Here is a 57,671-nt window from a genome sequence, read left to right as displayed (position 1 = left end):
CTTTTTCGCGCCAGCGTGCGCGGAATATGATAGTACCCGTTGCTGTCGCACTCACCGCCAACCGACTCCCAAAAAGCGTTGTAGTCAGAATGGATCACCTTGTTTTTATCGTGGTAGCGTTGACTGCGAAAGATATGCTGTTCATTGCTTACAGCCATAACTTTTTCAATATTCAACTGTTCGGCTAAACGGCAAATGGTTTCCATCACAATACGTTTTGGGAAAATTCCATGGCAGGACTTCGTCGCTTTTTGGATTGCTTCGTGCGGTAGTTGCGCATTGCCCTGCACACCGCCAATAAATAATGTCCTTTTCCCATTATATTCGCAGAACGTAAACGTCATTTTAGTTAGCACGTCTCCGTCACCATTGCGCACCTGAATGGTGGCTTCACCCTCTTTATCCAGTACCGGAAACATCATCATGGTGATGGTAAATATATCGCCGTCTTTACCTTCGGTTTGCGCCAGATGTAAGCCGTCATTGCTTAATAAGGCGTTAAATTCAGCGGGTAAGAATGCGTGGCGGATAAAATGGTAATGAAAACGCACCGCATCTAAACGCATTTTGCGGGAGAAGTTTGCCGCAAGATAAGGACGGTGCAAACGAACCGGCAGTCGGGGTTGACGGGCGAGCAGGGGGCCAAGATCCGGCCATTGGGCCAGTTCAGTCATCCATTCCTGAGTGAGACGGGGTATCAATAATGAACGCCAGATAAATTTACGACGAAAGCTCCGTTTATCCCAGCAATGTGCGGGCCGTAAATGACCGCTGCTCAGGCTGAAAAAAAGGCCAAAACGCGTGACTGGTTTGGTGGAAAGAAAAGTGCTTTCAGTTAGTTGACTCATAATATAAATCCGATTGATACCCTTGTACTAATTTCAGCACAGCGGATCTTAACCATTCATCAATAACTCTGTTATTCTTGCGCTTTTCAACGGCGATTTATTTAACGTTGATGATTAGCACTCCACTCTGGTGGACGTATTGGGGGTATTGGGACATTTATGAAGCTCAAGGGAAAAATCAAAAAACGCTATTTTCTGTTCGCCGTCATCCTTATTGTGGCGGTAATTGCACTTTGGCGAACGCTTAATGCGCCTTTACCTCAGTATCAAACATTAATTGTTCGACCTGGCGATCTGCAACAAAGCGTGCTGGCGACCGGTAAGCTGGATGCGCTGCGTAAAGTTGACGTCGGGGCACAGGTCAGCGGGCAGTTAAAAACGCTGTCGGTTGCGATTGGCGATAAAGTGAAAAAAGATCAGTTGCTCGGTGTTATCGATCCTGAACAGGCGCAAAACCAAATCAAAGAGGTTGAAGCGACGCTGATGGAATTGCGCGCCCAGCGTTTACAAGCCGAAGCTGAGTGGAAGCTGGCGCGGGTCACTCTCTCCCGCCAACAACAGCTGGCGAAAACTCAGGCCGTTTCACAGCAGGATCTCGACACGGCGGCCACCGAAATGGCGGTCAAACAGGCGCAAATTGGCACAATTGACGCGCAAATTAAGCGTAATCAGGCCTCTCTCGATACGGCAAAAACCAACCTTGACTACACCCGCATCGTTGCGCCAATGGCTGGCGAAGTAACGCAAATTACTACCCTGCAAGGGCAAACCGTTATTGCCGCCCAGCAGGCCCCTAATATTCTGACGCTGGCGGATATGAGCACCATGCTGGTAAAAGCGCAGGTTTCTGAGGCTGATGTAATTCACCTGCATCCTGGGCAAAAGGCCTGGTTTACCGTGCTGGGCGATCCGCAAACACGCTATGAAGGTAAGCTCAAAGATGTTCTTCCGACGCCAGAGAAAGTGAATGATGCGATTTTCTACTATGCCCGCTTCGAAGTTCCAAACCCGAAAGGGATCCTGCGCCTGGATATGACCGCGCAGGTCCATATCCAGCTCACTGATGTCAAAAATGTCCTGACCATCCCGCTGTCGGCGCTGGGCGATCCTATTGGCAACAACCGCTATAACGTCAGACTACTGCGTAACGGCGAAACCCGCGAACGTGAAGTGGTTATCGGCGCGCGTAATGACACCGATGTGGAGATCGTGAAAGGGCTGGAAGAGGGGGATGAAGTCATTACCGGTGAGGGCAACGCTGGAGCTGCAAAATGACAGCATTGCTTGAGCTGAGCCATATCCGCCGCAGCTATCCGTCAGGCGAAGGCCAGGTTGAGGTGTTGAAGGACGTATCCTTGAGCATTCAGGCCGGGGAAATGGTGGCGATTGTCGGGGCGTCGGGTTCGGGTAAATCGACGCTGATGAACATTCTCGGCTGTCTGGATAAGCCAACCAGCGGTACGTATCGCGTTGCCGGACGTGATGTCTCTACGCTGGATAGCGATGCGCTAGCGCAACTGCGTCGTGAGCATTTTGGTTTTATCTTCCAGCGCTATCACCTGCTGTCGCATTTAACCGCCGCACAAAACGTTGAGGTACCGGCGGTCTACGCGGGCACTGAACGTAAGCAGCGCCTGGCGCGTGCGCAGGAATTACTCCAGCGGCTGGGGTTGGGTGACCGGGTTGACTATCAACCTTCCCAGCTTTCCGGTGGTCAGCAGCAGCGGGTCAGTATCGCGCGTGCGCTGATGAACGGGGGGCAGGTTATTCTTGCCGACGAACCCACCGGTGCACTGGATAGCCATTCCGGCGAAGAGGTGATGGCGATTTTGCATCAGCTGCGCGATCGCGGGCATACGGTAATTATCGTTACTCACGACAGCCAGGTCGCCGCGCAGGCCGAACGGGTCATTGAAATTCGTGACGGCGAGATTGTGCGCAATCCACCGCCACAGAAACCCTCTGGCGGACGCGATATCGCGGAGCCAACGGTGAAAACGGCATCCGGCTGGAGCCAGTTTGTCAGCGGTTTTCGTGAAGCGCTTACCATGGCCTGGCTGGCAATGGCCGCGAATAAGATGCGTACGCTACTGACCATGCTTGGGATCATTATCGGTATTGCTTCGGTGGTATCGATCGTGGTGGTAGGCGATGCGGCTAAACAACTGGTACTGGCAGATATTCGCGCTATTGGTACTAACACCATTGATATCTATCCAGGCAAAGACTTCGGCGACGACGATCCGCAATATCAACAGGCGTTGAAGTATGACGATTTGACGGCGCTACAGAAGCAGCCCTGGGTCAGTTCAGTAACGCCTGCGGTGTCGAAGAACCTGCGGTTACGCTATGGCAATATCGACGTTGCTGCCAGTGCTAATGGCGTTAGCGGCGACTATTTCAACGTCTATGGCATGACATTTAGCGAAGGGACCACCTTTAACGCCGAGCAACTGGCGGGCCGTGCTCAGGTGGTGGTGCTCGACAGCAATACCCGTCGTCAGTTGTTCCCCAATAAAGCGAAAGTTGTTGGCGAAGTCGTGCTGGTGGGGAATATGCCTGCCACGGTGATTGGTGTTGCAGAAGAGAAACAGTCGATGTTTGGCAGTAGCAAGATCCTGCGTGTCTGGCTGCCTTACAGCACTATGTCCGGGCGCATTATGGGACAGTCGTGGCTGAACTCGATCACCGTGCGGGTGAAGGATGGTTTTGACAGTGCCCAGGCCGAACAGCAACTGACCCGACTGTTGACGTTGCGCCACGGTAAGAAGGATTTCTTCACCTGGAATATGGACGGCATCTTGAAAACCGCCGAAAAGACCACACGTACATTACAACTCTTCCTGACGCTGGTGGCGGTGATTTCGCTGGTGGTCGGTGGGATTGGCGTGATGAATATTATGCTGGTTTCAGTAACCGAACGAACGCGTGAGATTGGTATTCGTATGGCGGTTGGCGCTCGCGCCAGTGACGTGCTGCAACAGTTCTTAATTGAAGCAGTGTTAGTGTGTCTGGTTGGCGGCGCGTTGGGCATTAGCCTGTCGATGCTGATCGCTTTTACGCTACAGCTATTTCTGCCGGGCTGGGAAATTGGATTCTCACCCGTCGCGCTGTTGACGGCGTTCCTGTGTTCGACTGCAACCGGTGTGTTGTTTGGCTGGCTACCGGCGCGGAATGCGGCACGTCTGGATCCGGTAGATGCTCTGGCGCGGGAATAATGCCACAGAGATAAAAATGCCAGCCGCAAGGGCTGGCATTTTGACTGCGGGATGTACACAATGAGACAGAAGAGCTATGCGACAGCTTCTGCTTCAATGACAGGCACGATGACACTGGCATGATTGCCTTTTGGCCCCTGGTGGACATCAAACTGGACAGACTGTCCGGCTTTTAGCGTTCTGTAACCATCCATCTGAATGGTGGAGTAATGGGCGAAAATATCTTCGCCGCCGCCTTCGGGGCAAATGAAACCAAACCCTTTGGCGTTGTTGAACCACTTAACAGTACCCGTTTCCATACTTCGACATCCTTCGTAAATCTTATATAAGTAAGATGGAATGAACCGGTGGCGGAGTGGGGGCTGTTCAAAACCTCGCCAACTCTCGAGACTACAATTTAGAGAAATCAGGCGGGGCGTCAAGCGCCATGCAGACGGAATAGGGTAAAAATGCATCAAAATTTGAAGCAGTTAACGCTATTGTCGGTTATGTGACAGATGTCGCGGATGGCACTAATAGATGATAGTTATCTAATACTTGAGGTAGATTGATTGTGCGCATAGGCTGCTTGTCAGCGGCAAGATTTTCTGCCGGAAACCGTAACTGAAGATGACGACTGACAATGGGTAAGACGAACGACTGGCTGGATTTCGATCTGCTGGCGGAAGACAAATTGCGCGACGCGCTAAAACCGCCATCTATGTATAAAGTGATATTAGTCAATGATGATTACACTCCGATGGAGTTTGTTATTGACGTGTTACAAAAATTCTTTTCTTATGATGTAGAACGTGCAACGCAACTGATGCTTGCAGTTCACTATCAAGGCAAAGCTATCTGTGGCGTGTTTACTGCCGAAGTGGCTGAAACCAAAGTAGCGATGGTGAACAAATATGCGAGGGAGAACGAGCATCCGTTGCTGTGTACGCTGGAAAAAGCCTGAATGCAGGCATAAACATTGGGGGAGGTGCCTATGCTCAATCAAGAACTGGAACTCAGTTTAAACATGGCTTTCGCCAGAGCGCGCGAGCACCGACATGAGTTTATGACCGTCGAGCACTTGTTACTGGCGTTGCTCAGTAACCCATCGGCCCGCGAAGCGCTGGAAGCGTGTTCTGTGGATCTGGTGGCGCTCCGTCAGGAACTCGAAGCCTTCATTGAACAGACCACACCTGTATTGCCTGCCAGTGAGGAAGAACGCGACACGCAGCCAACGTTGAGTTTTCAGCGTGTACTGCAACGTGCGGTCTTTCATGTTCAGTCCTCCGGGCGCAATGAAGTTACCGGCGCAAATGTGCTGGTCGCTATCTTCAGCGAGCAGGAATCTCAGGCGGCTTATCTGCTGCGTAAGCATGAAGTAAGTCGTCTTGATGTGGTGAATTTTATTTCTCATGGCACGCGCAAAGACGAACCCAGTCAGTCTTCTGACTCTGGGAATCAGCCAAATAACGAAGAGCAAGCTGGCGGGGAGGACCGTATGGAGAACTTCACGACTAACCTTAACCAGCTTGCCCGAGTGGGCGGAATTGATCCGCTCATTGGCCGGGACAAAGAGCTGGAGCGCGCCATTCAGGTACTGTGCCGTCGCAGAAAAAACAACCCGCTGCTGGTGGGAGAGTCTGGTGTCGGTAAAACCGCCATTGCTGAAGGCCTCGCCTGGCGTATCGTCCAGGGTGATGTGCCTGAAATCATGGCTGATTGCACCCTTTACTCCCTGGATATCGGCTCGCTGTTGGCTGGCACCAAATATCGCGGTGATTTTGAGAAACGCTTTAAGGCGCTGCTGAAACAGCTGGAACAGGATACTAACAGCATTCTGTTTATCGATGAGATCCACACCATTATCGGTGCGGGTGCGGCATCGGGCGGCCAGGTGGATGCGGCTAACCTGATCAAGCCGCTGCTCTCCAGCGGTAAGATCCGTGTGATAGGGTCCACAACCTATCAGGAATTCAGCAATATCTTTGAAAAGGACCGTGCGTTAGCGCGCCGTTTCCAGAAAATTGATGTCACTGAGCCATCGGTAGAAGAGACCGTACAGATAATCAACGGTCTGAAGCCAAAATACGAAGCGCACCATGATGTCCGCTATACCGCCAAAGCGGTGCGTGCAGCGGTCGAACTGGCGGTGAAATATATTAACGATCGTCATCTGCCGGATAAAGCGATTGACGTGATTGATGAGGCGGGCGCGCGTGCACGTCTGATGCCGGTCAGCAAGCGCAAGAAAACCGTCAACGTGGCGGATATCGAGTCCGTTGTGGCCCGCATTGCGCGGATCCCGGAGAAGAGCGTTTCGCAGAGCGATCGCGACACGCTGAAAAACCTGGGCAACCGTCTGAAAATGCTGGTATTCGGACAGGATAAAGCCATTGAGGCGCTGACTGAAGCGATCAAAATGAGCCGTGCCGGTCTGGGACACGAGCATAAACCGGTCGGTTCGTTCCTGTTTGCCGGACCAACTGGCGTCGGTAAGACCGAAGTCACGGTGCAGTTGTCCAAAGCACTCGGCATTGAACTGCTGCGTTTTGATATGTCCGAATATATGGAACGCCACACCGTCAGCCGCCTGATTGGTGCGCCTCCTGGGTATGTCGGTTTCGACCAGGGCGGTTTGCTGACCGATGCTGTTATTAAGCATCCGCATGCGGTACTGCTGCTGGATGAAATCGAAAAAGCGCACCCGGATGTCTTTAACCTGCTGCTGCAAGTGATGGATAACGGTACGCTGACCGACAATAACGGGCGTAAAGCGGATTTCCGCAACGTGGTGCTGGTCATGACCACCAACGCCGGTGTGCGTGAAACTGAGCGTAAATCGATTGGGTTGATTCATCAGGACAACAGTACTGATGCAATGGGCGAAATCAAAAAAGTGTTTACGCCGGAATTCCGTAACCGTCTCGACAACATTATCTGGTTTGATCATCTCTCTACCGAGGTGATTCATCAGGTTGTTGATAAGTTTATCGTCGAGCTTCAGGTTCAGTTGGATCAGAAAGGTGTCTCTCTGGAAGTGAGCCAGGAAGCACGTGACTGGCTGGCAGAGAAAGGCTATGACCGCGCAATGGGCGCACGTCCAATGACGCGTGTGGTCCAGGATAACCTGAAAAAACCATTGGCTAACGAACTGCTGTTCGGTTCGCTGGTGGATGGTGGCCAGGTGACCGTTGCGCTGGATAAAGAGAAAAATGAGCTGACCTATGGTTTCCAGAGTGCACAAAAGCACAAGCCAGAAGCAGCACATTAATCTTTAATCACCTAATCAGCCGGGCGTAATGCCCGGTTTTTTTTCGCCTGATAATCGTGATTTGAAATGGGATATTCGGGGGAGTTTAAACGGCAGGCAAAAAATAAGCCTGCGTAAGGGAGATTACGCAGGCTAAGGAGGTGGTTCCTGGTACAGCTAGCATTTATGGGTTATGTTTTTCAGCGGAGGGGATAATACCCTTAATGAACGAAACGGTATGTGATCGATTTCTAAGAATCTTCCGAACGCTGAAAAATAACCGTAATTAACTACTTAGTATGCGGGTTGCGCGTGGACTCACCGGTAAAATTACGCATCAACAATGCATAATTCAGATCGATATCCTCTGGTACTGGCATCCACACGGTGTAACCGTCGCCCGGCGCAACCGGCATGGCTTCACCTTTCGCGTTTTCCATCTGTTCGAGGGTAAAGTTAATGTTGCCCTGTGGGGTCATCAGCTCCAGGCTGTCGCCGACGGTGAATTTGTTTTTCACCAGTACGGCGGCCAGTTCACCTTTACGTTCGCCGGTGAATTCGCCGACAAACTGCTGACGCTCGGAAACAGAGAAGCCGTATTCGTAGTTCTGATAGTCGTCATGGGTATGGCGGCGCAGGAACCCTTCGGTGTAACCACGATGCGCCAGGCCTTCCAGCGTTTCCAGCAGTTGCGGGTCGAACGGTTTACCGGCTGCGGCATCATCAATGGCTTTACGATAGACCTGCGCGGTACGTGCACAGTAATAGTATGACTTGGTGCGGCCTTCGATCTTCAGGGAATGCACGCCCATCTGCGTCAGGCGTTCAACGTGGGCAATGGCACGCAAATCCTTTGAGTTCATGATGTAAGTGCCATGTTCGTCTTCGAACGCGGTCATATACTCACCCGGACGCTGGGCTTCTTCAATCATAAAGACTTTGTCTGTCGGTGCGCCAATACCCAGCGTAGGCTCAACGTTTTGTACCGGAATAGGCTCGTACTTATGCACGATATTGCCCACCACGTCTTCTTTGCCTTCCTGCACGTTGTATTCCCAGCGGCAGGCATTGGTGCAGGTACCCTGGTTAGGGTCACGTTTGTTGATATAGCCAGAAAGCAGGCAACGGCCGGAGTAGGCCATACACAGCGCGCCGTGAACGAAGATCTCAAGCTCCATATCCGGCACCTGGGTGCGGATCTCTTCGATTTCTTCCAGCGACAGCTCGCGGGAGAGGATCACGCGGGTCAGCCCCATCTGCTTCCAGAATTTCACCGTCGCCCAGTTTACGGCGTTAGCCTGTACTGAAAGGTGAATGTCCATGTCAGGGAAGTTTTCGCGCACCAGCATAATCAGACCAGGGTCTGACATGATCAGTGCATCCGGCCCCATTTCCACCACCGGTTTCAGATCACGAATGAAGGTCTTCAGCTTGGCATTGTGTGGGGCAATGTTAACCACCACATAGAATTTTTTACCCAGTTCATGGGCTTCATTAATGCCGAGCTGCAGGTTTTCGTGGTTGAATTCGTTGTTGCGTACGCGCAGTGAGTAACGCGGTTGGCCCGCATACACAGCGTCAGCGCCATAGGCGAAAGCGTAACGCATGTTTTTCAGCGTTCCCGCCGGGGAAAGGAGTTCCGGTTTAAACATAATTTTCTCGTTCTGATGACAGGTCAGACTCGCCTCACTCAATGAGGCGGTTAGGGGAGTGCCCCCATATTAAGGGCGGGCATTGTAGCGCTGCGAGGAAGTCAGGTAAAGAAAAACGCCGGGCGACAGCGTTGCGTTACCCGGCTGAGCAAATAATTATCAGGTCTTATCTTTTATCGTCTGACTGACACCATTGGTCTTAACTGAAGCAATACCGGTCTCGCGTGACTGTTCATTCGCATACAGTTGACTGCTACCAATAATCTGGTGGTTTGCAGCTTTCAGGTTGAAATGTAATTTGCCATTAGACGCTGTTTTTTTCTCATAACGCTCATCCAGAGGGCTGTTAGCCTGGACAGATGCGATCCCTTTTTCTGCAGCGCCTTTTGTAGTGTAAAGCTCACTGGTAAGGATTATTTCCCCGTTCCCAGCTTTAAGAACAAAGCGGTACTGATCATCGCTACTCTTACTTAATTCAAACCAACCAGCCATATGAACTCCTTGATTAAAAGTTTTATATCAAACAGTTATTGACGACAGTATTGTCAGAAAGAGTATGAGCGATATTTGGAGAGTTGCTAGTTACCAGGGCTCACGGAACAACTGAGCCCTGAAGGGCATGAGAGTTTAAGCAATTCGGCAGGCATCGGCTTCCCAGCGATACCCCACGCCATAGACCGCGCGAATAAACGACTGCTCGGCATCCAGCGACTCCAGCTTACGTCGCAGGTTCTTAATGTGGCTGTCGATGGTGCGGTCTGTAACGACGCGGTAATCGTCATAGAGATGATTGAGCAACTGTTCACGGGAGAACACTTTACCCGGCTCATGTGACAACGTTTTAAGTAAGCGGAATTCGGCGGGCGTTAAATCGAGCATCTTCCCACGCCAGGAGGCCTGAAAACGGCCTTCATCGACGATAAGCGGGCTGTCTGCATCCATTTGTTGCAGTTCGCGCTGCGGTTTGCAACGACGCAGGATCGTTTTTACGCGCGCGACAACTTCACGCGGGCTGTAAGGTTTACAAATATAATCATCTGCACCGATCTCCAGCCCTAGCAGGCGATCAATCTCTTCGATTTTAGCGGTTACCATCATGATGGGGACTTCTGAGAAGCGGCGGATTTCCCGACACAGAGTCAGACCGTCGGTACCGGGCAGCATCAGATCCAACAAGATCAGATCGGGCGGCGTTTGGCGCACGTAAGGCAGAACCAGGTCGCCGTGGTTGATCAGCGTAGGGGCATAGCTCGCTGCCCGCAGGTAGTCGATCAGCAGTTGCCCCAGCTTAGGCTCATCTTCCACGATCAGAATACGCGGTGTGTTTTCATCAATGGGTAACTCAGTCATACATCTCTCTGTAAATCGCGTTCCAGCGGTAACTCTACTGTAATGCTAACCCCACCAAAAGGCGAATGGGCGGCGCGGATTAGACCATTATGCGCTTGTACGATATTGACGCAAATCGCCAGCCCCAACCCGGAACCTCCGCTGGCGCGGTTGCGCGAGCCTTCGGTGCGATAAAATCGTTCAAACAGCTTCTGTAACTGCTCGTCACTTACGCCGGGAGCGGAATCTGCGAAGGTTAATAACACCATGCGTTCGCGTTGTTCGGCGCTGATATGCAACCCGCCACCGCTATCGGTGTAGCGCAGACTGTTTTCCAGCAGGTTGTTGAACAGCTGCATCAGACGATCCCTGTCACCAAATACCGTCATGCTGTCGGGGAGCGAAAGCTGTATGGTCAATCCACGGCTGGCGAAGCGTTCACGAAATGCGCCGCTTGCCACTTCCAATAGGGGGATGAGGTCCAGCGATGTTTTCTGGTAGGCCAGCGCGCCTTCATCTGACATGGAGAGCTGATGAAGGTCGTCAACCAGTTTGGTGAGCGTACCGACTTCAGCCTGCAACGAGGCAACGGAGTCAGGGGTAAACTGGCGGACACCATCCTGAATGGCCTCCAGTTCACCGCGCAACACCGCCAACGGCGTACGCAGTTCGTGAGAAATATCGGCCATAAAGTCACGACGCATCTGCTGGTTTTTTTCCAGTGTACTGGCGAGCTGGTTGAAGTCCTGCGCCAGCTTGCCCAGCTCATCCGTACTGGTTGGCGTAACGCGAGTGGTGAAATCGCCCGCCGCCAGTTTGTGCGTGCCTTCCACCAACCGCTTAACCGGGGCCAGCAGGCTGCGCGCCAGCGTAAATGTCGCCAGCGCGGCCAGGATCGTGGAGAGCGCAACGATAAGCCAACTGGATCGTCGTTGCTGCATGTCGAAATTGATATCCGTATTCCGCGTTAAGCGTTCCACAGGAGAGGCAATCACGGCGCCCACTTCGCTACCGTTAACGCGTATGGGATGGCGCATGCCGTCGCGAGGAACTGGGCCGCGCGGGCCGACAAGCACACGGGCGTTTTGGTCGACAACCCAAAACTGTGTACGCCAGCCGTGCGGCGGCATGCCTGGACCCGGTTTATCATCGTCGTTGTCGTGTTCAAAAGAGCGCAGGATCTGGAAAACAAAACGATCGTTATTGCGTAAGAATCGCCAGTTGCCGTGCTGCTCGTACTGCTCGCTTAATGCGTCGCTGAGCATTTGCAGCCGCTGCTCGTTGCCGTGCTTGATATAGTCAATAAAACCACGTTCGAAGCTAATGCGTACGGCCCAGTGCATGCTGATCAGCAACACAATGCAGGTGGCGAAAATCGCCAGAAACAGTTTGCCGGTGATACCGGGCCGCCAGAACTTCATCAGGTGCTCCTTTTGCGCCGTGAAATCACCGCGTTGGTTTGCGTGTCGTTCGGCACGCGGGCAAAAATAATGGCGGGCAGCGCAATGATGAAGGCGATGCACAGCCAGGTATACATAAAGACGGTATGCGTACTTCCGCTGTCGATGGCGATATGCTGTTGGCCGAACATGCCCAGCAGCAGGCCAGCGATGGTCACACCAATACTCATCGAAAGCTGCATGATCATCGACAGCAGGCTGTTACCGCTGCTGGCCAGATCGTCAGGCAGATCTTTTAACGTAAGCGTGTTCATGGATGAAAAACGCGTTGAGTTGACCATTCCCTGTAAAAACAGCACGAAGGGCAGGGCGTAATACCAGCCCAGCAGTGCCGTGGTCATTAGCAACAGACTGACCAGCGACAGGCCAAGCGTAGTGGTAATCAGTACACGACGGTAACCAAAGCGGTTAACGACCTGCACCACAATGCGCTTCATGCCCATACTGCCCAGCACCATCGGGATCATCATCAGCCCGGCATGAAAAGGTGAAAAACCGAGGCCAATCTGTAAAAACACCGGTGTCATAAACGGCAACATGCCGCTGCCGATGCGTCCGGCAAAACTGCCGAAAAGACCTAGCGAGAAGGTTGGTGTGCGAAACAGATTCAGGCTGAATAGCGCACGCGGATTACGATGGGCGTGTTTCAGATACAGCGCAATAGCCAATACCCCGCAGATAACCAGCGCCGCCAGCGTGATACTGGAGAGGCCGGTTCCTTTGCTGCCATCGAGCGCCAGCGTCAGTACCGCCATGCCGACCGCCAGCATCGCGAACCCTGAGAGGTCGAAACGTCGGGTTTGCATGGTGTAGTTGGGCATCAGCATTAACGTCGCTATTGCGCCGACAATGCCTACCGGAATGTTAATCAAAAATATCCAGTGCCAGGAGGCGTATTCAACCAGAATCCCGCCTAACGCTGGGCCCAGCAGCGGGCCGATTTGACCGGGTAAAGTGACAAACGTCATTGCCGCCATATATTGCTCACGCGGGACGATTTTCATCACCGTTAGCCTGCCGACCGGCACCATCATCGCGCCGCCAACGCCTTGTAAGACGCGCGCCATCACCAGCTCGTTGAGCGTGCTAGACCCGGCACAAAACAGCGAGCCAAGCGTAAACAGGATGATGGCGGTGAAGAAGATATTACGCACGCCAACTTTGTCCGCCAGCCATCCGCTGGCGGGCAGCATCACGGCAACAGTTAAAACATATGACACAATGACCATATGCATGTGTAACGGGCTTTCCCCGAGGCTTGCCGCCATCGAGGGAAGCGCGGTGTTAACGATGGTGGTATCCAGCGACTGCATAAAAAAGCCAAATGCCACAATCCAAAGTTGCCAGCGGGTGCTGTCGGGAAGTTCTGTCATAACTCTGCTACCGGTTTGCTGTTTTTACGCGAAAAACGCAGACGCAGACGGTCGAAAAAGAGATAGACCACGGGCGTGGTGTACAGCGTCAGGAGCTGGCTCACGACCAGCCCACCGACAATGGTTATCCCCAAAGGCTGACGCAGTTCAGAGCCATCTCCTGCGGATAACACCAACGGCAACGCGCCAAACAACGCCGCCAGCGTGGTCATCATTATTGGGCGAAAGCGCAACAAGCAGGCCTGGAAAATAGCTTCTTCCGGCTGTAGCTTGCCGTTTCTCTGCGCTTCCAGCGCAAAATCGACCATCATGATGGCGTTTTTCTTCACAATGCCAATTAATAGCATGATCCCTATCAGGGCGATTAGGCTGAACGGGGCATTGAACAGTTCCAGCGCCAGCAACGCCCCGACGCCAGCCGAAGGTAGCGTGGAGAGAATGGTCAGCGGATGGATATAGCTTTCATACAGCATCCCCAGCACGATATAGACCGTGGCGATGGCGGCGATAATCAGGATCACCTGCGAATTCATGGTGTCCTGAAATACCTGTGCGGTACCGGCAAAGCTACCGCGAACCGTGGAAGGGACGCCGAGCTGGGTCATGGTTCTGTTGATGGCCTCTGTCGCTTCTGACAGTGAAGAACCTGTCGGCAGGTTAAACGACACGGTTGAGGCGGCAGACAAGCCCTGATGGTTCACAGATAGTGGCGCATTCGCCGGCTGCCATTTAGCAAAGTACGATAACGGGATCGCTTTACCGTCATTGTTGATGACGAACATTTTGTCCAGTGCGCTGATGTCCTGGGTGTAACGTCGATCGACCTCCATCACCACTTTGTACTGGTTCATCGGCTGATAGATGGTAGAGATCTGTCGTTGTCCGAAAGCATTATTCAACAGGCTGTTGGCGGCTGCCACGTCGATCCCCAGACGAGACATGGTATCGCGATCGTAAATCAGATTCATCTCCGCGCCATTGTCCTGCTGATCGGAGTTGACGTCTGCCAGTTGGGGCAGGGCGGCAAGCGCCTTACGGATCTTCGGTTCCCACTCACGCAGCGCCGCGAGATCGTCGGACAGCAATGTGTATTGATAGCTGGCGTTGGCCTGGCGTCCACCAACGCGAATATCTTGCACCGCCATTAAAAACAGATTCGCACCTGGCTCTTTTGAAAGCGCGACGCGCAGGCGATCGATCACCTGCTGAGCGGTTTCATGGCGCTCATCACGTGGCTTGAGGGTAATAAACATCATCCCGCTGTTGACCCGCGAACCACCGGTAAAACCGGTGACGTTATTCACCGCCGGGTCGTCGCGGATGATCTTCATAAAGTCCTGCAGTTTGCCGCGCATGGCCTGAAATGAGATGCTCTGGTCGGCCTGGATCCCACCCATCAATACACCCGTATCCTGCTCCGGGAAGAAGGTTTTGGGGATGGAAATATAAAGCCAGATATTCAGCGCGATGGTGCCAAGCAACACCACGCCTACCAGCCGCGTATGGCGCAGCACCCATTTAAGCGAGGTGCCGTAACTCTGTTGCAGCGCCACTAGCACACGACCAAAACCCCGCTTGCGAGACTGTTCGCGCGGGGTGCTGGATTTGAGCATCCAGCCGCACATCATTGGCGTTAATGTCAGCGACACCAGCAGCGAGATACCGATAGCAACCGACAGCGTGACGGCAAATTCGCGCAGCAAGCGCCCAGGCAATCCGCCCATTAATAGCAGTGGCAGGAACACCGCCACCAGCGACAGACTCATGGAGAGCACGGTGAATCCCACTTCGCGCGTACCCTGTAACGCCGCCTGGAGCGGCTTCATTCCTGCTTCCAGGTGGCGGGCAATATTTTCCAGCACCACGATGGCGTCATCGACGACAAATCCCGTGGCAATGGTTAACGCCATCAACGACAGGTTGTTCAGGCTGAATCCACACAGATACATGGCGGCAAAGGTACCGATCAGCGAGACCGGAACTGCTACTGCGGGGATCAGCGTCGCACGCCCGGAGCGCAGGAAAATAAAGACCACCAGGATAACCAGCGCCACGGAGATAATCAGCGTCTGTTCGACTTCTTCCAGCGAGGCGCGAATAGTCGGCGAGCGGTCCTGGGCTATTTGCAGATCGATAGCGGCCGGGACCAGCGTTTGTAGCTCCGGCAATTTGGCGCGAATGCTGTCTACCGTCTGAATAATATTGGCTTCCGGTAGCTTGCGGATCATCAGCAGAATGGCCGGTTTGGCATTGGTCATCCCCGCGTTGCGTACGTCCTGCACCGAGTCGGTTACAGACGCAACGTCGCCCAGTCGTACCGCCGCGCCGTTATTGTAGTGGATGATAATCGGCTGGTATTCGGCGGCGGTTTTCAGCTCATCGTTGGTTTGGACCTGCCAGCGGTGGGTATCATTCTCGACAGCGCCCTGCGGCTTACGCACGTTGGCGTTGTCAATTGCGCTACGTACGTCGTCCAGCGACACGCCCTGGTTAAACAGCGCTTGAGGATTAAGCCCTACACGCACGGCAGGCAGTGAGCTGCCTCCAACGTCCACGTCGCCCACGCCGTCGATCTGTGCGATGGTCTGCGCCAGCTGGGTTGATGCGAAATCGTACAATTCACCTTGCGAGTACGTGTCCGATGTTAGCGTCAGGATCATGATTGGCGCATCGGAAGGGTTGGCTTTGCGATACGTTGGTCGGCTCGGCATCCCGCTGGGTAGCAGACTTTGCGCGGCGTTAATTGCGGCCTGAACGTCCCGCGCCGCGCCATTGATGTCACGGTCGAATTTGAATTCGAGAATAATACGCGTACTTCCAAGTGAACTGCTCGAAGTCATTTCGTTCACGCCCGCAATGCGTCCCAGAGAGCGCTCCAGCGGAGTTGCGACCGAGGACGCCATCGTTTCGGGTGAGGCACCCGGTAACGATGCGCTGACCATGATCACCGGAAAATCCACCTGCGGTAGCGGAGCGACCGGCAGCAGACGAAATCCGAGTATGCCGCACAGGGTGATGGCTACCGAAATGAGAATGGTCGCCACCGGACGATGAATGAAAAGCGCGAAAAATTTCATTTACGCTTCCTCTTCCTGACGCGGGAAGCGGCTTTTCACGTACAACGACAGACGGTCAAACAGCAGATAAATCACCGGGGTGGTAAACAGGGTTAATACCTGACTCACCAGCAGCCCACCGACCATGCCAATACCTAATGGACGACGTAACTCTGCGCCCACGCCGGTACTCAACATCAGCGGCAACGCGCCGAGCAGTGCCGCCAGTGTAGTCATCAGGATCGGGCGAAAACGCAGCAGACAAGCCTGGAAAATGGCATCGCGTGGTGACATTCCCTGTTCGCGCTCCGCGGCAAGGGCAAAGTCGATCATCATGATGGCGTTTTTCTTAACGATACCGATGAGCAAAATAATGCCGATAATCGCGATGACGTCCAGTTCGCTCCCGGCAATCATTAACGCCAGAAGCGCCCCGACGCCCGCCGTCGGCAGCGTGGAGAGAATAGTAATTGGGTGAATAAAGCTCTCATACAGCACGCCGAGGACGATATACATCGCGACAACCGCAGCCACAATCAACCAGATGGTATTTCCCAGCGCGGCCTGGAAGGCGAGCGTGCTGCCCTGGAACTGGGTGGTAATATTGGCGGGCAGGTTAAGCGTTTTTTCGGTATCCAGAATGGCCTGTACCGCATCACCCAGCGACCACTCGTCTGGCACGTTGAACGAGATGGTGGTGACCGGGAACTGATCGAGGTGGTTAATCGACAGCGGGGCAAAACGCTGTTCAACACTGGCGATCGCGCTGAGCGGTACTATGCCGCCGTCGCTACTGGTCAGACGTATTGTATCCAGTGCCGCAAGCCCTGGCGTATTGTTGGTGTCATGTTCTAACACCACGCGATACTGATTTGCCTGGGTGTAGATGGTTGAAATCAGTCGCTGGCCGAAGGCGTTGTACAGGGCGTTGTCGACATCTGACATGCTGATGCCCAAACGGCTGGCGCTGTCGCGATTGACGTTCACATACGCTACCAGCCCTTTGTCCTGCCAGTCGCTACTGACATCGGACAGTTGCGGTAGCTGATTTAGTTTTGCTATCAGCTGTGGAACCCAGGTGCTGAGGGCATCAAGGGATGTCGCTTGCAACGTGAACTGATATTGCGTCCGGCTGACCTGAGTATCAATCGTCAGGTCCTGAGTGGGCTGAAGATAAAGGTCAACGCCGGGAACTCTGTCAACCGCGTCCTGTAGGCGCGCAATCACTTTCTGCACCCGATCGTCGCGTTCATCCAGCGGCTTAAGGTTGATTTGTAAGCGCGCGCTGTTCAATGCCGTATTAGTGCCGTCCACACCGACAAAAGCGGTCAGGCTTTCTACCGCCGGATCTTTCAGAATGACATCTGAAACCTGACGCTGGCGCTGGGCCATGCTGGCAAATGAGCTGGACTGCGGTGCCTGTAGCGTGCCCTGGATAATGCCGTTATCCTGGATCGGAAAGAAGCCTTTGGGGATAAAGACCCATAGCATAACGCTCAGCGCCAGCGTGCCGAGCGCAACGCTCAGCGTGAGCCACGGATGGTTGAGCACTTTCGCCAGCCAGTGGCCGTACCCGGCAATAACGCGATCAAACATGCGCTCTGAGGCACGGGAGAAGCGGTTTTGCTTACGCAATGAGGCCTGATTCAGCATACGCGCGCACATCATCGGCGTAAGAGTGAGTGAGACAACGGCGGAAATCAGAATCGCCACGGCCAGCGTCACAGCGAACTCCCGGAATAATCGACCTACGATATCACCCATAAATAGCAGTGGGATCAGTACGGCGATCAGTGAAAATGTCAGAGAGATGATGGTAAAACCAATCTCGCCCGCGCCCTTCAGGGCAGCAGTCAGCGGTTTTTCGCCTTTTTCGATATAGCGTGAAATATTCTCGATAACCACGATAGCGTCATCCACCACAAAGCCTGTCGCGATGGTTAGCGCCATGAGGGTCAGGTTGTTGATGGAGAAATCAAGAAATACCATCACCGCGAAAGTACCGATTAACGATAACGGTACGGCGACTGCAGGAATAATAGTTGCCGGAATATTGCGCAAAAACAGGTAGATAATCATGACTACCAGCGCAATCGCCAGCATCAACTCAAATTGGGTATCCGCTACGGACGCACGAATATTGGTTGTACGATCGGAAAGTACGCTGACCTTAACCGATTTGGGCAGGCTCTCGGTGAGCTGCGGCAGCATCTGGCGGATACTGTCTGCCGTGGAGATGATGTTTGCGCCAGGCTGACGCTGAACATTCATTACTATAGCTTGTTGCTTATTGGCCCATGCGCCCAGCCAGCTGTTTTCGGCCCCTTGCTCAACGGTGGCGACATCGCCCAGACGAACCGGTGCCCCGTTTTTATAGGCAACAATGAGCTGACGATATTCATCCGCGGACTGCATCTGGTCGTTGGCTGAAAGGGTAACGGCACGCGTTGGACCATCAAGACTCCCTTTTGCCGAATTGACGTTGGCACCGGTAATGGCCGTACGGATGGTTTCGCTGGTCAGACCGAGTGCGGCAATGGCCTGAGCGTTAAGCTTCACGCGGACCGCCGGACGTTGCCCACCGGAAAGTGTTACCAGGCCCACGCCGGATACCTGAGAGATTTTCTGCGCGACGCGGGTTTCGACCATATCTTCCACCTGCGTCATCGGCATGGCGCTGGATGTGACCGCCAGCGTCATGATCGGTGGATCTGCCGGGTTTACCTTGCTGTAGACCGGAGGGTTAGGGAGATCGCTGGGTAATAAATTGGTGGCGGCGTTAATCGCGGCCTGAACTTCCTGCTCGGCAACATCCAACGGGAGCGTCAGTTGAAACTGTAACGTAACGACCGATGCGCCACCGGAGCTTTGTGATGACATCTGTTTTAAGCCAGACATCTGTCCAAACTGACGTTCAAGCGGTGCGGTGACCGCCGAGGTCATGACGTCCGGGCTGGCGCCAGGGTAGAGCGTAACGACCTGAATCGTGGGGTAATCCACTTCAGGTAAGGCGGCGATTGGCAGGAAGCGATAACCGATAATTCCGGCAAGCAAAATCGCGACCATCAGCAGCGTGGTGGCGACGGGGCGCAGAATAAACAGGCGCGATGGTCCGCCTGTGTTGTCCGGAGGTAACACCTGCATCAGGAGTTAGCTCCTTTTTTGCCGTATCCGCGTGGCGCTGTTTTCTCGTCGGAAACAGAGGCGTCGTGCGCCTCAACGACTTCGACTTTTGCGCCTTCCGTCAGACGGTCAATCCCGTCGGTCACGACCCGATCACCCGCAGAAAGCCCGGCGGCAATCACCACTTTTTGGCTATCCTGAATACCCGGTTTAACCAGGTGTTTGCTCACTTTATTGTCGCTATTCAGTACCCAGACAAAGTGGCCTTCGTTACCCATTTGCAGAGCGGCAGTTGGGATCACAACGGCATTTTGTTGTGTGTCGACCAGCATGCGGGCGTTAACGAACTGGTTAGGGAATAAAGCATCATCCTGATTGTTAAAACGAGCCTTAACTTTGATTGTTCCGGTGGTGGCATCAATCTGATTGTCGAGACTGAGCAGGACGCCTTCGCTCAGTTTTTGCGAATTGGTTCGGTCCCAGGCTTCGACCTTCAGCTGGCTCCCCGATTTTTGTGCCTGCAACACGGTAGCAATGTCGTTTTCAGGCAACGTAAATATCAGGTCGATGGGATGCGTTTGCGTAATGACGACGATTCCGGTGGTATCGCCGCTGGAAATTTGGTTACCGACATCGACCTGTTTCAGGCCGACACGACCATCGACAGGCGCGGTTATCCGGCTCCAGTCGAGCTGCAACTGAGCGCTGGCGACACTGGCTTCATCCGCTTTGATTGTGCCTAACGTCTCGTTGACCAGCGCCTGCTGGGCGTCCAGCTCCTGACGGGAGACCAGATTGGTTTTAACCAACTGTTGATAGCGGGCAAGATCGCGACGGGCATTCGCCAGCGTGGCTTTATCTTTTGCCAGTTGTCCCTGCGCCTGAGCCAGAGCAACTTTGAACTGGCTGGGATCTATTTCTGCTAGCAGGTCACCGGCCTTAACCTGTTGTCCTTCCTCAAAGTGTAAGGCGATGAGTTGACCATCCACCCGACTACGCACCGTGGCGGTATTTGCGGCAGTAACGGTCCCCAGCCCTGTCAGGTAACGTGGCACGGCTTCCTCGGTGGCGGTGGCAGCCTGCACGGGAGCCAACGGTCCGGAGCGCATTCCACGCCGTCCTGACCCCGCCGTGTGCTGCGCGGGTTTGGTTGCGCCCGGTGCGGTTCCCTGGGATGCGCTACGGCTTTGCCAGAACCAGATGGCGGCGACGGCGGCCACGACGATCACGATTGCTATCACCCAGCGGGATTTATTACTGCCTTTCATTGTTATGAGTTTCTCATCCTGAAACGATTCGCGGAATGATACTAGTTTAGCCAGCGAACAAGGGAGAAAAATGGAGGAATTATGAAACACTGTCGGGATTCGTCTGAATGCTGACGCGGCTTTGCGAGGCGTTACGCAACAATCGGTGGTGAAGATAGCGAATACGCAATTGTGCGATAGAGTGCTGACAAGGCAAAAAGGAGGAAAGCCAGAGATTTCAGCGGGACGCTGGAACGGGAAAGCCCCTCCCGAGGAAGGGGCCAAAATAAGGAAAGGGTTATGATGAAGTACGTCATCATACTGGTGATACTCTTAGTCATTAGCTTACCGGCTTACTAAGACACCAGGGGGAGGGGAAACCTTCCCTAACCCTCACTCCTGAAAATAAGCCACAGCAAGGATGATGTCAATACGCACACTTTTCAGCATGCGAGCGGCTTAGCGGAAAACAACGTCAGCCCAGCGGGCCAGTCCGGCGGTGACAGAACCGAAGTCATCGCCACCCGCGATAGGGATCCCGGGAAGCTGCTGGGCGAGGGCTTTTTTAATCAGCGGCGAACGCGCGCTGCCGCCGGTCAGATAAATCACGTCTGGTTTTTCCTGTGCGTTGTCCAGCGCCAGCTGGACCTGCTCGAGAATACGCGCCAGGGGCTGATTGAGCGCAGCTTCCAGTCCGTGTTGACTGATATCGGTTGCCAGCGTGTCGCTGATAAACGGTATCGCCGCCGTTACAATCGTCTGGTCGGAGAGTGCGATTTTGCTCTCTTCTGCACTGCGCACCAGGCGATAGCTCAGACGCTCGCGCCAGACTTTAAGCAGCAGAGCGACTTTATCGGCTTCTCTCGCGTCGCGGACAAGATCGTTGAGCAGTCGACCGTTGGCGCTGCTATAGAAATCACTTTGCGCGGGAACGTCGTTGATTGCGACCGCGTTCCACCACGGGAGAATCGGTAAGGCGATACCTTTTTCTGTCTCACCGCCCATACCTAGCAGTGGCATCAGGTGTTTAAACGCCAGCGCGATATCCAGATCGTTCCCGCCTACGCGGCAGCCACTGTGTCCCAGCAGGCTGTTTTCGCGATCGGCACGCTGATGCCATTGCGGCCCCATCAGCAGCAGTGAACAGTCGGTCGTACCCCCGCCAATATCCACCACCAACACGCGTTTTTCTTCCTGCAGCGTCGCTTCGTAATCCAGTCCCGCCGCTACCGGCTCGTACTGGAAGACGACATCCTGAAAACCGGCGCGTTTGGCCGCACGTTCAAGAATACCCTGCGCCTGGGTGTTGGCGTCATCGCCACCTAATCCCTGGAAGTTGATGGGCCGACCAATCACGGCCTGAGTGATAGCTTCCGGCAGTTGGCTTTGCGCCTGGTTGCGAATGTGCAGCATCATTGCACAGACCAGATCTTCAAACAGCGCAACCTGCTGCGGCTTCAGACCGCTGGCACCCAAAAATGATTTTGGCGATTTAACGAAGTACACCTCTTCCGGGTCTTCAATATACTGACCCAGCGATGCCAGACCGAACTGCACGCTGTTGGCGTTAACGTCGATGTCTTCTTCGCGGTTGTAGCGCATCGCACGGCGAAGCAGCGCCTGCGTTTCATCGTCCGTAGTTGGGATGTCGTGATGGCGATACAGCCACTCGCTAACCGCTTCGCGCGTTGGTGCGCACAACATTGAGGGTAGCAACGTGCTGTTATTTTCCATTTTGAGCAGGTGAGGCTGCCCATCACGCATAACGGCCACTGAACAGTTTGCCGTACCGTAGTCAAAACCAATAAACACCGTAAAAATCCCCATGCCAGTGAAGAAGGGGCGTGACTTTAACGAATAGTTGACGCCCCGACAACTGGAATATGAAAGCAAGGCGTACTGATTGAATACCGTTTATGCTTTAGGTTTGCGTAAAAAGGAAAACTAAATGTTCACGCTGAGCTGGCAACCGCCTTATGACTGGCCCTGGATGCTGGGATTTCTTGCCGCCCGTGCGGTTGAAGGTGTCGAAACCGTAGAGGAACTGAGCTATGTCAGAAGCCTGTCCGTAGGGGAGCATCGTGGTCTGGTGCGCGTTGTCCCGGATCTGCACGCCAACGTGCTACACGTGACATTGAGCACAGGGTTACAGCCGGTAGCTTCCGAGTGCCTGGCAAAAATAACGCGCTTGTTCGATCTTGGCTGTTGCCCGCAGCAAATTATCGGCGCGTTGGGTAGCCTCGGTGCGGCGCGTCCGGGACTGCGCCTGCCGGGCAGTGTCGATGCGTTTGAGCAAGGGGTGCGGGCGATTTTAGGGCAGTTAGTCAGCGTATTGATGGCCGCGAAACTGACGGCGAAAGTGGCGCACGCTTACGGGGAAGCGCTGGAGGATGCGCCCGAGTATGTGTGTTTTCCTACGCCGGAAGCGCTTGCCAATGCCGATCCGCTGCACCTGAAAGCGTTAGGAATGCCGCTCAAACGCGCTGAAGCGTTGATTCACCTGGCTCATGCAACCCTTGAAGGAACGCTCGCGACAACAGCCCCTGCCGATATCGAACAAGGCGTTAAGCAGCTACAAACGTTTCCCGGGATAGGGCGCTGGACCGCCAACTATTTCGCGCTTCGTGGTTGGCAGGCGAAAGATGTTTTTCTGCCGGATGATTATCTGATTAAGCAGCGTTTTCCCGGCATGACACCGGCCCAGATCCGACGGTATGCAGAGCGCTGGAAACCCTGGCGCTCCTATGCGTTATTACATATCTGGTATACGGATGGCTGGCAGCCGTCAGTTGATGGCGAAATTACTGGTATTCAGTAACAGGTCCAGCGGTTGGGCGTCGGCAATGATATCGCCATAAATCATATCAATCCCGATGCCAGAAAGCGCATCCATGATCAGCGGCAACTGCACCGGGCCGGCGATGGTTTTAATGTCCAGACGCTGAGCATGGCCCTGGATAATGGACACCCACATTTCGTCAATCAAGTTACCGTGGACGCTGGCGCTTAGCTCGCTGTCGAGCAGCAGGTAATCAACCATGTGATATTTCAGGTTGTCAAAAAGATCTAAATCGCGACCGACATGACTTAGAATAATTCGACATCCGCACTGACGCAGTCGATGTAGTGTGGATATAGCCTGCGTTGGGTTTGTTTTTATCACGTTAGACGGAACGGTCAGGTGCAGCAGTCGTGGTGGTAACGGACTTCTTTGCAGTTGCCCCAGCAGCTCGTCAACAAGTTCTGTATTCAGCAGCCCGGCGGCGGAAAGGGGCAGGGCAATGCTGAGTCCCTTACTGGCGACGGCCGGTGCAGCACTCTGGAAGAATTCGGTAAATACCCGGCGGTCAAGCGCCTGATTCAATGTAGGATCGACCAGCCCGGCACGGAAAGCGTGTTCTTCAATAATCTCCCCTTCAGCTGTCCCTAAACGTAGCGAGAGGAGCCAAAAGCTGAACGTCTCCGGTATACGCGGGGAGGCCACGCCCCTGGCGATCATCAGCATTGGGTTGTGCAAAATGCTGTGTCTTTGCTCATCCAATGTCAGTTGACTACGCGCGGCATGACCCTGGCTTTGCTGCGGTTCATAAACGCAGACGCGTCCACGCCCACTGTTTTTCGCCGCATAACAGGCAATATCCGCTTGAGACATGACGTCGCTGGCGACATGATTTTTTTCATCAATGAGCGTAATCCCCGCACTGGCGCCAATGCGGTGTAACCGGCCTTCCCACATAAAGTGGTAATCGTTGATGGCGCTGATCATGCGACCTGAGATAAAGCGGGCGCTTTCGATATTACAATCTGGTAGCAACAGACCAAACTCGTCACCGCCAAGACGCGCCAGCATATCGCTGGAACGCAGCATGCTGAGCATCAGTGAAGAGAGTTCGCGTAGCAGGGCATCGCCTGCGGCGTGACCGGCGCTATCGTTTACGGCTTTAAAACGATCGAGATCGATAAAAACCAAAGCATGCTGTTGGTGCGTGTCGTGAACCGTATGCAGTAACTGTTTTAGATGATTTTCGAAGCTGACGCGGTTTGCCAACTGGGTCAGGTCATCATGCGAGGCGCTGTAGCTAAGCTGGCGGAGCATCTTCCGCGACTCGGTAACGTCCTGAATAACCAACACCGAGCCAATGCTGCCGCCATCAAGGGTGCTGAGGGGCGTGATGCTGTACTGAATGTCATAACTGTTGCCGTTACGACAATGCAGGACCACTTCCTGTTCGATTGCCGTACGCGACATGTCAGCACTGTAGATATTTTCCATCAGCGGACCGTTCTCGCCAAAAGTAATATGTAGTACCGTCAATAGCGGAATGCCGATGGCACTGTCCTGCTGCCAGCCGCTCATTTTCTCAGCAACCGGATTCATAAAGGTCACGTTCATATCGACATCAATACAAATCACCGCTTCGCCGATTGAATCCAGCGTAATGTGCAGGCGCTCTTTTTCCTGAAACAGCGCTTCGTTAAGCTGCTTGACTTCGGTCATATCCATATTGATACCAAGTAAGCGTTCAACTTCACCGTCTTTATTCAGTACCCGGTTGGCCAACGAACGGATATGGCGTATGCCATCTTTTACCGCGATACGAAACTCAAGCTTAAACGGAGCCCGTGCGGCCAGTGAATCACGAATCACATTTTCGGCGTACTCACGATCTTCGGGTACCACGCACTCATACCAGACTTGCCAACTGGGCTTGATATGCGCAGGAACTTCGTAGAGATCGAACATCCGTTTATCCCAGCTGATCACGTCAGGCTGTAGTTCCCATTCCCAAATCCCAATCCCCCCGGCTTCATTGGCGAGGGTAATGCGCTCCATCAACCGTTTGTTAATCCACTCGGTATGCTTCAGGTCGTTAATGTCCTCAACCTGCGCGATAAAATAGAGTGGGGTATTGTCGCTATGACGCACCAACGAAACGGCCAGCAACGCCCAGACGACGTCGCCCGAACGGGTGTAATAGCGTTTTTCCATGGAATAGCTATTAATCTCTCCGCGTGCCAGCATGTTCAGCTGTTCAATGTCGTTATTCAAATCTTCCGGCCAGGTTAATTGCTGGAAGGTCAGTGAACGTAACTCCTCCTGGCTATAGCCCAGAAACTGACACAAGGCTTTATTGGCCTGTAACCATTGCCCCTCGGTACCGACTAACGCCATGCCAATCGCGGAATATTCCATGGCGTTGCGAAAGCGTGACTCGCTTTCTGAAATGTGCTTGCGTTCGGCTCGAAACGCGTACATCACCATGGTCATCATATTAGCTGGCAACAGGATCATCAAAAACGGCAACCAGGGGATGTCCGTCATCATGTTCGGTTTCGGGGTGTAAAGCAGCGAAGGGTCGGCAGCCAGCATCAGCGAAACCATCATCACGGTGCTGAGGAATATTAAAAACGCCTCCATACGCGGCAGACGGACAGCGCTCCACATCAGCAGGACAATAACGCAGGTAAATGGCCATGGAATGTACATCATGGATAGCCAACTGAGCGTTAAGGTCACCAGCAGGGTAATCAGGGTCTCAAGCAATAATCGCGGGTCGCGATGGCGCAACAGGTAATGTGGTTTAAACAGTAAACCTAACGGCACCAACGCCAGTGCGCCAATGGATTCTGACAGTACCCAAATGAGAAAGGTATTTAACGACGTGTCCTTCGGCAGCAACAACCACATCAAAATGCCGCCCAACAGTGGCGGAACAACCGCGCTACCAAATGCCAGGCGCGCCCAGTCATTCAAATTTTGTAAGGGATTGTACCAGGGCAGCAGTTTACGCAATAACATTGCGCCAACAACAGCCTCAATAATGTTAATGACCGTATAGGAGAAATTAAGCGACTGTCCGGGGAAAAAAAGTAAAGAGGCGCCGATGCTACCGAATGAGCAAGCCAGCGCGATCCCTGGCCACATCTTTCCCGCGTGACGGTAAAAAGCCACCATCATGATAGAGGTTGGAAACCACAGAGGGGCAAGCTGTGCGCCGTAACGTGATAGTTCCAGCGAAAACAACGTAAAGATGAAAGCCACCAGACCTAAACTGGCCAGGCGCAGTAGAGGATGGGGTAAGGTAACTAAAACATGTTGGGATTGTTTACTCATTACCACTCTACCCAAATAGCCGTTGTCGCCCAGCAGAGATGCCGGACGCATCACATTTAATCTGGGATTATGCTAGTACAAACAATTTACAATTTATACGCCAGCTGCTCATAAATTAACACTCCCAAGCTATTAATTCCTAAGGCAGGTGAATAAATATAGCGGCTGTTCTAAATCTGACCATTTTAATTTGCGACAGGGACAGCATTGGTGCAGCCTGGGGTGGCATCGCGCCGCTGAAATCCCTATAATTGCCGCGTTTGGCGTTTCGGCGCCGCCCTTCCTTACATCCAGGTTAATCAGGTCGCTAAATTTATGACTGATCAGTCCCATCAGTGCGTCATTATCGGCATTGCCGGCGCATCGGCTTCCGGCAAGAGCCTTATTGCCAGTACTCTTTATCGCGAATTGCGTGAACAAGTCGGTGACGAACATATTGGCGTTATTCCCGAAGACAGCTATTACAAAGATCAAAGCCATCTGTCGATGGAAGAACGTGTAAAAACCAACTACGACCATCCGAACGCGATGGACCACAGCCTGCTGTTTCAACATCTGCAAACGCTGAAACGCGGCTCTGCCATTGAGCTGCCGGTTTATAGCTATGTTGAGCACACGCGTACGCAAGACACTATTCATATCGAACCGAAGAAAGTCATTATCCTGGAAGGCATTTTGCTGCTGACGGATGCGCGTTTGCGCGATGAGATGAACTTTTCTATTTTTGTTGATACGCCGCTGGATATTTGTCTGATGCGCCGTATTAAGCGCGATGTGAATGAACGTGGTCGTTCAATGGATTCGGTGATGGCGCAATACCAGAAAACCGTCCGTCCAATGTTCCTGCAATTTATTGAGCCTTCAAAGCAATACGCCGACATCATTGTGCCGCGCGGGGGTAAAAACCGCATCGCCATCGATATTCTGAAGGCTAAAATCAGTCAGTTCTTTGAATAAGTTCAGCGAATTGTGTACCGTTCAGTGATAACCTGGTTCACCCTTAACGCACCTGGCATTAAGGGTTTGAAGCACGAAAGGAGAAAGTGCCATGCGTTTATGTGACCGAGATATTGAAGCCTGGTTGGATGAAGGTCGCCTGTCGATCACTCCACGCCCTCCTGTCGAGCGAATCAATGGCGCCACGGTAGATGTGCGTCTTGGCAACAAATTCCGTACGTTCCGCGGTCATACGGCGGCGTATATCGATTTGAGCGGACCGAAAGATGAAGTCAGCGCCGCGCTGGATCGCGTGATGAGTGATGAAATCGTCCTCAAGGACGGCGAGGCATTCTTCTTGCATCCGGGTGAGCTTGCGCTGGCAGTAACATTCGAATCCGTGACGTTGCCTTCCGATCTCGTCGGTTGGTTAGATGGCCGTTCATCTCTGGCGCGTCTGGGACTGATGGTACACGTCACCGCACACCGTATCGATCCGGGCTGGTCTGGCTGTATCGTACTGGAGTTTTACAACTCCGGAAAATTACCGCTGGCTCTGCGTCCGGGCATGCCGATTGGTGCGCTAAGTTTCGAACCGCTTTCCGGTCCGGCAGCGCGACCATACAACCGTCGTCAGGATGCGAAGTATCGCGACCAGCAGGGCGCCGTTGCCAGCCGGATCGATAAAGACTGAGTGTTTATCAGTCCATTGGGGATAGCATGAGACGATTTCTGACGACGCTGATGATTCTTCTGGTCGTGCTGGTGGCCGGCTTTTCTGCGTTAGTACTGTTGGTGAATCCGAATGATTTCCGCGCGTATATGGTCAAGCAGGTTGCCGCACGTAGCGGGTATCAGCTGCAGTTGGATGGCCCCCTGCGTTGGCACGTATGGCCGCAACTGAGTATCCTCTCAGGGCGAGTGGTGTTAACGGCTGAAGGTGCCAGCGAACCTCTGGTTCGTGCCGACAATATGCGTCTTGACGTTGCGTTATGGCCGCTGTTGAGCCACCAGCTCAGCGTGAAGCAGGTGATGCTCAAAGGCGCAGTGATTCAACTGACCCCGCAAACTGAGGCGGTACGAGGCAAAGATGCACCTGTTGCCCCAAAAGACAATATGTTGCCCGATCTGGCGGAAGACAAAGGATGGTCGTTTGATATCGCCCGTTTGCGGGTTGCCGACAGTGTTCTGGTATTCCAGCATGAAGACGATGAACAAGTTACTGTTCGTGATATTCGTCTGGAGATGGAACAAGATAGCCAGCACCGCGGCACGTTTGATTTTTCCGGGCGTGTGAACCGCGATCAGCGCGATCTCGCGTTATCCTTTAACGGCACGGTCGATGCCTCCGATTATCCGCACAACTTATCTGCGAATATCGAGCAGTTAAGCTGGCAATTGCAGGGGGCCGATTTGCCGCCCCAGGGGATCAACGGTCAGGGACATCTTCAGACACAATGGCTGGAAGAGAAAAAACAGCTTTCGTTTAGTCAGATAAATTTGACCGCCAATGACTCTTCGTTCTCCGGGCAAGCACATGTGGCCTTGTTGGAAAAACCAGAATGGGCCGTCGACCTGAAATTTGGTCAGCTCAATCTGGATAACCTGCTCGTACAACATGACGCAGCGGCGACAGCAAAAGGTGACGTTCAGCAAGGTCAGAGTCAGTCAACGCTGGCGCGCCCCGTCATTGCTTCCCAGGTTGATGCCGTTTCGTATCAGGGACTCAAGGGTTTTTCGGCAGACATCGCTTTGCAGGCTGACAAAGTGCTGTGGCGGAAAATGGCGTTTGAGAGTGTTTCGGCAAAAATAGACAACCAGTTCGGCTTACTGAACATTGCGCAGTTGCAGGGAAAAAGTGATGGCGGGCTGATCTCACTGCCCGGCACGCTGGATGCCAGAAAGGGAGAACCGCGAGCGGTCTTTCATCCGCGCCTGGAAGGTGTGGAAATTGGCACTATTTTGAAGGCCTTTGATTACCCCATCGCACTCACCGGCAAGCTGTCGCTGGCGGGAGATTTTTCCGGCTCAGATATTGACGCCCAGGCGTTTCGCCATAGCTGGCAAGGGCAGGCCCATGTCGAAATGAACGATACGCGAATGGAAGGGATGAACTTCCAGCAGATGATTCAACAGGCTGTAGAACGCAGCGGTGGGGATGTTAAATCTCAGCAAAACCTCGATAACGTGACCCGGTTGGATCATTTTGTAACCGATATGAGTCTGGATAACGGTGAGGTGACGCTGGATAACATGGCAGGGGAGTCCGCGATGTTGGCGCTAACCGGCAAAGGAACGTTAGATCTGGTGAAGCAGAATTGCGACACGCTGTTTAACATTCGCGTGCTGGGCGGTTGGGATGGCGAAAGTAAGTTGATTAGTTTCCTGAAGGCCACCCCGGTTCCTCTCAGGGTCTATGGCCAGTGGCAATCACTGAACTACAGTCTGCAAGTTGATCAGCTTTTGCGTAAGCATCTGCAGGATGAAGCAAAACGTCGTCTGAATGACTGGGCAGATCGCAATAAAGATTCCCGCAACGGCAAAGATGTTAAAAAGTTGCTGGATAAGCTCTGATTCATATTGCCGGATGGTGGCTAATGCCCCATCCGGCTCGTGACTTACACCTCGTAATCCATCTCTTCTTCACTGTGTAGCGGTATCAGCTGGACCTTTTGCACGCGATGATTTTCCACCTGCAGGGTTTTTAGCCGATAGTCGCCAACCTGGACTTCCTCCCCGGTTTTCGGGATGCGCTGCAAATACTCCATTAACAGTCCGGCAATGGTGTGATACTCACGCTTATCGTCTAACGGGATAGGCACGTACTGCACCAGGTCTTCCAGTGGCATATGTCCGTTAGCGGTCCACGAACCATCGGCGTTTTTCTGAATATCATGACGGGCGTCGATTTCCTCTACCTCGTTTGGCAGATTGCCGGCGATGGTTTCCATCACATCACTCAGCGTCACAATCCCTTCGACGGAACCAAATTCATCGGCTACAAACGCGAAGTGCGTGCGGGCATTACGGAACTGCTCAAGCGCCGGAAGCAGCGGCAAGGTCTCCGGGAACACCAGCGGCTGGCGAATCAAGACGCGCAGGTCGAGCGGTTCGCCGCGCAGAGACTGTTGCAGTAAATCGATGACATGCACCACGCCCAGCAGTTCCTCCTGCTCGTCTTCGCCAGTGACCACCAGACGCGTATGCTGGTTTTTTTCCAGTAAGGCGCGGATTTCTGCTTCGGGTGCATTGAGGTCGATATGTTCAATATCATGGCGCGAGGTCATGATACTGCTGACGGTACGCTGATTGAAGTTCAGCACACGTTCAATCATCCGCCGCTCCTGTGGCGCAAAAATCTGACCTTCATGATGATCCGCCAGCATCGCTGCGGTTTCGGCATCCAGTTCGGCATCTTCTTTTTGCCCGCTCAGCAGCCGCATTACCGCCTCGGCGGTGCGCTGGCGCAGAGTATGGTTGGCTGAGAGGAAGCGACGACGGTTAAAGATAGCCAACTGGTTCAATGCTTCGATCATGACCGAGAAGCCGATGGCCGCGTACAGGTAACCTTTCGGGATATGGAAACCAAACCCTTCGGCCACCAGACTGAAACCAATCATCAGCAGGAAGCTCAGACACAGAATAACAATAGTTGGATGGCTGTTAACAAAGCGCGTCAGCGACTTGCTGGCCAGCAACATCAGGCTGATGGCAATAATGACTGCCGCCATCATCACCGCCAGGTGATCGACCATGCCAACAGCGGTAATGACGGAATCCAGAGAGAAGATGGCGTCCAGCACCACGATCTGCGCGACCACACCCCAGAACTTAGCGCCTTTACGCTGGGTGGGGTTATCGCTGTCTTTCCCTTCCAGCCGTTCGTTGAGCTCCATAGTGGCTTTAAACAGTAGGAAGAAACCACCGAACAGCATGATCAGATCGCGGGCGCTGAAGCTGAGATCGCGAATGCTGAACAGCGGCGTGGTCAGCGTTACCAGCCAGGATATTGATGCCAGCAGCAGCAGGCGCATAACCATTGCTAGCAGTAGCCCTGTAATACGCGCCTTATCCCGCTGGGCAGGAGGTAGTTTCTCCGCGAGGATGGCAATAAAAACAAGATTATCAATGCCAAGAACAAGTTCGATCACGATTAACGTGACCAGTCCGGCCCAGATTGACGGATCGGCAATCCATTCCATAGTAAATGCTATACCCATAGTTGTATGACAATTGTCACAATTCGATCATGGGTAAAACTGGCGAAAAATGCAATGGCGAGAAGGGATTTCTCTGTCGGTTATATCAGAACTGATGCAGGATAATAGCCTTAATGTAACTACAGGAAATGATTTTATTAATCTAAACATATTTAGGAAATATCGCAGGTGGAATATTTTTATATCAATATTGTCAATATCAATAAAATCCTAAAAATATATAAATCCGACGCTTAATATTAATCTTAAAAGCCAGGTATCGGCGGTTTGTTATCTTGCCTGATATTCGCATAGCTGCAACAATTCTTGCGGTAATAATCAAAAGATAAATATTTCCTCATCAATCAGTGGCGCCATTCCCGATGCGTTAACGCTGTAAATGTGATGAAAATAAAGGAGAAGATAAAAATTTAAATTAATCAGTGCATTGGTAGCTAGTGAAGCCAGGGGCGGTAGCGTGTCTGGTCGCCTGAAACAAGCCTAAATTATTCTGTCAAGAGACCGCAGATGAATTCATTTTTTTTAGGACTGATGCCAGTTAAATTCCATTTCAATTAACGGCAAGGTAAATACGTACAGGCGAAGTCGCTATTTAGATTGCATGTGATAAATACTCTGCCAAAGTGATAAATAATCAATGATGAAATCCAAACTTAAATTGATGCCAGTATTGGTATCGGTGATCTTGATAAACGGTTGTACCGTGCTTCCGGGCAGCAATATGTCTACGATGGGCAAAGATGTGATTAAACAGCAGGACGCTGATTTTGATATCGATCGCATGGTGAATGTTTATCCACTCACGCCACGGCTGGTCGAACAATTACGTCCTCGACCAAATGTTGCCCAGCCAAATATGTCGCTGGACCAGGAGATTTCCGGATATCAGTACCGGGTCGGCCCGGGGGATGTCCTGAATGTGACCGTCTGGGACCATCCTGAACTCACCACGCCAGCTGGGCAGTACCGTAGCTCAAGCGATACCGGCAACTGGGTGCAGCCTGATGGCACCATGTTTTACCCCTACATCGGCAAAGTCAGCGTGGTAGGGAAAACGTTGGCAGAGATTCGTAGTGATATTACCGGGCGCTTAGCGAAGTACATTGCTGACCCGCAGGTGGACGTTAATATCGCCGCTTTCCGCTCGCAGAAGGCCTATGTCTCCGGGCAGGTGAACAAATCCGGCCAGCAGGCCATCACCAACGTACCGCTTACCGTTCTCGATGCCATTAACGCCGCTGGCGGTCTCACCGAGGCAGCAGACTGGCGCAACGTTGTACTGACTCATAAAGGGCAGGAGCAACGTATTTCACTGCAAGCGCTGATGCAAAATGGCGACCTGAGCCAGAACCGGCTGCTCTATCCCGGCGACATTCTGTTTGTTCCGCGTAATGACGATCTGAAAGTCTTCGTAATGGGAGAAGTGAAAAAACAGAGCACCCTCAAAATGGACTTCAGCGGCATGACGCTTACCGAAGCGCTGGGCAATGCCGAAGGTATTGACCTGACCACCTCCAACGCCAGCGGCATTTTCGTTATTCGACCATTGAAAGGCGAGGGCGGGAACAACGGCAAGATCGCCAATATCTATCAGCTTGATATGTCCGATGCGACGTCGCTGGTGATGACAACATCATTCCGACTCCAGCCATACGATGTGGTGTACGTCACTACCGCGCCGGTTGCTCGCTGGAACCGTTTGATCAATCAGTTGCTGCCGACTATTAGCGGTGTTCGCTATATGACGGACACGGCCAGCGACCTTCACAACTGGTAATCATCATGTTTAACAAAATCTTAGTTGTTTGTGTGGGGAACATTTGTCGTTCCCCGACGGCAGAGCGCTTATTAAGGCAATTTCATCCGGCGTTAACGGTCTCTTCAGCCGGTCTTGGGGCGCTGGTGGGGAAAGGCGCGGATCCGTGTGCTATTAGCGTGGCGCAGGCGCACAACCTGTCACTGGATAATCATTGTGCCCGGCAGATCTCGGGACGAATGTGCCGGGAGTATGACCTGATCCTGACCATGGAAAAGCGCCATATCTCTGCCCTGTGTGAAATGGTGCCGGAGATGCGCGGCAAAGTGATGCTTTTTGGGCACTGGGACAGCGAGCGCGAAATTCCCGATCCGTATCGTAAAAGCCGTGATGCGTTTGACGCGGTGTACGCATTACTTGAACGGTCTGCCCGCCAATGGGCTCAGGCACTGAACGCAGAGCAGGGAAAACAATGACAGAAAAAGTTAAACAGTCTGCTGCGCCGGTAACGGGCAATGATGAAATCGATATTGGTCGTCTGGTCGCAACGGTAGTGGAAGCCCGCTGGTGGGTTCTTGGCATTACCGCGGGCTTTGCATTGTGTGCCGCGGTCTACACGCTGTTCGCCACACCCATCTACAGTGCGGACGCGCTGGTGCAAATTGAGCAAAATACCGGAAATTCACTGGTGCAGGATATTGGCTCGGCGTTGTCGAACAAACCTCCGGCCTCGGAAGCGGAAATTCAGCTTATCCAGTCGCGTCTGGTATTAGGGAAAACGGTAGACGATCTTAACCTCGATATCGCCGTTACCAAAGATACATTCCCTATTTTTGGCGCGGGCTGGGACCGGCTGATGGGCCGCCAGAACGAAACGGTTAATGTGACCACCTTCACGCTGCCAAAGGCAATGAATGAACAGACCTTCACGCTCAATGTGCTGAATGACAAAAGCTATCAACTGGTGAGTGACGGGGGTTTTAGCGCCCGGGGGCAAGTCGGCAAGGTGTTGGAACATGATGGCGTGACGATGCTGGTTGAGGCGATTCATGCCAGCCCGGAGAGCCAATTTACCGTCAGCAAATTCTCCACGCTGGGCATGATAAACACCCTGCAAAATAACCTGATGGTGACGGAAACGGGCAAAGACACCGGCGTATTGAGCCTGACGTTTACCGGCGAAGACCGCGAGCAAATCCGCCAGATCCTCGACAGTATTACCCGCAACTATCTGCAACAAAACGTGGAACGTAAATCCGAAGAGGCCGCCAAAAGTCTGGCGTTTCTGGCAAAGCAACTGCCTGAGGTACGTAACCGGCTTGACGTTGCTGAAAACAAGCTGAACGCCTTTCGTCAGGATAAAGACTCCGTGGATTTGCCGCTGGAAGCCAAAGCGGTGCTGGATTCGATGGTGAATATCGATGCGCAACTGAATGAACTGACCTTTAAAGAAGCGGAGATTTCCAAGCTTTTCACCAAAGCGCATCCGGCGTACCGCACGCTGCTGGAAAAACGCCAGGCGCTGGAAGATGAGAAAAGTAAGCTGAACGGGCGCGTAACGGCGATGCCGAAAACGCAGCAGGAAATTGTTCGTCTGACGCGTGATGTGGAGTCCGGTCAGCAGGTCTATATGCAGTTGCTGAACAAGCAACAGGAACTGAAGATTACCGAGGCCAGTACGGTTGGCGATGTGCGCATTGTCGATCCCGCGATTGCCCAGCCTGGCGTGCTGAAGCCGAAAACGGCGCTGATTATTCTCGGCAGTATCATTCTTGGTTTGATGCTTTCTGTGGTGGGCGTACTGCTGCGTTCTCTGTTTAATCGCGGTATTGAAAGCCCCCAGGCGCTGGAAGAGCATGGTATCAGCGTGTATGCCAGTATTCCGCTATCTGAATGGCAAAAAGCGCGTGATAACGTTCAGACCATTAAAGGTGTGAAACGCTACAAGCAAAGCCAGCTGTTGGCCGTGGGGAATCCAACGGATCTCGCCATAGAAGCGGTCCGCAGCCTGCGTACCAGTCTGCACTTTGCCATGATGCAGGCGCGTAACAACGTATTGATGCTGACCGGCGTCAGCCCGTCGATTGGTAAAACGTTTGTCTGCGCCAACCTGGCGGCAGTCATCAGCCAGATCAACAAACGCGTGCTGTTGATCGACTGCGATATGCGTAAAGGCTATACCCACGAGCTGCTGGGGACCAATAACGTCAACGGCCTGTCTGAGATCCTGATTGGTAAGGGGGATATCTCATCCAGCGCCAAACCGACATCGATTCCGCATTTTGATCTGATCCCTCGCGGTCAAGTCCCTCCCAATCCTTCCGAGCTGTTGATGAGCGAGCGTTTCGGCGAACTGATTGCCTGGGCCAGCTCGCACTATGACCTGGTGCTGATTGACACCCCACCAATTCTGGCGGTGACCGACGCGGCGATTGTTGGCCGTCATGTCGGCACCACGCTGATGGTGGCGCGTTATGCGGTCAACACGCTGAAAGAGGTGGAAACCAGCCTGAGTCGCTTCGAGCAAAACGGCATTCAGGTGAAAGGGGTGATCCTCAACTCGATCTTCCGCCGTGCCAGCGGGTATCAGGATTACGGCTACTACGAATACGAATACACGTCGGATGCGAAATAAATCACCAACCCTGCCGGATGCGGCGAAAACGCCTTATCCGGCCTACAAAAGCGTATCTATCCGGAAACGAAAATGACGACAGAAAACCCGCTAATTTCAATTTATATGCCAACCTGGAACCGCCAGCAGCTGGCCATTCGGGCGATTAAATCGGTGTTGCGCCAGGACTATCCTCACTGGGAGATGATCATTGTGGATGATTGCTCTTCCTCATATGAGCAGTTGCAGCAGTTTGTTGAGGAACTCAACGATCCGCGCGTGTCGTATACGCATAATTCCACCAACTCCGGGGCCTGCGCGGTGCGTAATCAGGCCATTATGCAGGCCAACGGGCAATACATTACGGGGATTGATGATGATGATGAATGGACGCCGAACCGCCTGAGCGTGTTCCTGCAGTATCGGCATCAACTGGTCACACGGGCGTTTCTGTATGCCAATGACTATGTCTGTGAGGGCGAAGTGTATTCGCAGCCGACCAGTCTGCCGCTCTATCCGAAGTCCGTATATTCGCGCCGCAGGTTTTATAAACGCAACATCATTGGTAATCAGGTATTTACCTGGGCATGGCGGTTTAAAGCATGCCTGTTCGATACCACGCTGAAAGCGGCGCAGGATTACGACATCTTCCTGCGCATGGTGGTGGCGTATGGCAAACCGTGGAAGGTCAAAGAGGCGACGCAGATCCTGCATGTGAATCACGGCGAGATGCGTATTACCTCATCGCCGAATAAATTCTCCGGTTACTTTCAGTTTTACCGCAAGCACAAAGGCAAATTTGACCGGGCGAGTAAGAAATATCAGCTGTTTACCCTCTATCAGATCCGCAATAAAAGGATGAACTGGCGCACGCTGCTGACGCTGCTTTCTGTTCGTAACAGTAAGCGTCTGGCCGACGGACTGCGAGGACGCTAATTATGCTGGAAGATTTACGCGCGAACGGCTGGAGTCTGCGCCCCTGCTGCATGGTGGCGGCCTATCGGATTGCCCATTTTTGCTCCGTCTGGCGTAAAAAAAATATCATAAACAACCTGTGGGCTGCCCCGGTGCTGGTGATGTATCGCCTTATCACCGAATGCCTGTTTGGCTATGAAATTCAGGCTGCTGCATCAATCGGTCGTCGTTTCACCATCCATCATGGTTATGGGGTGGTTATCAACAAACACGTGGTGGCGGGGGATGATTTTACCCTACGCCACGGCGTCACTATCGGCAATCTTGGTGCCAACGATCCATCCTGTCCGGTCATCGGTAACGGCGTTGAGTTGGGGGCCAATGTCACTCTGCTCGGCGACGTTGCTATTGGCGATAACGTGACGATTGGCGCCGGGAGCGTCGTGGTGGATAGCGTTCCGGACAATACGCTGGTCGTGGGCGAGAAGGCACGGGTGAAGGTAATAAAATGAAGATATTACAGTTTAATGTGCGACTCGCAGAAGGTGGGGCGGCAGGTGTGGCGTTAGATTTGCATCTTCGCGCGCTGGAAAAAGGGCTGTCGTCACGGTTTGTCTATGGCTATGGCAAAGGCGGTAAAAAAAGCGCCAGTCATGCGAAATACCCACAGGTTATCAAATATACGCCGCGCCTGACGTCGGCGGCTAACATTGCGCTGTTTCGTTTTGCAAATCGCGACATGTTCGGCAATCTCGACAAGCTATATCGCACGGTTACCCGCACCTGCGGCCCGCTGGTACTGCATTTTCATGTGTTGCACAGCTACTGGTTGAACCTGGAAGAGGTGGTGACCTTTTGCCAAAAAGTGAAGGCGCATAAACCGGATATCACCTTCGTCTGGACCCTGCACGATCACTGGAGCGTGACCGGGCGCTGTGCCTTTACCGATGGCTGCGAAGGCTGGAAAACGGGCTGCCAGAAATGCCCAACGCTCAGCAACTATCCGCCGGTAAAAGTCGATAAAGCCCATCAGCAGTTGCCCGGTAAGCGGCAGATGTTCCGTGCCATGCTGGCGCTGGGCTGCCAGTTTATCTCGCCCAGTCAACATGTGGCCGACGCATTCAACAGCCTGTATGGCGTGGGACGCTGCCGCATTATCAATAATGGCATTGATGTGGCAACTGAAGCCATTCTTGCCGAACTACCCGCGATGCCTGCGGAGAGCGGTCGGCCGAAAATTGCCGTGGTGGCTCATGACCTGCGCTATGACGGCAAAACCAGTCAACAACTAGTGCGAGCGATTACCGCGCTTGAGGACAAAATTGAGCTGCATACCTTCGGCAAATTTTCGCCATTTGCGGGAGATAACGTCATCAACCACGGTTTTGAGAGCGATAAGCGCGCGTTGATGAGTGCGCTTAATCGGATGGATGGACTGGTGTTCAGCTCCCGTGTCGATAACTACCCGCTGATTCTGTGCGAAGCGCTTTCCATCGGCGTACCGGTAATTGCCACGCACAGCGATGCCGCGCAGGAAGTGCTGGCTAAATCAGGCGGCAAAACGTTCAGCGAAGCGGACGTATTGCAGCTGGTGCAGCTGAAAAAATCAGACATTGCGCAGGCGGTATTTGACACGTCCCTTACCGCGTTCAGTCAGCGCAGTCGGGTGGCATACAGTGGGCAACAGATGCTGGAGGAATATGTCTCGTTCTATCAGAATCTGTAGCTATCTGGTGCTACCGCTGCTTTATCTGCTGGTTAACGTCAAACTCGCCCAGCTTGGCGAGAGCTTCCCGATAACTATCGTCACCTTCTTACCCGTTCTGCTGTTGCTGTTTGTCGAGCGCATCAATATCAAAAAATTAATGATTGCGCTGGGCGTAGGGGGCGGGCTGACGGCGTTTAACTACCTGTTCGGCCAATCACTGGATGCAAGCAAGTACGTAACGTCAGCGATGCTGTTTGTTTATACCGTGGTGATTATTGGCATGGTGTGGAGTATTCGCTTCAAAACCATTTCACCGCATAACTACATTAAGATTTTGCGTTTTTTCTGGCTGGTGGTGGGGCTGGTGGTGGGGTTAGCTGCGGTTGAAATGACACAGATAATTCTCAGCGGCGGCAGCAGTTTAATGGAAGTTATTTCGAAATATCTTATTTACAGTAACAGCTATGTTCTGAACTTTATTAAGTTTGGTGGGAAACGTACCACTGCGCTCTATTTCGAACCGGCATTCTTCGCTCTGGCGTTAATCTCAATTTGGCTCAGTATCAAACAGTTTGGTATCAAAACACCTAAGTCCGATGCTATGATTCTGGCAGGGATAATATTATCAGGATCGTTTTCAGGAGTAATGACGTTTATTTTGTTTTATCTCCTGGAGTGGGCGTTCCAGTACCTGAATAAGGATGCGATAAAAAAGAAGCTACCGCTGGCGATAATCTCATTAAGCGTGTTTTTAGTTGGGGTGATATTTGCTTTTCCGTACATCGCAACGCGGCTTGGTGATTTAGGGACTGAAGGTTCGTCATCGTATTATCGTATCGTAGGGCCATTAGTGATGGTCGGTTATTCGTTACTGAACGTTGATGGCGTAGTGAGATTTGGCTCACTTTATGAATACGTTGCGTCATTCGGAATTTTTAACGGTGCAGATGTCGGTAAAACAATAGACAATGGTTTGTATCTGCTGATTATTTATTTTTCATGGTTCGCGGTGATATTAGCCCTGTGGTACATGGGGAAGGTCATGAAAATGATGATCAATGCGTTTGGCGATAATCAGAATTATCGGGTGCAGCTTTATCTTTTTACACCGTTGTCACTGTTTTTTACAGGTTCAGTATTTAGTCCGGAATACGCATTTTTAATTGTGTGTCCGTTTATATTGCGCAAGGCGCTGAATATCGCGAGGTAACTCACATGCTGCTCAGTATCATTACCGTCGCCTTTCGCAATCTGGAAGGGATCGTCAAAACTCACGCATCGCTGGCACATCTGGCGCAAGCGGGTGATATCAGTTTTGAGTGGATTGTTGTTGATGGCGGCTCCTCGGATGGTACGTCGGCGTTTCTTGAAGGGCTTAGTGGGGAACACCGGTTACGGTTTGTCAGCGAGCCGGATAACGGCATCTATGATGCGATGAACAAAGGCATCGCGATGGCGCGCGGACGGTTCGCGCTGTTCCTCAACTCCGGGGATATTTTGCATGCGGACGCGGCACATTTTATCCGCCAGCTAAAAATGCAGAGCGACCAAACCATGGTCATTGGCGATGCGTTGCTGGATTTCGGCAATGGCAACAAAATTAAGCGCCGGGCAAAACCGGGTTGGTATATTTATCACAGCCTGCCCGCCAGTCATCAGGCGATATTCTTTCCGCTCTCAGGACTGAATGTCTGGCATTATGATTTGCAATATAAAATATCGTCTGATTACGCGTTGGCAGCCCAATTATACAAGTCCGGTTACGCTTTTAAAAAGTTGAGCGGATTGGTATCGGAGTTTTCTATGGGAGGAGTGTCAACGACGAATAATCTGGAATTGTGTCGGGATGCCAAAAAAGTACAGCGCCAGATATTACACATGCCAGGTTTTTGGACCGGTTTGTCAGAATATTTACGTCTGCGCACAACCGCTAAAACAAAAAACTTATATGGGAAAACGTAAGGGCATATTATGCAGGACTTAAGCGGATTTAAAGTGCCTGGAGGTTTTCGCGGCGGTGGTGCTATTAAAGTGCAATTATGGTGGGCGGTGCAAGCAACATTATTTCGCTGGTCACCGCAGGTCATGTATCGCTGGCGTGCATTTTTATTACGAATGTTTGGTGCAAAAATAGGAAAAAACGTAGTCATTCGGCCTTCAGTAAAAATTACTTATCCGTGGAAATTAACCCTGGGAGATTATGCCTGGGTGGGTGACGACGCGGTTTTATATACGTTAGGTGATATTACGATTGGCGCCCATGCAGTTATTTCGCAAAAAAGTTATTTATGCACCGGGAGTCATGATTATGCCAGTCAACATTTTGATATTAACGCCACGCCGATTGTGGTTGGCGCTAAATGCTGGCTGGCGACAGATGTCTTTGTCGCGCCTGGCGTGACGATTGGCGATGGCACCGTCGTTGGAGCACGAAGCAGCGTATTTAAATCGCTGCCAGCAAATGTCATTTGTCGGGGAAATCCCGCAGTAGTCACGCGCGAACGCGTCGAGAAAGTTACTCCCTGAGGGGATCACTGAAGAGGTTATAACATGTCAAAAGTCGCTCTCATTACTGGCGTAACCGGGCAGGATGGTTCTTACCTGGCAGAACTCCTGCTGGAAAAAGGGTACGAAGTACACGGTATTAAGCGTCGCGCTTCATCATTCAACACCGAACGTGTGGACCACATCTATCAGGATCCGCATTCAGGCAATCCCAAATTCCATCTGCACTATGGTGATTTGACGGATTCATCCAACCTGACCCGTATTTTAAAAGAGGTCCAACCGGATGAGGTCTATAACCTGGGCGCCATGAGTCACGTCGCGGTGTCGTTTGACTCACCGGAATACACCGCAGACGTTGATGCGATCGGCACCTTGCGTTTGCTGGAGGCGATCCGCTTCCTTGGTCTGGAGAAAAAGACCCGTTTTTATCAGGCGTCCACCTCTGAGCTGTACGGTCTGGTACAGGAAATCCCACAGAAAGAGAGCACGCCGTTCTATCCGCGTTCACCGTATGCCGTTGCCAAGCTGTACGCCTACTGGATCACCGTCAACTACCGCGAGTCTTACGGGATGTATGCCTGTAACGGCATTCTGTTCAACCACGAATCTCCGCGCCGCGGCGAAACCTTTGTCACTCGCAAAATTACCCGGGCGATCGCCAACATCGCTCAGGGGCTGGAGTCTTGCCTGTACCTGGGCAACATGGATTCACTGCGCGACTGGGGGCATGCCAAAGATTACGTCAGGATGCAGTGGATGATGCTGCAGCAGGATAAGCCGGAAGATTTCGTGATTGCCACCGGCGTGCAGTATTCCGTGCGCCAGTTTGTAGAAATGGCGGCGGCGCAACTGGGTATCAAACTGCGTTTTGAAGGTGAGGGCGTGAATGAAAAAGGCATTGTGGTTTCTGTGACCGGACACGATGCGCCGGGTGTGAAACCTGGGGATGTGATAATCGCCGTCGATCCGCGCTACTTCCGTCCGGCTGAGGTGGAAACGCTGCTGGGCGATCCGGCCAAAGCACATGAAAAACTGGGCTGGAAACCGGAAATCACACTGCGCCAGATGATCTCGGAAATGGTTGCCAACGATCTTGATGCGGCGAAGAAACATTCCCTGCTCAAGTCGCACGGTTACGAGGTCGCCATCGCGCTGGAGTACTGAGGATGAAGACACAACGTATTTTTGTGGCGGGCCATCGCGGGATGGTGGGGGCCGCCATCGTCAGACAACTGGCGCAGCGAGATAACGTAGAACTGGTGCTGCGTACTCGCGACCAGCTTAATCTGCTGGACGCCGGTGCGGTGCAGGCGTTCTTTGCCGCTGAACGTATTGACCAGGTTTATCTGGCGGCGGCAAAAGTGGGAGGGATTGTGGCAAACAATACTTATCCTGCTGATTTTATTTATGAAAATATGATGATTGAGAGCAACATTATTCATGCAGCGCATCTGCATAACGTGAATAAACTGTTGTTCCTCGGGTCATCCTGTATTTATCCCAAGCAAGCTACCCAGCCAATCGCCGAAAGTGAACTCTTGCAGGGGGCACTTGAACCGACCAATGAGCCGTATGCGATTGCCAAAATTGCCGGTATCAAGCTGTGCGAATCGTATAACCGACAGTATGGCCGTGATTATCGCTCGGTGATGCCGACCAATCTGTACGGACCGCATGACAACTTTCATCCGAGTAATTCGCATGTGATCCCGGCGCTGCTGCGCCGCTTTCATGAAGCTCGCGAGCAAAATACGCCGGATGTGGTGGTGTGGGGAAGCGGGACGCCAATGCGTGAATTTCTGCATGTCGACGATATGGCGGCGGCCAGTATCCACGTGATGGAGCTGGCTCAGGAAGTGTTGCAGGAATATACCCAACCAATGCTGTCGCATATCAACGTGGGCACCGGTGTGGACTGCACCATCCGTGAACTGGCCCAGACTATCGCGCAGGCAGTGGGTTACAAGGGGCGCGTGGTGTTTGACGCCAGCAAACCGGACGGCACGCCGCGCAAATTGCTCGATGTTACGCGTCTGCATCAGTTGGGCTGGTATCACGAGATATCTCTGGAAGCGGGGCTTGCCAGTACATATCAGTGGTTCCTTGAAAACCAGCAGCGTTACCGGGGGTAAGCATGTTTTTACGTCATGAGGATTTTGCCACCGTTGTACGTTCAACTCCGCTGATTTCCATCGATTTGATCGTGGAAAACGCCCACGGCGAATTTCTGCTTGGCAAGCGCCTCAATCGTCCGGCGCAGGGGTACTGGTTCGTGCCCGGCGGTCGGGTGCAAAAAGATGAACCGCTGCGCGCGGCCTTTGAGCGGCTTACTGACGCTGAGCTGGGGTTACGTTTACCGCTGTCCGCTGCAAAGTTTTACGGGGTCTGGCAGCACTTCTATGACGACAACTTTTCCGGGGAAGATTTCTCAACGCATTACATCGTGCTGGGATTTCGTCTGCGGGTGTCGGAAAACGACCTGCAACTGCCTGACGTTCAACATGACGCGTACCGCTGGCTGGCAATTGAAGAGATTCTGACCAGTGACCACGTGCACGACAACAGCCGGGCTTACTTCTGTGAGAAGAGTCAGGCCGGAGTACCCGGGCTATGAAGATCCTTGTGTATGGCATCAACTATTCGCCGGAGTTGACCGGTATCGGTAAATACACCGGTGAAATGGTGGAGTGGATGGCGCAACAGGGGCATGACGTACGGGTGATCACCGCGCCGCCTTATTATCCGCAGTGGAAGGTCAACGGTCGCTATTCATCCTGGCGCTATCGTCGTGAAGAAGGAGATGCCATCGTCTGGCGTTGTCCGCTGTATGTGCCTGAGCAGCCTTCTACGCTCAAGCGCTTGCTGCATTTAGGTAGTTTCGCCCTGAGCAGTTTCTTCCCGCTGCTGGCACAGCGCCGCTGGAAGCCGGATCGCATCATTGGGGTAGTGCCGACGCTGTTTTGTACGCCGGGCATGCGCCTGCTGGCGAAGCTGTCCGGGGCGCGCACGCTGCTGCATATTCAGGATTACGAAGTCGATGCCATGCTGGGGCTTGGCATGGCGGGCAAAGGCAAGCGTGGCGCGGTGGCAAAACTGGCCAGCGCCTTTGAGCGCAGTGGGCTGTTGAATATGGACCATATTTCGACCATTTCTCGCTCAATGATGAATAAAGCGCAGGAGAAGGGCGTTGATGCACAGAAGGTCATTTTCTTTCCGAACTGGTCAGAAGTAGCGCGTTTTCGTGACGTGAACGATGCTGATGCTCTGGCGTTGCGCCAGCAACTGGGCTTGCCTGATGATAAAAAAATCATTCTCTACTCAGGCAATATCGGTGAAAAGCAAGGGCTGGAGAGTGTGATCGACGCAGCGGCTCTGTTGAGCGAACAGCCCTGGCTGTTTGTGATTGTCGGGCAGGGCGGGGGTAAAGCGCGGCTGGAGAGTATGTCTGGCGAACGCTGCCTGAACAATGTGATGTTCTTTCCGCTGCAATCTTATGATGCGCTGCCTGCGCTGCTCAAGATGGCGGACTGCCATCTGGTGGTACAAAAGCGCGGTGCGGCGGATGCCGTATTGCCCTCCAAACTGACCAATATCCTCGCCGTTGGTGGAAACGCGGTGATTACCGCCGAACCTGAGACCGAGTTGGGTCAGCTGTGTGATGCTCACCCAGGCATCGCGGTGTGTGTCGAGCCTGAATCAGTGAATGCGCTGGTTGGCGGGATTCAACAGGCGTTAACCATGCCAAAGATTAACACGGTGGCACGTGAGTATGCCGAACGCACGTTGGATAAAGAAAACGTGCTGAGCCAATTTATTGCAGATATTCGGGGTACATGATGAGTCAAAACAAACTCTTTCCGGTGGTGATGGCCGGTGGCTCGGGTAGCCGTTTATGGCCACTGTCCCGCGTGCTGTATCCAAAGCAGTTTCTGTGCCTGAAAGGCGATCTCACCATGCTGCAGACAACGATTTGTCGTCTGAACGGTGTGGAGTGCGAAAGCCCGGTGGTTATCTGTAATGAACAACACCGTTTCATCGTGGCGGAACAGCTACGACAACTGCATAAGCTGACTGAGAATATTATTCTCGAACCCGCCGGGCGCAATACGGCACCGGCGATAGCGCTGGCCGCGCTGGCGGCAAAACGTCAAAGCCCGGGGGAAGATCCGCTGCTGCTGGTATTGGCGGCCGATCACATGATTGCTGACGAAGAAGCATTTCGCGAGGCGGTTCGCAATGCAATGCCGTATGCCAGTGCGGGTAAGCTGGTGACGTTTGGTATCGTGCCGGACCAGCCGGAGACCGGCTATGGCTATATCCGTCGTGGCGAGGTTTCGCCGACCAATACCGACGCCGTGGCTTTTGAGGTGGCGCAGTTTGTTGAAAAGCCCAATCTGGAAACCGCGCTGGCTTACGTGGCGAGCGGCGACTACTACTGGAACAGCGGCATGTTTCTGTTCCGGGCCGGGCGCTATCTGGAAGAACTGAAAAAATATCGCCCCGACATTCTTGAGGCCTGCGAAAACGCCATGAGCACGGTTGACCCCGATCTCGATTTTATCCGCGTTGATGAACAGGCGTTTCTCGCCTGCCCGGAAGAGTCTGTGGACTATGCGGTAATGGAACGTACGGCCGATGCGGTGGTGATGCCCATGAACGCAGGCTGGAGCGATGTTGGCTCCTGGTCATCGCTGTGGGAAATCAGCGCCCATACCGCTGAAGGTAATGTGCATCATGGTGACGTCATTAGCCATAAAACGGAAAACAGCTACGTGTATGCCGAATCTGGCCTGGTGACGACCGTCGGGGTGAAGGATCTGGTGGTGGTGCAGACCAAAGATGCGGTGCTGATCGCCGATCGCAACGCGGTGCAGGACGTCAAAAAAGTGGTGGAGCAAATTAAAGCTGACGGACGACATGAACACCATATTCACCGTGAAGTTTACCGTCCATGGGGTAAGTACGACTCTATTGATGCCGGAGACCGTTACCAGGTGAAGCGAATTACCGTTAAACCCGGTGAGGGATTGTCCGTGCAGATGCATCATCACCGGGCTGAACACTGGGTTGTGGTGGCTGGTACCGCGAAGGTGACAATCAATGACGACATCAAACTGCTCGCTGAAAACGAGTCTGTCTATATTCCGCTGGGGGCGACCCATTGTCTGGAGAACCCGGGGAAAATCCCGCTCGATCTGATTGAAGTGCGCTCCGGATCTTATCTCGATGAGGATGATGTGGTGCGGTTTGCGGATAGATACGGGCGTACCTGATGCCGGATGCGCTGCGCTTATCCAGCCTACAACACCGTAGGGCCGATAAGCGAAGCGCTCCGGGAAATGCATTTAACACTCATTAAAAGGCTCATTAAGAGTCAGGGCCTCCTGTTGCCTGAAGAAGGGTAAATCATGACGAAATTAACCTGTTTCAAAGCCTACGATATTCGCGGCAGGCTGGGCGAAGAGCTGAATGAAGATATCGCGTGGCGCATTGGCCGCGCTTACGGCGAGTACCTGAAGCCAAAAACGATTGTCCTCGGCGGTGACGTGCGCCTGACCAGCGAAACGCTAAAGCTGGCGCTGGCGAAAGGACTGCAGGATGCGGGCGTGGATGTGCTGGATATTGGCATGTCGGGCACCGAAGAGATTTACTTCGCCACTTTCCACCTGGGCATTGACGGCGGTATTGAAGTGACCGCCAGCCATAATCCGATGGATTACAACGGTATGAAGCTGGTGCGGGAAGGGGCGCGGCCCATCAGCGGTGATACCGGTCTGCGCGACGTGCAGCGTCTGGCGGAAGCCAACGACTTCCCGGCGGTTGATGAGACAAAACGTGGCCGCTACCAGCGCATTACTACCCGCGATGCCTACATTGATCACCTGCTGGGTTACATCAATCCCGCCAACCTGAAACCGATGAAGCTGGTGCTCAATTCCGGTAACGGCGCGGCAGGTCCGGTGGTTGACGCCATTGAAGTCCGTTTCAAGGCGCTGGGCGTGCCGGTCGAGTTCATCAAAATTCACAACACGCCGGATGGCAACTTCCCCAACGGTATTCCCAACCCTCTGCTGCCGGAGTGTCGGGCAGACACGCGTAACGCGGTGATTGAACACGGCGCGGATATGGGGATTGCCTTCGACGGTGATTTTGACCGCTGCTTCCTGTTCGATGAAAAAGGTCAGTTCATTGAGGGCTACTACATTGTCGGCCTGCTGGCGGAAGCGTTTCTGGAGAAGAATCCGGGGGCGAAAATTATCCACGACCCACGCCTGTCCTGGAACACCGTGGATGTGGTGACGGCGGCAGGCGGTAAACCGGTGATGTCTAAAACCGGGCACGCGTTTATCAAAGAGCGGATGCGCCATGAAGATGCCATTTATGGTGGCGAAATGAGCGCGCACCACTATTTCCGCGATTTTGCTTATTGCGACAGCGGAATGATCCCGTGGCTGCTGGTGGCGGAACTGCTGTGTCTGAAAGGACAGTCGCTGGGCGAACTGGTCCGTGACCGGATGGTGGCCTACCCGGCGAGTGGTGAAATAAACAGTACGCTGGCAGAGCCGACGGCAGCGATTGCGCGCGTGGAGCAGCATTTTTCTCGTGAGGCGCTGTCGGTGGACAGAACGGACGGTATCAGCATGTCGTTTGTCGACTGGCGCTTCAATTTACGCTCTTCCAATACCGAACCGGTGGTGCGCCTGAACGTGGAATCGCGCGGAGATATTCCGTTGATGGAAGCGCGAACGCGCACTCTTCTGGCGTTACTGAATCAGTAATGCTGGTGCTTCCTTTGCCCGATTCTGGGCAAAGGGTGACTAACAGGAACCACGATGACACATCTAAAAAAGCGCGAACGCGCCAAAACCAATGCGTCGTTAATTTCGATGGTGCAACGCTTTTCAGATATCACCATCATGTTTGGCGGGTTGTGGGTAATCTGCGAATTAAGCGGTTTGCCTTTCCTGTACATGCACCTGCTGGTGGCGCTGATCACGCTGGTCGTTTTTCAGATGCTCGGTGGCATAACGGATTTTTATCGCTCCTGGCGCGGTGTCAAAATTTCCACTGAGCTGGTGCTGTTGCTGCAAAACTGGACGCTGAGTCTGATTTTTTGCGCAGGTCTGATCGCCTTTAATAACGATTTTGATAACCGTCTCGCCGTCTGGCTGGCGTGGTATCTGCTATCCAGCGTTGGCCTGGTGTTGAGCCGTTCGTTTATTCGCTACGGCGCGGGATGGTTGCGTAATCGCGGGTATAACACGCGCCGGGTGGCGGTGGCAGGGGACCTGCCCGCGGGACAAATGCTATTGGACAGCTTTCGCCATGAACCGTGGCTGGGATTTGAAGTGGCAGGGGTCTATCACGATCCTATCCCTGGAAAAAACTCCCGCGACTGGGCCGGTAATCTGCAACAACTGGTGGACGACGCCAAAGCCTCTCGTATTCATAACGTTTATATCGCCATGTCGATGAGCGATGGCGCCAGCGTCAAAAAACTGGTTCGTGAGCTGGCCGACACCACCTGCTCAGTGATCCTTATTCCTGATGTCTTTACCTTCAACATTCTGCATTCACGGATTGAGGAGATGAACGGCGTTCCGGTGGTGCCGCTGTATGACACGCCGCTCTCGGGGATTAATCGCCTGTTAAAGCGCGCGGAAGATATCGTGCTGGCTTCGCTGATCCTGCTGCTTATTTCTCCGGTGCTGTGTGGCATAGCGCTACTGGTAAAACTGACCTCCAAAGGACCGGTGATTTTCCGCCAGACCCGTTATGGCATGGACGGAAAGCCGATCAAAGTCTGGAAATTTCGCTCGATGAAAGTGATGGAAAACGACGCGGTGGTGACGCAGGCGACGCAAAACGATCCGCGCGTTACCCCTGTGGGGAATTTCCTGCGCCGAACGTCACTCGATGAACTGCCGCAGTTTATTAACGTGCTGACCGGGGGCATGTCTATTGTTGGGCCACGCCCGCATGCGGTAGCGCATAACGAACAGTACCGCCAGCTGATCGAGGGGTACATGTTACGCCATAAGGTGAAACCGGGTATTACCGGTTGGGCGCAAATCAACGGCTGGCGCGGTGAAACCGATACGCTGGAAAAAATGGAAAAACGTGTGGAGTTTGACCTCGAATACATTCGCGAGTGGAGCGTGTGGTTCGATATCAAAATTGTTTTTCTGACGGTATTCAAAGGCTTTGTCAACAAAGCGGCGTATTAACATGAGCTTACGAGAAAAAACGCTTAACGGCGCAAAGTGGTCGGCGATTGCCACGGTGATCATCATTGGTCTGGGGCTTATCCAGATGACCGTACTGGCACGGATTATTGATAACCACCAGTTCGGGTTGTTAACCGTGGCGCTGGTGATCATCGCGCTGGCCGATACACTGTCTGACTTTGGTATCGCCAACTCAATTATTCAGCGCAAAGAGATTGGCTATCTTGAGCTGACCACGCTGTACTGGCTCAACGTTGGGTTGGGTATCGTGGTATGCGTGGCGATGTTTCTACTGAGCGAGACGATTGCCAGCGTACTTAATAACCCAGAACTGGCACCGCTCATCAAAACGTTATCGCTGGCGTTTGTGGTGATACCGCACGGGCAGCAGTTTCGCGCGCTGATGCAAAAAGAGCTGGCCTTCAACAAAATTGGCATGATTGAAACCAGTTCGGTACTGGCCGGTTTTACCTTTACCGTAGTCAGCGCCCATTTCTGGCCGCTCGCACTGACGGCCATTCTCGGGTATCTGGTAAACAGTACGCTACGTACGCTGCTGTTCGGCTATTTTGGTCGCCGGATTTACCGTCCGGGGCTGCATTTTTCGCTGGCATCCGTTTCGTCGAATCTGCGTTTTGGTGCGTGGCTGACGGCAGACAGCATCATCAATTACATCAATACCAACCTTTCCACGCTGGTTTTGGCCCGCACGTTGGGAGCTGGCGTGGCGGGCGGATTCAATCTCGCCTGGAATGTGGCGGTTGTCCCCCCGATCAAACTGAACCCGATTATCACCCGCGTGCTGTTTCCGGCGTTTGCCAAAATCCAGGACGACAGTGAAAAGCTACGGGTGAATTTTTACAAGCTGCTGTCGGTGGTCGGGATTATCAACTTCCCGACGCTGCTGGGACTGATGGTGGTGTCGAATAACGTGGTGCCGCTGGTATTCGGCGAGAAGTGGAACGGCATTATCCCCATCCTGCAACTGCTGTGCATTGTTGGGCTGCTGCGCTCGGTGGGGAATCCAATCGGTTCACTGCTGATGGCGAAAGCGCGGGTCGATATCAGCTTTAAATTCAATGTGTTAAAAACCTTTCTGTTTATTCCAGCCATTTTCATCGGTGGGCATCTGGCCGGGGCGATTGGCGTGACGCTGGGCTTTTTGCTGGTCCAGGTGATTAACACCGTCCTCAGCTATTTCGTGATGATTAAACCTGTTCTTGGCTCCAGCTACCGCCAGTACATGCTCAGTCTTTGGCTGCCGTTGTATCTCTCCTTGCCAACCCTTGTAGTGAGCTATGCGCTGGGCGTAATGCTGCATGACCAGCTGTCGTTGGGCGTGTTGTTGGGGAGCCAGATAGCGGCAGGGGCACTGGCGTTTGCGCTAATGATGGTGCTGTCGCGTCATCCGCTGGTGGTGGAAATAAAACGCCAGCTCTGTCGCAGTGAAAAAATGAAAACCTTGCTCCGTGCAGGATAAGAACAACGCTTTAAGAGGTCAAAATGAAACTATTAATTTTGGGCAACCATACCTGCGGGAACCGAGGGGATAGCGCGATCCTGCGCGGTTTGCTGGATGCCATTAACGCGTTGCGTCCTGAGACTGAAGTGGATGTTATGAGCCGCTACCCGGTGAGCTCTTCGTGGTTGCTGAACCGCCCGGTTATGGGCGATCCGCTGTATTCGCAGATGAAGCAACACAACAACGCAGCGGGTGTTATGGGGCGCGTGAAGAAGGTGCTGCGTCGTCGCTATCAGCACCAGGTACTGCTCTCGCGTGTTACCGACTCCGGTAATCTGCGCAATATCGCTATCGCCCAGGGCTTTACCGATTTTGTTCGTTTGTTGTCGCGCTATGACGCCATCATCCAGGTCGGCGGATCGTTCTTTGTCGATCTGTATGGTGTGCCGCAGTTTGAACATGCGTTGTGTTCGTTTATGGCGAAAAAACCGCTGTACATGATTGGTCATAGCGTGGGGCCATTCCAGGATGAGCAGTTTAATCAACTGGCGAACTACGTGTTTGGCCACTGTAATGCATTGATTTTACGTGAATCCGTCAGTCTGGATCTGATGAAGCGCAGCGCAATTACCACGGATAAAGTCGAAACAGGCGTAGATACGGCCTGGCTGGTCGACAATCATCATGAGGATTTTGAGCCAGGTTATGCGGTACAGCACTGGTTAGACATGGCGGCTAAACAGAAGACCGTTGCCATTACATTGCGCGAGCTGGCGCCTTTTGATAAGCGTCTGGGGACAACGCAGCAGGCCTATGAGCAAGCTTTTGCCGGGGTAGTGAACCGCATACTCGATGAAGGTTACCAGGTGATTGCACTGTCAACATGCACCGGTATTGATAGTTACAACAAAGATGACCGCATGGTGGCGTTAAATCTTCGCCAGTATGTTAACGACCCGGCCCGATATCACGTGGTGATGGATGAACTTAACGATCTGGAGATGGGGAAGATTCTGGGGGCATGCGATCTGACGGTGGGTACTCGGTTGCACTCGGCCATCATCTCGATGAATTTTATGACGCCGGCCATCGCCATTAACTACGAGCATAAATCGGCAGGGATCATGCAACAGTTGGGGTTGCCGGAGATGGCTGTCGATATTCGCCATCTGCTCGATGGCAGTCTGGAAGGAAAGGTCGCCGATACCCTCGGACAGCTACCTGAACTGAACATACGGCTTGGGGATGCTGTGACACGCGAACGCGAACGCGGGGTGCACATGGTGCAGTCGGTTTTAACGCGTATTGAGGGGGAAAAATGAAGATTGGCTTTTTCCTGCTTAAATTTCCTCTCTCTTCTGAGACCTTTGTACTCAATCAGATAACCGCATTTATCGATATGGGCTACGACGTGGAGATTGTCGCTTTGCAGAAGGGCGATCTTGAAAATACGCATGCCTCATTTAATACCTACCGGCTGGGTGAAAAAACGCGCTGGTTGCTGAATGAACCGGAAAGCAAACTGGCGAAGCTGAAATATAGGGCGGCGGCGGCTCTGCACGGTCTCACCCGCGCAGCGACCTGGAAAGCGCTTAATGTTGCACGCTATGGCGAAGAAGCGCGTAATCTGATTTTGGCGGCCATTTGCGGTGGGAATCCGCGGGCGTTTGAAGCGGATGTCTTTATTGCTCATTTTGGGCCAGCAGGCGTAACGGCCGCTAAGCTGCGTGAGCTTGGGATGATCCGCGGAAAAATCGCTACGGTATTTCACGGCGTCGATGTTTCGCATCGGGATGTGCTTACCCGCTATACCCCTGAGTATCAGCAGCTGTTTCAACGTGGAGATTTGATGTTACCCATCAGCAATCTCTGGGCCGGACGTTTAAAAAACATGGGATGCCCGCCGCAAAAAATCGCGGTTTCGCGTATGGGTATTGATATGACGCGTTTTACCCCTCGCCAACTGAAAGCACCAGCTGCACCGCTGGAAATTATCTCTGTCGCCCGGTTAACCGAGAAAAAAGGACTGCACGTCGCCATCGAAGCCTGTCGTCAGTTAAAAGAGCAGGGCGTTTCATTTCGTTATCGCATTCTGGGTATCGGCCCTTGGGAGCGACGTTTACGCACACTGATCGAGCAATATCAACTCGATGACGTGATTGAGATGCCCGGCTTTAAGCCCAGCCATCAGGTGAAGGAGATGCTTGAGCAGGCGGATGTATTTTTGCTGCCGTCGATTACCGGAAGAGACGGCGATATGGAGGGGATCCCGGTGGCGCTGATGGAGGCGATGGCGGTAGGTATTCCGGTGATTTCAACTGTTCACAGTGGGATCCCTGAGCTGGTCGAGTCGGGCAAGTCTGGCTGGCTGGCACCGGAAAACGATGCGCAGGCCCTGGCAGAGCGTTTAGCGGCATTTAGCCTGCTCGACAGTGAGCAGGTACAGCCGATTGTGCAGTGTGCGCGCGAAAAAATTGAAACTGAATTTAATCAGTTAGCGATCAATAAACAGTTAGCCAGTCTGCTGCAAACGATGTAAATCGAGGTTGTATGTCAGAGAACAAACTCTCACGCCGTACTTTTCTGACGGCAGGCTCTGCGCTTGTCGTACTGCATTCTCCCGTTGTCCGGGCGCTTGAATCATCGGACAGCGTCAACATTCAGAATTACAACCCAAAGGATTGGGTCGCTTCTTTCAGGCAGGCGTTCAAAGAAGGACAAACGGTAGTCGTACCCAAAGAACTGGAATGTAAGGATCTCAATACCGCTATCGTTATTCCTCCTGGCAAAACGCTACACCTGCAAGGCAGAATCAGCGGCAATGGCCGTGGTCGCTTTGTTCTGCAGGATAGATGTAAGGTAGTGGGTGAGCAGGGCGGGAGCCTGAGGAATGTTACTCTCGATGTGCGCGGTTCGGATTGCGTGATAAAAGGGATTGCCATGAGTGGTTTCGGGCCAGTGACGCAAATCTATATCGGCGGCAAAACACCGAGGCTGATGCGCAATCTGGTTATCGATGATATTACCGTCACGCGCGCCAACTATGGGATCCTGCGTCAGGGCTTTCATAACCGGATGGATGGCGTAAAGATTACAAACTGCCGTTTTAGCGATCTACAGGGAGATGCCATTGAGTGGAATGTGGCGATCAACGACAGCAACATCCTCATTTCTGACCATGTCATTGAACGTATTAACTGTACCAACGGCAACGTGAACTGGGGCATCGGCATCGGACTGGCGGGCAGTACCTATGACAATACCTATCCCGATGAACTGGCGGTAAAAAACTTTGTCGTGGCGAATATCACCGGCACCGACTGTCGACAGTTAGTCCATGTAGAGAACGGTAAACATTTTATCATTCGTAATATCACCGCACGAAATATTACCCCAGATTTTAGTAAGAAAGCAGGTATTGATAATGCGACGGTCGCTATTTATGGCTGTGATAATTTCGTGATTGATAATATCAATATGGAAAATAGCGCAGGTATGCTCATTGGCTACGGTGTTATTAAAGGACGATATTTATCCATCCCGCAGAACTTTAAGTTAAATAATATCCATCTGGATAACACGAAACTTGAATATAAATTACGTGGCATTCAGATCTCATCAGGTAATGCAACGTCGTTCGTGGCCATTACCAACGTTGAGATGAAACGAGCCACGCTTGAGTTGCACAACCAACCGCAGCATCTTTTTTTACGTAATATCAGAGTGATGCAGCAATCCACAACAGGACCCGCGCTCAAGATGCACTTCGATCTGCGCAAGGACGTACGCGGCAAGTTTATGGCTAAGCAGGGCACCTTGCTATCACTGGCGAATATCCATGCGGTAAACGAAAGCGGGCAAAGTTCAGTTGACATTGACCGGGTAAACCATCAGGTGGTGAATGTCGAAGCGGTGAATTTCCGACTGCCGGGGCAGGGGAGGTAACTTTGCGACCATTCCTGGCAAAAGTTGTACCCGCCTGGGATTAAGATTACTGCATTCCGCAGATAAGCGGCGTAACATACGCGGCATCGGAGTAATGTAATTCATACTGGCTAAAACAAGCTAAAAAGCTATAATTCAGCAACAATTGAATAGGTGAATGACTTAATGATTAATTTGAAAGCAGTTATTCCGGTAGCAGGTCTGGGGATGCACATGTTGCCTGCCACGAAGGCAATCCCTAAAGAGATGCTGCCGATCGTAGACAAGCCGATGATTCAATACATTGTCGACGAAATTGTAGCTGCCGGTATCAAAGAAATCGTTCTGGTGACTCATGCGTCTAAGAACGCCGTTGAGAACCACTTCGACACCTCTTACGAACTAGAATCGCTGCTTGAGCAGCGTGTTAAGCGCCAGCTCTTAGCCGAGGTGCAGTCTATTTGTCCTCCCGGCGTGACTATTATGAACGTTCGCCAGGCACAGCTGCTGGGTCTGGGCCATTCCATTCTTTGTGCTCGCCCAATTGTTGGGGATAATCCGTTTGTCGTGGTATTACCTGACGTTGTTCTGGATAATGCGACTGCAGATCCCCTGCGCTACAACCTGGCTGCTATGGTTGCTCGTTTTAATGAAACCGGGCGCAGTCAGGTGCTGGCTAAGCGTATGGAAGGCGATCTTTCCGAGTATTCTGTTATTCAGACCAAAGAGCCTTTGGACAACGAAGGTAAAGTCAGCCGTATCGTTGAGTTCATCGAAAAACCCGATCAGCCGCAAACGCTGGATTCTGATCTGATGGCTGTAGGGCGCTATGTGCTTTCGGCTGATATCTGGACAGAGCTGGAAAAAACTGCTCCAGGTGCCTGGGGACGTATCCAGTTGACGGATGCCATTGCAGAGCTGGCTAAAAAACAGTCTGTTGATGCTATGCTGATGACAGGCGATAGCTACGACTGTGGTAAAAAGATGGGCTACATGCAGGCATTCGTTAAATACGGTCTGCGTAACCTGAAGGAAGGACCGAAGTTCCGTAAGAGCATTGAGAAGTTGCTTAGCGAGTAGAGATTTACAGGTCTTTGTGACGGTAAGCCAGAAAAAATAGCGGCAGTTAACATCCCAGCTTCTATGCTTTAAGCAATGGAATGTTACTGCCGTTTTTTTATGAAAAATGACCAATAACAACAAGTTAACCTACCAAGTTTAATCTGCTTTTTGTTGGTTTTTTCCTTGTTTCTGGTCGCGTTTGGTAAGACAATTAGCGTTTGAATTTAAGATGGCTTTGCGATAGCTAGCGGGGCTGGTTACATCTTTGGCATTTTGCGAGTGCACTGGTAGCTGTTGAGCCAGGGGCGGTAGCGTTTATGTGGATTTTATATGCTCTTTTAACCATAAATTGAATTAAATGAAGTGGTTTTAAACATTAACCACAAAAAATGCTGATTGTCTATATGTGAGTTATATTGTTCATAGCGATAGAATACCATATAAAAAGTATAACAGATGGATGAGTACAGAATAATGAAAATTGCTATTATTGGAACAACAGCACAGTCTTTGCTGGGGTTTCGTAGGGAGATGATTAGAAAACTTGTTTTATATGGACACACCGTTTATGCTTTTTCTCTCGACTATAATGAAAAGTATAAAAAAGAAATCCGTAGTATGGGAGCTATTCCGGTAGATTATAAATTCAGTCGAGCAGGAATGAATCCATTAAAGGACTTGCACTATACTTATTTGTTGTACCAGAAATTAAAGGCATTAAATTTAAACGTTGTTCTTTCTTATTTTTCAAAACCGTCAATTTTTGGGACTATTGCTGCCTATTATGCAGGAACAAGTAAAAGGGTGGCGATGTTGGAAGGTTTAGGATATGCCTTCACCGAACAACCTGAAGGGATAAAATTCAAGACAAAATTGTTAAAAAATATACAAATATTGTTATACAAAGTTGCATTTAGAAAAGTTAATAATCTGATAGTTCTAAATAATGATGATAAAGAAGAACTAATAAAATTAAACTGTATCTCCTCTGATAAAGTTGAAGTATTAGGTGGAATAGGTCTTGACTTAGAAAAGTACAAACGGAGCACTCCTCCTTTAGCACCAGTTTCATTTATTTTTATTGGCAGATTATTAAAAGAAAAAGGTATTCATGAGTTTATATCAGCTGCTAAAGAAATTAAGTCAAAATACCCTGATGTTGAATTTAATGTTTTAGGAGATATTGATCCTGAAAATCCTGGCAGTATAACAAAAAAAGAACTAGATAATCTGTTGTCAAATAATATAATAAATTATCCTGGGCACGTAGATAATGTGGCTGATTGGATTGCAAGAAGTAGCGTTTTTGTTCTTCCGTCATATAGAGAGGGGTACCCGAGAAGTACACAGGAAGCAATGGCGATTGGACGAGCTGTTATAACTACTGATGTTCCAGGTTGTCGAGATACAGTAGTGGAAGGCGTTAATGGTTTTATTGTTCAACGATGGTCTGCAAAAGATCTGGTTTTGAGTATGGATAAATTTATTACTAAGACCGAATTAATCACATTAATGGGTGATGAAAGTTATAATATCGCGCTCGAACATTTCGATGCTAATAAAACAAATGAAAAAATCATCAATATATTATGTTAATTTTAACTATATTATTTATTAATAACATCATTATTATAGTAAAGTGATAGGCTGGTAGTCTATGTTTAAGCGTGCGTTTTTTTCTTCAGATA

At 52.2% G+C, this 57,671-nt stretch carries 44 protein-coding genes (1 of these 44 running past the window's edge); 31 read left to right on the top strand and 13 right to left on the bottom strand.

The features are described from left to right. A protein-coding gene (locus BZK40_RS08985; RefSeq protein ID WP_048234957.1) for a VirK/YbjX family protein crosses the window boundary here: on the bottom strand, nt 1–848 show its 5' portion. 100 nt of this gene lie to the left of the window's left edge; the window shows 848 of its 948 coding nt (coding positions 1–848); its start codon is at nt 846–848; the stop codon falls past the left edge of the window. A 159-nt stretch (nt 849–1,007) separates the two neighbouring features. Between BZK40_RS08985 and macA the strand changes: the two genes are divergently transcribed. Next, nucleotides 1,008–2,123, top strand: coding sequence for a macrolide transporter subunit MacA (gene macA / locus BZK40_RS08980; RefSeq protein WP_008785219.1), 1,116 nt, complete (start codon nt 1,008–1,010; stop codon nt 2,121–2,123). Next, a complete protein-coding gene (gene macB, locus BZK40_RS08975; protein WP_048215946.1) occupies nt 2,120–4,066 on the top strand; it encodes a macrolide ABC transporter ATP-binding protein/permease MacB in 1,947 nt (648 codons plus the stop codon). The genes macA and macB overlap by 4 nt, the downstream gene beginning before the upstream one ends. 74 nt (nt 4,067–4,140) lie before the next feature. Here the strand turns inward: macB and cspD are convergent, their stop codons facing one another. Continuing rightward, nucleotides 4,141–4,365: a cold shock-like protein CspD gene (gene cspD, locus BZK40_RS08970; protein ID WP_003036813.1), complete on the bottom strand. Its 225-nt coding sequence runs from the start codon at nt 4,363–4,365 to the stop codon at nt 4,141–4,143. A 323-nt stretch (nt 4,366–4,688) separates the two neighbouring features. On the opposite strand from cspD, the gene clpS reads away from it, so the two are divergent. After that, on the top strand, nt 4,689–5,009 hold the full coding sequence (gene clpS, locus BZK40_RS08965) for an ATP-dependent Clp protease adapter ClpS (protein ID WP_003036810.1): 321 nt from the start codon (nt 4,689–4,691) through the stop codon (nt 5,007–5,009). 30 nt (nt 5,010–5,039) lie between these two features. Then, nucleotides 5,040–7,316 carry an ATP-dependent Clp protease ATP-binding subunit ClpA gene (gene clpA, locus BZK40_RS08960; protein WP_003036804.1) on the top strand — a complete coding sequence of 759 codons (2,277 nt, stop codon included), beginning with the start codon at nt 5,040–5,042 and terminating at the stop codon, nt 7,314–7,316. A 269-nt stretch (nt 7,317–7,585) separates the two neighbouring features. Here clpA and trhP read toward each other — a convergent pair whose 3' ends face one another. From trhP to BZK40_RS08920, 8 genes are all read right to left on the bottom strand, one after another. Beyond that, nucleotides 7,586–8,947 carry a prephenate-dependent tRNA uridine(34) hydroxylase TrhP gene (trhP, locus tag BZK40_RS08955; RefSeq protein WP_032943948.1) on the bottom strand — a complete coding sequence of 454 codons (1,362 nt, stop codon included), beginning with the start codon at nt 8,945–8,947 and terminating at the stop codon, nt 7,586–7,588. A gap of 159 nt (nt 8,948–9,106) precedes the next feature. After that, nucleotides 9,107–9,439, bottom strand: a complete 333-nt coding sequence (locus tag BZK40_RS08950) for a YegP family protein (protein ID WP_048224506.1) — start codon at nt 9,437–9,439, stop codon at nt 9,107–9,109. Nucleotides 9,440–9,574: 135 nt separating this feature from the next. Then, nucleotides 9,575–10,297 (bottom strand): envelope stress response regulator BaeR, encoded by a 723-nt coding sequence (baeR, locus tag BZK40_RS08945; RefSeq protein WP_032943946.1) that lies wholly within the window; start codon nt 10,295–10,297, stop codon nt 9,575–9,577. Further along, nucleotides 10,294–11,697 carry an envelope stress sensor histidine kinase BaeS gene (gene baeS, locus BZK40_RS08940; RefSeq protein WP_003834277.1) on the bottom strand — a complete coding sequence of 468 codons (1,404 nt, stop codon included), beginning with the start codon at nt 11,695–11,697 and terminating at the stop codon, nt 10,294–10,296. The genes baeR and baeS overlap by 4 nt, the downstream gene beginning before the upstream one ends. Next, a complete protein-coding gene (locus BZK40_RS08935) occupies nt 11,697–13,109 on the bottom strand; it encodes an MFS transporter (protein WP_003834276.1) in 1,413 nt (470 codons plus the stop codon). Before BZK40_RS08935 ends, baeS begins: the two co-directional genes overlap by 1 nt. Next, nucleotides 13,106–16,186 (bottom strand): multidrug efflux RND transporter permease subunit MdtC, encoded by a 3,081-nt coding sequence (gene mdtC, locus BZK40_RS08930; RefSeq protein ID WP_079934519.1) that lies wholly within the window; start codon nt 16,184–16,186, stop codon nt 13,106–13,108. Before mdtC ends, BZK40_RS08935 begins: the two co-directional genes overlap by 4 nt. Next, nucleotides 16,187–19,309, bottom strand: a complete 3,123-nt coding sequence (locus BZK40_RS08925; RefSeq protein WP_008785211.1) for an MdtB/MuxB family multidrug efflux RND transporter permease subunit — start codon at nt 19,307–19,309, stop codon at nt 16,187–16,189. Then, nucleotides 19,309–20,556 carry an MdtA/MuxA family multidrug efflux RND transporter periplasmic adaptor subunit gene (locus BZK40_RS08920; RefSeq protein ID WP_020996658.1) on the bottom strand — a complete coding sequence of 416 codons (1,248 nt, stop codon included), beginning with the start codon at nt 20,554–20,556 and terminating at the stop codon, nt 19,309–19,311. The genes BZK40_RS08925 and BZK40_RS08920 overlap by 1 nt, the downstream gene beginning before the upstream one ends. A gap of 279 nt (nt 20,557–20,835) precedes the next feature. Here BZK40_RS08920 and BZK40_RS24415 point away from each other — a divergent pair, with 279 nt between their 5' ends. Continuing rightward, nucleotides 20,836–20,895 carry a type I toxin-antitoxin system Ibs family toxin gene (locus BZK40_RS24415; RefSeq protein ID WP_106672390.1) on the top strand — a complete coding sequence of 20 codons (60 nt, stop codon included), beginning with the start codon at nt 20,836–20,838 and terminating at the stop codon, nt 20,893–20,895. A 99-nt stretch (nt 20,896–20,994) separates the two neighbouring features. On the opposite strand, the gene yegD is transcribed toward BZK40_RS24415, so the two are convergent. Next, nucleotides 20,995–22,347: a molecular chaperone gene (gene yegD / locus BZK40_RS08915; RefSeq protein WP_020996657.1), complete on the bottom strand. Its 1,353-nt coding sequence runs from the start codon at nt 22,345–22,347 to the stop codon at nt 20,995–20,997. A 136-nt stretch (nt 22,348–22,483) separates the two neighbouring features. On the opposite strand from yegD, the gene alkA reads away from it, so the two are divergent. Beyond that, complete coding sequence (gene alkA / locus BZK40_RS08910; RefSeq protein WP_079934518.1) at nt 22,484–23,353, top strand: DNA-3-methyladenine glycosylase 2; 870 nt, start codon at nt 22,484–22,486, stop codon at nt 23,351–23,353. Here the strand turns inward: alkA and BZK40_RS08905 are convergent. Then, complete coding sequence (locus BZK40_RS08905) at nt 23,321–26,650, bottom strand: diguanylate cyclase (RefSeq protein ID WP_079934592.1); 3,330 nt, start codon at nt 26,648–26,650, stop codon at nt 23,321–23,323. The genes alkA and BZK40_RS08905 overlap by 33 nt on opposite strands. 315 nt (nt 26,651–26,965) lie before the next feature. Between BZK40_RS08905 and udk the strand changes: the two genes are divergently transcribed. From udk to asmA, 3 genes are all read left to right on the top strand, one after another. Continuing rightward, nucleotides 26,966–27,607: a uridine kinase gene (gene udk, locus BZK40_RS08895; protein WP_003036776.1), complete on the top strand. Its 642-nt coding sequence runs from the start codon at nt 26,966–26,968 to the stop codon at nt 27,605–27,607. A gap of 91 nt (nt 27,608–27,698) precedes the next feature. Continuing rightward, complete coding sequence (dcd, locus tag BZK40_RS08890; protein ID WP_003834269.1) at nt 27,699–28,280, top strand: dCTP deaminase; 582 nt, start codon at nt 27,699–27,701, stop codon at nt 28,278–28,280. Nucleotides 28,281–28,306: 26 nt separating this feature from the next. Beyond that, nucleotides 28,307–30,160: an outer membrane assembly protein AsmA gene (gene asmA, locus BZK40_RS08885; RefSeq protein WP_079934517.1), complete on the top strand. Its 1,854-nt coding sequence runs from the start codon at nt 28,307–28,309 to the stop codon at nt 30,158–30,160. 44 nt (nt 30,161–30,204) lie between these two features. Here asmA and BZK40_RS08880 read toward each other — a convergent pair whose 3' ends face one another. Continuing rightward, entirely contained in the window at nt 30,205–31,788 is a 1,584-nt protein-coding gene (locus BZK40_RS08880; RefSeq protein WP_032943936.1) for a TerC family protein, read from the bottom strand. Between the two features lie 655 nt (nt 31,789–32,443). Between BZK40_RS08880 and BZK40_RS08875 the strand changes: the two genes are divergently transcribed. The 22 genes from BZK40_RS08875 (at nt 32,444) to BZK40_RS08765 (ending at nt 57,579) form a co-directional block, all read left to right on the top strand. Further along, nucleotides 32,444–33,583, top strand: coding sequence for a polysaccharide export protein (locus BZK40_RS08875; RefSeq protein WP_079934516.1), 1,140 nt, complete (start codon nt 32,444–32,446; stop codon nt 33,581–33,583). A gap of 5 nt (nt 33,584–33,588) precedes the next feature. Further along, nucleotides 33,589–34,038 carry a low molecular weight protein-tyrosine-phosphatase Wzb gene (wzb, locus tag BZK40_RS08870; protein WP_032949610.1) on the top strand — a complete coding sequence of 150 codons (450 nt, stop codon included), beginning with the start codon at nt 33,589–33,591 and terminating at the stop codon, nt 34,036–34,038. Then, a complete protein-coding gene (gene wzc / locus BZK40_RS08865; RefSeq protein ID WP_079934515.1) occupies nt 34,035–36,197 on the top strand; it encodes a tyrosine-protein kinase Wzc in 2,163 nt (720 codons plus the stop codon). Before wzb ends, wzc begins: the two co-directional genes overlap by 4 nt. A gap of 72 nt (nt 36,198–36,269) precedes the next feature. Then, nucleotides 36,270–37,112: a colanic acid biosynthesis glycosyltransferase WcaA gene (gene wcaA / locus BZK40_RS08860; RefSeq protein WP_000206145.1), complete on the top strand. Its 843-nt coding sequence runs from the start codon at nt 36,270–36,272 to the stop codon at nt 37,110–37,112. Between the two features lie 2 nt (nt 37,113–37,114). Continuing rightward, entirely contained in the window at nt 37,115–37,603 is a 489-nt protein-coding gene (wcaB, locus tag BZK40_RS08855) for a colanic acid biosynthesis acetyltransferase WcaB (protein ID WP_032943932.1), read from the top strand. Next, on the top strand, nt 37,600–38,817 hold the full coding sequence (gene wcaC, locus BZK40_RS08850) for a colanic acid biosynthesis glycosyltransferase WcaC (protein ID WP_079934514.1): 1,218 nt from the start codon (nt 37,600–37,602) through the stop codon (nt 38,815–38,817). Before wcaB ends, wcaC begins: the two co-directional genes overlap by 4 nt. Beyond that, nucleotides 38,792–40,009: a colanic acid polymerase WcaD gene (gene wcaD / locus BZK40_RS08845; protein ID WP_079934513.1), complete on the top strand. Its 1,218-nt coding sequence runs from the start codon at nt 38,792–38,794 to the stop codon at nt 40,007–40,009. The genes wcaC and wcaD overlap by 26 nt, the downstream gene beginning before the upstream one ends. Before the next feature lie 5 nt (nt 40,010–40,014). Then, nucleotides 40,015–40,761 (top strand): colanic acid biosynthesis glycosyltransferase WcaE, encoded by a 747-nt coding sequence (gene wcaE / locus BZK40_RS08840; protein ID WP_079934512.1) that lies wholly within the window; start codon nt 40,015–40,017, stop codon nt 40,759–40,761. A 9-nt stretch (nt 40,762–40,770) separates the two neighbouring features. Next, nucleotides 40,771–41,325, top strand: a complete 555-nt coding sequence (gene wcaF, locus BZK40_RS08835) for a colanic acid biosynthesis acetyltransferase WcaF (RefSeq protein WP_048235022.1) — start codon at nt 40,771–40,773, stop codon at nt 41,323–41,325. A gap of 24 nt (nt 41,326–41,349) precedes the next feature. Then, nucleotides 41,350–42,471, top strand: a complete 1,122-nt coding sequence (gene gmd / locus BZK40_RS08830; RefSeq protein WP_079934511.1) for a GDP-mannose 4,6-dehydratase — start codon at nt 41,350–41,352, stop codon at nt 42,469–42,471. A gap of 2 nt (nt 42,472–42,473) precedes the next feature. Beyond that, the gene (fcl, locus tag BZK40_RS08825) at nt 42,474–43,439 is read left to right on the top strand and encodes a GDP-L-fucose synthase (RefSeq protein WP_079934510.1); all 966 of its coding nucleotides are present in this window, start codon (nt 42,474–42,476) and stop codon (nt 43,437–43,439) included. Between the two features lie 2 nt (nt 43,440–43,441). Further along, nucleotides 43,442–43,921: a GDP-mannose mannosyl hydrolase gene (locus tag BZK40_RS08820; protein WP_079934509.1), complete on the top strand. Its 480-nt coding sequence runs from the start codon at nt 43,442–43,444 to the stop codon at nt 43,919–43,921. Further along, the gene (gene wcaI, locus BZK40_RS08815) at nt 43,918–45,144 is read left to right on the top strand and encodes a colanic acid biosynthesis fucosyltransferase WcaI (RefSeq protein ID WP_079934508.1); all 1,227 of its coding nucleotides are present in this window, start codon (nt 43,918–43,920) and stop codon (nt 45,142–45,144) included. The genes BZK40_RS08820 and wcaI overlap by 4 nt, the downstream gene beginning before the upstream one ends. After that, nucleotides 45,144–46,580 carry a mannose-1-phosphate guanyltransferase gene (cpsB, locus tag BZK40_RS08810; protein WP_079934591.1) on the top strand — a complete coding sequence of 479 codons (1,437 nt, stop codon included), beginning with the start codon at nt 45,144–45,146 and terminating at the stop codon, nt 46,578–46,580. The genes wcaI and cpsB overlap by 1 nt, the downstream gene beginning before the upstream one ends. A gap of 135 nt (nt 46,581–46,715) precedes the next feature. After that, nucleotides 46,716–48,086, top strand: a complete 1,371-nt coding sequence (gene cpsG, locus BZK40_RS08805) for a colanic acid biosynthesis phosphomannomutase CpsG (protein WP_079934507.1) — start codon at nt 46,716–46,718, stop codon at nt 48,084–48,086. A gap of 54 nt (nt 48,087–48,140) precedes the next feature. Next, complete coding sequence (wcaJ, locus tag BZK40_RS08800; protein ID WP_008785190.1) at nt 48,141–49,535, top strand: undecaprenyl-phosphate glucose phosphotransferase; 1,395 nt, start codon at nt 48,141–48,143, stop codon at nt 49,533–49,535. Nucleotide 49,536: 1 nt separating this feature from the next. Next, nucleotides 49,537–51,015, top strand: coding sequence for a colanic acid undecaprenyl disphosphate flippase WzxC (gene wzxC, locus BZK40_RS08795; protein WP_079934506.1), 1,479 nt, complete (start codon nt 49,537–49,539; stop codon nt 51,013–51,015). A 23-nt stretch (nt 51,016–51,038) separates the two neighbouring features. Continuing rightward, complete coding sequence (wcaK, locus tag BZK40_RS08790) at nt 51,039–52,319, top strand: colanic acid biosynthesis pyruvyl transferase WcaK (protein WP_079934505.1); 1,281 nt, start codon at nt 51,039–51,041, stop codon at nt 52,317–52,319. Next, a complete protein-coding gene (gene wcaL, locus BZK40_RS08785; protein WP_079934504.1) occupies nt 52,316–53,536 on the top strand; it encodes a colanic acid biosynthesis glycosyltransferase WcaL in 1,221 nt (406 codons plus the stop codon). The genes wcaK and wcaL overlap by 4 nt, the downstream gene beginning before the upstream one ends. An 11-nt stretch (nt 53,537–53,547) precedes the next feature. Beyond that, nucleotides 53,548–54,942 (top strand): colanic acid biosynthesis protein WcaM, encoded by a 1,395-nt coding sequence (wcaM, locus tag BZK40_RS08780; RefSeq protein WP_079934503.1) that lies wholly within the window; start codon nt 53,548–53,550, stop codon nt 54,940–54,942. Nucleotides 54,943–55,107: 165 nt separating this feature from the next. Then, the gene (galF, locus tag BZK40_RS08770; protein ID WP_079934502.1) at nt 55,108–56,001 is read left to right on the top strand and encodes a GalU regulator GalF; all 894 of its coding nucleotides are present in this window, start codon (nt 55,108–55,110) and stop codon (nt 55,999–56,001) included. 456 nt (nt 56,002–56,457) lie between these two features. After that, nucleotides 56,458–57,579, top strand: coding sequence for a glycosyltransferase family 4 protein (locus BZK40_RS08765; protein WP_079934501.1), 1,122 nt, complete (start codon nt 56,458–56,460; stop codon nt 57,577–57,579). The last annotated feature ends 92 nt before the right edge of the window (nt 57,580–57,671 follow it).

The organism is Citrobacter portucalensis, assembly GCF_002042885.1.
Lineage (GTDB): Bacteria > Pseudomonadota > Gammaproteobacteria > Enterobacterales > Enterobacteriaceae > Citrobacter > Citrobacter portucalensis.
Note: the sequence above shows the minus strand (reverse complement) of the source record. Positions and strands in the feature narration are given on the sequence as shown.

Excerpts from the sequence above, each read along its gene's own strand:
- BZK40_RS08820 (WP_079934509.1), top strand. The coding sequence starts at position 43,442 with ATGTTTTTACGTCATGAGGATTTTGCCACCGTTGTACGTTCAACTCCG.
- clpS (WP_003036810.1), top strand. The coding sequence starts at position 4,689 with ATGGGTAAGACGAACGACTGGCTGGATTTCGATCTGCTGGCGGAAGAC.
- udk (WP_003036776.1), top strand. The coding sequence starts at position 26,966 with ATGACTGATCAGTCCCATCAGTGCGTCATTATCGGCATTGCCGGCGCA.
- galF (WP_079934502.1), top strand. The coding sequence starts at position 55,108 with ATGATTAATTTGAAAGCAGTTATTCCGGTAGCAGGTCTGGGGATGCAC.
- BZK40_RS08905 (WP_079934592.1), bottom strand. The coding sequence starts at position 26,650 with ATGAGTAAACAATCCCAACATGTTTTAGTTACCTTACCCCATCCTCTA.
- dcd (WP_003834269.1), top strand. The coding sequence starts at position 27,699 with ATGCGTTTATGTGACCGAGATATTGAAGCCTGGTTGGATGAAGGTCGC.
- clpA (WP_003036804.1), top strand. The coding sequence starts at position 5,040 with ATGCTCAATCAAGAACTGGAACTCAGTTTAAACATGGCTTTCGCCAGA.
- cspD (WP_003036813.1), bottom strand. The coding sequence starts at position 4,365 with ATGGAAACGGGTACTGTTAAGTGGTTCAACAACGCCAAAGGGTTTGGT.
- asmA (WP_079934517.1), top strand. The coding sequence starts at position 28,307 with ATGAGACGATTTCTGACGACGCTGATGATTCTTCTGGTCGTGCTGGTG.
- wcaM (WP_079934503.1), top strand. The coding sequence starts at position 53,548 with ATGTCAGAGAACAAACTCTCACGCCGTACTTTTCTGACGGCAGGCTCT.
- wcaL (WP_079934504.1), top strand. The coding sequence starts at position 52,316 with ATGAAGATTGGCTTTTTCCTGCTTAAATTTCCTCTCTCTTCTGAGACC.
- wcaD (WP_079934513.1), top strand. The coding sequence starts at position 38,792 with ATGTCTCGTTCTATCAGAATCTGTAGCTATCTGGTGCTACCGCTGCTT.
- cpsB (WP_079934591.1), top strand. The coding sequence starts at position 45,144 with ATGAGTCAAAACAAACTCTTTCCGGTGGTGATGGCCGGTGGCTCGGGT.
- wcaE (WP_079934512.1), top strand. The coding sequence starts at position 40,015 with ATGCTGCTCAGTATCATTACCGTCGCCTTTCGCAATCTGGAAGGGATC.
- BZK40_RS08765 (WP_079934501.1), top strand. The coding sequence starts at position 56,458 with ATGAAAATTGCTATTATTGGAACAACAGCACAGTCTTTGCTGGGGTTT.
- trhP (WP_032943948.1), bottom strand. The coding sequence starts at position 8,947 with ATGTTTAAACCGGAACTCCTTTCCCCGGCGGGAACGCTGAAAAACATG.
- BZK40_RS08935 (WP_003834276.1), bottom strand. The coding sequence starts at position 13,109 with ATGACAGAACTTCCCGACAGCACCCGCTGGCAACTTTGGATTGTGGCA.
- wzxC (WP_079934506.1), top strand. The coding sequence starts at position 49,537 with ATGAGCTTACGAGAAAAAACGCTTAACGGCGCAAAGTGGTCGGCGATT.
- baeR (WP_032943946.1), bottom strand. The coding sequence starts at position 10,297 with ATGACTGAGTTACCCATTGATGAAAACACACCGCGTATTCTGATCGTG.
- wzc (WP_079934515.1), top strand. The coding sequence starts at position 34,035 with ATGACAGAAAAAGTTAAACAGTCTGCTGCGCCGGTAACGGGCAATGAT.
- gmd (WP_079934511.1), top strand. The coding sequence starts at position 41,350 with ATGTCAAAAGTCGCTCTCATTACTGGCGTAACCGGGCAGGATGGTTCT.
- wcaJ (WP_008785190.1), top strand. The coding sequence starts at position 48,141 with ATGACACATCTAAAAAAGCGCGAACGCGCCAAAACCAATGCGTCGTTA.
- macB (WP_048215946.1), top strand. The coding sequence starts at position 2,120 with ATGACAGCATTGCTTGAGCTGAGCCATATCCGCCGCAGCTATCCGTCA.
- BZK40_RS08950 (WP_048224506.1), bottom strand. The coding sequence starts at position 9,439 with ATGGCTGGTTGGTTTGAATTAAGTAAGAGTAGCGATGATCAGTACCGC.
- wzb (WP_032949610.1), top strand. The coding sequence starts at position 33,589 with ATGTTTAACAAAATCTTAGTTGTTTGTGTGGGGAACATTTGTCGTTCC.
- wcaB (WP_032943932.1), top strand. The coding sequence starts at position 37,115 with ATGCTGGAAGATTTACGCGCGAACGGCTGGAGTCTGCGCCCCTGCTGC.
- BZK40_RS08880 (WP_032943936.1), bottom strand. The coding sequence starts at position 31,788 with ATGGAATGGATTGCCGATCCGTCAATCTGGGCCGGACTGGTCACGTTA.
- cpsG (WP_079934507.1), top strand. The coding sequence starts at position 46,716 with ATGACGAAATTAACCTGTTTCAAAGCCTACGATATTCGCGGCAGGCTG.
- wcaC (WP_079934514.1), top strand. The coding sequence starts at position 37,600 with ATGAAGATATTACAGTTTAATGTGCGACTCGCAGAAGGTGGGGCGGCA.
- fcl (WP_079934510.1), top strand. The coding sequence starts at position 42,474 with ATGAAGACACAACGTATTTTTGTGGCGGGCCATCGCGGGATGGTGGGG.
- BZK40_RS08925 (WP_008785211.1), bottom strand. The coding sequence starts at position 19,309 with ATGCAGGTGTTACCTCCGGACAACACAGGCGGACCATCGCGCCTGTTT.
- BZK40_RS08875 (WP_079934516.1), top strand. The coding sequence starts at position 32,444 with ATGATGAAATCCAAACTTAAATTGATGCCAGTATTGGTATCGGTGATC.
- BZK40_RS08920 (WP_020996658.1), bottom strand. The coding sequence starts at position 20,556 with ATGAAAGGCAGTAATAAATCCCGCTGGGTGATAGCAATCGTGATCGTC.
- wcaA (WP_000206145.1), top strand. The coding sequence starts at position 36,270 with ATGACGACAGAAAACCCGCTAATTTCAATTTATATGCCAACCTGGAAC.
- alkA (WP_079934518.1), top strand. The coding sequence starts at position 22,484 with ATGTTCACGCTGAGCTGGCAACCGCCTTATGACTGGCCCTGGATGCTG.
- baeS (WP_003834277.1), bottom strand. The coding sequence starts at position 11,697 with ATGAAGTTCTGGCGGCCCGGTATCACCGGCAAACTGTTTCTGGCGATT.
- wcaF (WP_048235022.1), top strand. The coding sequence starts at position 40,771 with ATGCAGGACTTAAGCGGATTTAAAGTGCCTGGAGGTTTTCGCGGCGGT.
- wcaK (WP_079934505.1), top strand. The coding sequence starts at position 51,039 with ATGAAACTATTAATTTTGGGCAACCATACCTGCGGGAACCGAGGGGAT.
- mdtC (WP_079934519.1), bottom strand. The coding sequence starts at position 16,186 with ATGAAATTTTTCGCGCTTTTCATTCATCGTCCGGTGGCGACCATTCTC.
- wcaI (WP_079934508.1), top strand. The coding sequence starts at position 43,918 with ATGAAGATCCTTGTGTATGGCATCAACTATTCGCCGGAGTTGACCGGT.
- macA (WP_008785219.1), top strand. The coding sequence starts at position 1,008 with ATGAAGCTCAAGGGAAAAATCAAAAAACGCTATTTTCTGTTCGCCGTC.